This is a genomic window from Lactobacillus delbrueckii subsp. delbrueckii DSM 20074 = JCM 1012, assembly GCF_001433875.1.
In the GTDB taxonomy this organism is placed as follows: Bacteria; Bacillota; Bacilli; order Lactobacillales; family Lactobacillaceae; genus Lactobacillus; species Lactobacillus delbrueckii.
In genome coordinates this window covers 1-51,139 of sequence record NZ_AZCR01000004.1, presented here as the reverse complement: position 1 = coordinate 51,139, position 51,139 = coordinate 1, and the positions used below count along the sequence as shown (strand labels likewise).

The window sequence follows — 51,139 nt, the reverse complement described above, 5'->3', positions numbered from 1 at the left end:
AAAGTATTATCTTAAACTTCGAAAAAGGCCGTAATAGTAGACTTCTTAGACATTGAGTTGTAAAATCCTGGGAAATTAACAATAAAAAGCCCGCGCTTGGCGCGGGCTTTTTGCATGAATATTTGATTTTTCAGATATCGTCCAGCTTCAATTGCTTCATTACTTGCTAAAACTGGAGAAGAGGCTAGTAAAGAAGTTGACGATGGCGTCCCAGAGCTTCTGCAGGGCGTTGCGGTTTTCGCTGGTGTTCAGCTTGGCAAAGATCCCCTTGGCGCTCTTCTGGATGGCGCTCATGGCCTGGCTGGCCTGCTGCTTGAAAGAAGAGGAGTTGAGGGCGCCGGAGTCCCGGATCTCAACCAGGATGTTGACGATCTGCTGCTTCTGTTCGTTGGTGATCACGTTGGTCAGATTGTTGTTTTCGATCTGGTTGTTGACGATCGTGATGATCTGGTTCTTGGTGATGTTTGAGCCTTTTTGGGCCATTTCCTTCTTGGCCCCGGCTACGGCATTATTGAGCTGGGCGTCAGAGTAGCCCTCCTTGCCCTTGTTTTCCTTGGTGATCCCGCTTAAGGTGTTCAATTCGTCCTGGGCCGCGGTGATCTGCTTCTGGTTCAGCTTCTCCCCGCTCTTGGCGTAGGCCTTGTAGATCCCGGCCAGAGCGCCGGAACCATCGATCGGGATAGCGGAAGTGACGTAGATGTTGGCGTCAGTGATCCCGGCCGTTACCGCCGCGTTTCGGTACTGGTTGGCGGTGATGGTAGTGATGTTGTTTTGCCCGTTGTAGTTGAGGATGCGGACGTTGATCCCGCTGCCGGAGCTGGTTTTTTCAATGGCAGCACTGGACCAGACCCCGGAAGAAGAGGTAAAGGAGCTGCCGGACGGGTTCAGGTAGGTAACCAGGTCGCTGCCCGTTACTGTCAAGGTGTTGTAGCTGCTGGAGTCGCTGAGGGCCCTCTTTAAAACGTCCAGGGTGCCTTGCTTCTGGCTGGCAGTTAATGAGGTCCCCAGGGTAATAACCGGGGTGGTGTCTTCGGCGGCAGAGACCCCGCCAGCCGTCAAGCCCAGGCCCAGGAAGAGGGCGCAGGCCGTAATGATTTTCTTGATTTTCGTGTTCATTTTGATAAGTCTCCTTGCTTTCTGTTTTCATGCTCCGCCTATAATTATACTAGAGTTTGTTTTGGGGGTATCTCCCTTAGCAAAAATTTAAGCAGGCCCCGGCTGGCGGCAGATTACTGGCGAAGATGATATAATGAAAAGGATAGATTTGGAGAGGGGGGATGCGGCTTTGCGAGCGAATACCGACTTGAAGCTGACGGTCATCATGACTGTTTACAACCAAGAGAAATATCTGGCCAGAGCCTTGGACTATTTGCTTGAGCAGAAGAACCAGCAGTTCAAGCTGCTGGTCATTGACGACGGCTCGACTGACTCAACCGCGGAAATCGCGGCCAGCTACCAGGACCGCTTCCAAGCCTTCGACCTGGTCAGTAAGGCCAATGAAGGGGTGGCCGCTGCCCGGAACTTAGGCCTGGAGATGGTTGACACGCCGTATTTTATTTTTCACGATGGAGACGACTGGGTTGAGCCAGACTACACGGACTACTTTATCAAGGCTTTTGACCGCCACCCGGACGATGACATGGTAACCTGCGGCTATTATGTCGACCAGGCAGGGAAGCCGTCCGTGCCGATTACTAAACCGGTTGAGGGGGAATTGACCCGGTTTGAGGCCGTGTTAAAGGTCTTGGGCAGTGCCCATTCGCCGGTTAAGGGCTATACTTGGAACAAGTGCTACAAGACCCAGCTGGTCCGCTGCTTGCACCTGCGTTTTAACGAGGACCTGGACTTGATGGAAGACCAGGTTTTCAATATTGACTATCTGATGCAGACGGAAGGCTGCTACTACAGCTCCGTGCCGCTCTACCACTACTGGCAAAGAACCGACAGCGCGGTGCACACGGTCAGCTGGGACCACTTCTGGAGCATCGTGGGGGCCAATATTTCGATTTACAAGAGCATTTTTTCTCACTTGCGGCAGAAAGCTCTCAGCAAGCGGCCGCAAACCCAGGAATACCAAGGCAGTTATGTAAGGGAAAGGATCAAAGATGATCATCAAAGTTAATGGAGTCGATCTTTACTACCAAAAGCTCGGTCAGGGCCAGCCCCTCATCCTGCTGCACGGCCACCACTTGGACGGCGGAATGTACAGCAAGGTGATCGCGCCTTTGTCACTGTATTACACGGTCTATACCCTGGACATGCGGGGGCACGGCTTAAGCGGCGGCGACGGGGCTGAGCACTACCAGACTGAAGTGGAAGACCTAGCTGTCTTCATCAAGGAGCTGGGCCTGGAGCAGCCTTACGTCTTTGGCTATGACTCCGGCGGTCTGGTGACCCTGATGCTGGCCAGCCAGCAGCCCGATATCCTGGGCAAGGCGGTCGTGGCCGGGGTCTTCATCGACGGCCGGGGGATCCACAAGTACCACTACTTGACTGAAGGGGTCCGGCGCTTTCTCCGCTTTGACCGCGACAGCCGGTTGGAACTTACCGAATCCTACATGGAGCCGGAAAGCCTGGAGCAGATCCAGATTCCCGTTCTCTGCGTGGTCGGGGAAAATGACTGGGTCAAAGTCGAACATGTCCGCTGGTACAGCAGTTTGATTCCAAATGGCCGCCTGGCCTTGATGCCGCGGCAGACCCACGATTCCTACGTGGTAAACAGCTTGAAGATTTTAGACTTGATCAAAGATTTTTGCAAGGAATAATGAGAAAAGGGCCGATCAAAGCCGAACCTTTGCTATAATGTTACTGTAGATGCAATAGATTCTGTTAATGAGAGTGTTTCTAAGGGGTTCATGATGACATCAATTACAAAAGAAGAAATTCATAAGTTGCTCAACCCGATGAAGGTGATCGGGCTCGGCGGCAATCCGCAATTGAACGAAAAGGTAGCCAGCACGCTGGGCGTTCCTTTGATCGAAACGACGGTTCACCACTTCAGCGACGGTGAAATCCAGGTCAACATCGCAGAAAGCGTCCGAGGCTGTGACGTCTTCGTCATCCAGTCAATTCAAGATCCGGTCAATGAAAACTTCATGGAACTGGAAATTGTCCTGGATGCCCTCCACCGGGCTTCAGCCCACACGGTCAACTGCGTGATCCCGTACCTGGCCTACTCTCGTTCCGACACCAAGACCCGGTCCCGGGAACCAATCACGGCCAAGCTGATTGCCAACCTGCTCCAGCTGACTGGGATCGACCGGGTATTGACCATCGACTTGCACGCTTCCCAAATCCAGGGCTTCTACAACGTGCCGGTTGACCACCTGCACGCGATGCCGCTTTTGGCCCAATACTTCCTGGACAACGGGATCGCGGTTAAGGATGACGACGACGTGGTCGTTGTTTCACCAGACCACAGCGGGACCAAGTTGGCCCGGGTCTTCGGCCAGCACTTCAACGCACCGATCGCCATCGTTGACCAGCGCGGGGCCCGCTACGATGACAGCGTCCACGACATGATCGGTGACGTTAAGGGCAAGAAGTGCATTATCGTTGACGACTTGATCGACACTGGCACCCGCCTGGCTTCATCAACCCGGTCAGTCTTCGCTGCCGGCGCGACCAAGGTTTACGCGGCTGCTACTCACGCCTTGCTTTCACAAGACGCGATCAAGATCGTGAATGGCTTGCCGTTGGAACAAATTGTGGTTACGGATACCATCAAGCATGAAAAGTATCCTGACCGGATGGTCCGGATCTCAGTTGACCGCTTGTTGGCCAAGGGGATTGACCATATTTACAACGATCGTTCAATTCACGATATTTTTGATGAACAAAACCGCTTCACCAAAGACTAAGGCGCGATAAACCGGGAGACCGCTAGCGGTCTCCTGTTTTTATTTATTTTGTTTTTGGGAACGTGACTTAATAAAACAAGAAAAATAACAGATTTGGGTAAAAGCGAATGTTATTGCTGTAATTAGGCAAGGAAATCTTGCTATAATTTTATTAACTTTTATAGAGAGGATGAGATGATCGATGGCAAGAAGAAAGAACATGCAGAGACGGCGGGAGATCTTGGACAACACCTTCCGTTTGATCAGAGCCAATGGCTTTGACCATGTTTCCTTGCAGATGATCGCGGAGAACTCAGGAATTTCCAAGTCTCTGCTACAGTCTTACTACCCCCACAAGGCAAGACTGATGACTGACATTGTCAGAAACCTGTTCAATACTATGTGGGACCAGGTAGAAATAAACTATCACGCGCCAAAGAAGAACCCCTTCACCCGGGTGGACGCTTTAATCTACACGATCGCGACTTTGGGGATGACGGACAAGGGCCTGGACCGGGTAATTACGGAGGCCTTTACTGACCAGACTTCTTTGGACAACTGGAGCCGGATGCTGGACGAATGGATGAAGTCCCACAATGCTTTTTCCGAATACAGCAACTACCAGGAAATCCGGACCGGGATTGCCTTTATCATTACGGGGGTTGGGCGTTTGTATCGTGACCGGGAAAAGCACGGTCTTAACGCCGAACAAATGGCGGACTACTCAACCAGTTCCCTGATGTACGGCTTTTTGCACGCGGATCCTGCGGAAATCGACGCCGTATTGGAAGAAGGTCACGGGATCATTGACGACAGCAACATCGGTGAGGTCCATCACGCGATCGACACCATGTTTGACGAAGGCAAGGTAATTTACAGTTAGGAGCAAGCGCATGGCAGAAAGTTCCGGAACGCACAGACGAAGGAACAACTATGAAATCGTGGACAACGCGTTAGAATACAAGCGTCCCTTGGCCTTTATAGCTTTCTTATTGCTCAGCTTGCTGCTGGCCACGGGAACTTTCCTGAATCCTGCTTTTATGAAGGAGACCATCAAGACCGACAGCAACACGGTCGTGATCAGCCAGCAGGTCAACAGCCACTTCAACCGCCTGGCCACAATCGTCAACGGGTCCAGCGATGAAAAGAACTTGATCTCTGATGACCAGGCCAGGGAAGTTGCCGACTTGATCATCGACTACAAGTATGGCTGGCACTTTATCCATACCAGCAATCTGGACCTGGCTAAAGACATCAAGGACGTGATCTTGAAGAAGGAGCAGACGGATACCGACCAGGTGACCGCTATCCGCAAGAAGCTGAAGAAGCAGAGCGATTCTTCAGTCTACATCGTCAGCAATGCCTTTGACCTGGCCACGGTCATGTTAGAGGCCAACTTGATCACGATCATCCGGATCGTCAACCTGCTGGTGATCCTGCTCTGTCTGGTGGCCGTAGTCTCGATTTTGCGGGAGGCTTTTGCCAGTCACACCAAGCGGGCAGTGGTTCACGACATGACAGCCGGGCTGATGTGGACCGCTTTTTGGTTCATCCTGGTTTACGGGCTCTTGGCCATGGTGCCGATCTTTATGGACACTTCGGTGATTACCGTGGCGGACCTGGGCTACTGGCTGGAAATCGCCAGCGGGGTCTTCCTGGACTTCGTGATCGCCGGCGTTATTTTATACGTGGTCAGTGCCATTCCATGGCAGGCGACTTCAAGATAGCAAAAAGGCAAAGCCGTTGGGCTTTGCCTTTTTAGTTTGCTATTTAAGGATGGTGATCTGCTTGCCTTTGGCGGCGATGTAGCCATCCTTTTTTAATTTGGAGAACTCCCGGCTGAGAGTTTCAGGGGTGATGCCCAGCAGGCTGGCCAGGTCCTTCTTCTTCAAGGGAAGGGTGAAGGTGGCGGAGCCGGCTTCGTCAGCGTAGTCTTTCAAGCTGGCGTAGAGGCGGGGGGCAGCTTCCAGGCTGTTGCGGCGCATGGCGTTCTTTTGCGCGCTGACCAGGCGCTTGCCAAATTCATTTAAGAGGTGCAGGGAAAGCTCCGGGGACTTGAGCAGAAGGTCCTGGAAGTCGGAATAGTTGATGGAGCAGGCCGTGCTGTCTTCTAGGGCTTCGATGAAGAGGTCATCGTTTTCCGTGTCAAAGAGGTTTTCCGCCCCGTTGATGTCGCCTTCCTGTATCAAGCTGAGGACCTGCTCATGGCCGTCGGGGGTGAGGCTGTAGATCTTGGCCCGGCCTGAGTCCAGGTACATGACTGATAGGCGGCCGTCGCCCGGGGCGTGGATCAAGCTCCCTTTTTTAAAAAACTGCTGGTGGGTCGAAATGTGAACTAAGTCCTGGCGCAGTTCCAGGGGGAGGTTCTTAAAAAACGGCACGTGGCTGATACAATTTAACTCGTCGTGTTGGTGCATGGTTGTCTGTTTTGCTTTAACTCATACTTTTACTTGTTTACTTTTTCTTGCTAGATTTCTTATTAGACTTTTTGGCAGCTTTCTTACTAGATTTTTTTCTAGACTTCTTACTAGACTTTTTCGCGGACTTTTTACTAGACTTCTTGCTAGATTTCTTACTAGTCTTCTTACTAGTTTTCTTTGTCTTGCTGGTCTTCTTGACTGCCTTGGCATTGGTGATCTTCTTACTCTTGACGGTGGAGATGTTCTTGCCGACCTTGTAGAGGTACTTGGCCAGGCCCTTGTTTTGCAGGTCCTTCTGGCTGACCATGTTCTTGCTCTGGGTGCTGGAAGAGGAGACCTTGCTTGAATAAGTCTGGCTGCTGCTCTGCTTGAAGAGCTTGAAGCTGTAAGTGGCCAGGGTACCGGCTCTGACCGTGTACTTGTGGCCGGCTGTCAGCTGCAGCTTGCTTGGGTAGTAGGTGATCACGGTCTGGAAGTTGCCAAAGCCGTACTCGCTGTAGTTGGCCACTTGGCTGGCGGTGACCGTCTTGCCGGTGTCATCGTCAGTAACGGTGATCTTTGGGGTTGAGGTCACGACCTTGTTTGAAAAGTATAAAGACCAGGCGATGTTTTGTCCATTTAAAAGCTCCAGGGGGAAGACCCCGGCATTTGGATAGGCTACCATTTCCCGGCTGGCAGTTCTTGCGCTGTCGCCCACATTCAAGACCTGGTTGACTGAGTAGCGGTAGCCGTTGGTCCCGTAAGCTGCCCCGACTGAAATCTTGCTTAAGCGGGTGGAAAGCAGCCAGGCCCGGTGGCCGGTGTCAGAACCCGACAGATTATAGCGGTCGGTCAAGAGGTCGGTCACGACGTCCCCAGCCGTCTGCGGGCTGGCATTGAAGTTGAGGTTGGCCGAGTTGGAAACGTCCTGGGCCAAAAGCCAGTTCTTCTTGGAAATGTAGCGTGGCCGCTTCTCATTTGGCAGCCCGTGCTGGTTGACGAACGGGTTGGCATTAATGGCGGCCATGACGGCGGCCGTCGTCTGGGCATTCTTGTTGCCATGGCTTGTTGTCTTGACGGCAGTTAAGCCGAAGAGGTCACGGTAGTAGTTGATGTAGGCGACTTGCTCGTTGATGTAGCTAGACTTTAAGCTGCCCGCCTTGAACTTCTTCTTCAAGGAAGGCTTGCTGGCATAGATATTCTGCTGGGTGTAGACGGTCTTGCTCAAGGCCTGGTATTCTCTTTGAAAACGGAGCACCTCTGCCTGTTCCTGCGGCGTGAATTCTGCCGCCTGGACAGCCGTGGACCCTACTGCCAGAAGGATTGCCGGCAGTAAAAGCAGTGCTGGCTTATGACGCATCTTCATCAACCCCTTTCTAGTTTATATTATAGCTGATTTTTTGCTTTTTTCGCCATTAAGCGCTTTCACTAAAAAAACTTAAAATTTGCCTGGAAAGTGCGCCAAAAGCCCGAGTTTTCGGTATAATACAGATTGATAAAAGGAGACGAAACAATGACGAAAAAAACACAAGTTGGTTTGATTTTTGGTGGGAACTCCTCCGAATACGAAGTCTCAATCACTTCAGCCGGCAACATCTACAAGGCAATCGACAAGGACAAGTTTGACGTGCACCCGATCTGGATCACGAACTCTGGCTACGTGGCCAGTGAAGCTGATTCATACAAGGTTCTGGAAGAGCCGGGCTACATGGTGGAAAAAAATGACAAGACGGCCAACCTTTCCAACTTGATCGAGCTGGCTTCCCGGCCGGAACTGGACGTGCTCTTCCCAATCGTTCACGGCAACCTGGGTGAAGACGGGGTCCTGCAGGGCCTCTTCCGCTTGATCGACAAGCCTTTCGTCGGGGTTGACGTTTTAGCGGCAGCCGTAACCATGGACAAGGAATTCACCAAGATCCTGGCCCAAAGAGCCGGCGTGCCGGTAGCCAAGTGGGTATCTATCAAGCGCTACGAATATGAGGACGCCAAGAACCAAAAGCTCAGCTACGACTGGGTCAGCGGCCAGCTGGGCACCAGCAACCTCTTCGTCAAGCCGTCCAACCAGGGTTCTTCCGTCGGCATCACTCACGTAACTGACGACAGCAACTACGCTGAAGCTTTGGCCGAAGCCTTCAAGTACGATGACAAGGTTTTGGTTGAAGAAGGGATTGTAGGCACTGAAGTTGAAATCGCCGTTTTGGGGAACGACCACCCGGTAGTTTCCGGGGTCGGCCGGATCATCAACGCCGACAATACTTGGTACAGCTACGAAAACAAGTACAGCACAGAATCAACCACGACCCTGCAGATTCCAGCCCAGATTCCGGCAGAAACCGCGGAAAAGGTCCAGGAAAACGCCTTGAAGATCTACCAGATCACTGAGTGCAGCGGCATGGCCCGGATTGACTCCATGCTTAGAGAAAGCGACGGGGAAGTCATCTTCAACGAATTGAACGCCCTGCCAGGCTTTACCAACATCAGCATGTACCCGAAGCTGTTTGAAGAAGCCGGGATTTCTTACCCAGACTTGATCACCCGCTTGATCAGGCTGGCTGAAGAGCGCTACGCCCACAAGAAGACTCTCCTGCACAAGCACGACTAAGAAAAAAGTACTTTGAAAATTTAGTTTTTTTGCGAAAGAAAGTCAGAACATGAGTGAGAAAAGTGAGCAGATGAAGACTAGTGAAGCCGCCCAGGCCCTTGGGGTCAGCGAGAACACCCTGCGCAAGTATTCGCAGGCGGTGGAGAAGGCTGCTTCACCAGCTTACTTTCCCAGGGTCAAGAATACCCGCCGCTACCGGCCGGAAGACTTGACAGTTTTGAAGCAAATGCAGGACTTGGTCAAGGCAGGGCAGAAGGTCGACCAGGCGGCCCAGGAACTTTTTGCTGGTGAAAAGGAAGAAGCACCGGTCAAGACAGCCAGGGAAGACCAGCTGGAAGCTGCCCTGGCCGCCAAGGACCAGGAAATTGCTGAACTGAAAGAGCAGCTGGCCCAGCTGAAAGCGGCTAAGAAAGCGGAAAAGCCGGAAGATTCCCTTGAGCCAGCGGCTGATGTCCTGGACCTGCCGGATTTTGATGACGGCTTTTTAGAAGATGAGCCGGTCACTCCGGAGCAGAAAAGGGCCCAGGTCGTGGCTGACATGGCCAAGAGCGACCAGGAAGTTCACAAGGAATTGCTCAGACGGGCCCAGGAGAACGCGGCCAAGGGGGCGCCAACCTACCGGACCCTGGCTGACATGCAGCTGGCGCCCAAGAAGACTCCCTGGTGGAAGAAGATTTTCAAATAATCGCGTGATTTGCTAAATTATACTTAAGAATCAAAGGGGACCGCGAAAGCGGTCCTTTTTTGCTTAAAATAATAAGGGACTGACTGTCACTTAAAAATAAGCAAAAAATGGAAAGGCAAATACAAAGAGGATGGAAACGAAAAAGCAGCGCATCCTGGCCGCCCTGGTCCTGTTGGCCCTGGGTCTGGGCCTAGCCGCGCTGACCTATTTTAAGACGACCGGCTACAAGAACCCGGTGGCGGTGATCACGGACACGAAGATCAAGGACCGCCTGCTGAAAAAAGAAACTGATATTTACGGCAACAAGGATGAAGAACGCCGGCAGTACCTGCACGTTCAAGTCTTGACCGGCAAGTACAAAGGGCAGACCTTTGAAACGGTCAACACCTACTACCCTTCCCAGCTGGTCACCCAGAAGTACCGGGCAGGCGAGCGGGTCTTCGTGACAGTGACTGATGGCAGCCTGGCCCTAGTTTCACCAAAAAGAGACTGGATCCTGGTCATGACCTTGGTTATTACCCTGGCCTTGATGGTGGCGGTAGTCGGCCGGCGGAGTTGGCACTTGATCGTTTCCATGGCTATCAGCTGGATCCTGTTTTACTGCTTGATCTTGTGGGACGTGGCGGTCAACGGGGCCGGGATCATCTGGATGTTCTCCCTGGCTGACATCGTCTTCTCCTTCTTCAGCCTGGCTATCGTGCAGGGGGTAAACAAAAAGATGCTGGTCACCTGGCTGGCAACCTTGCTCGGGGTCTTTGTCTCTTTTGCCCTCTGCTATGCCGTTATCAAACTGACCGGGGAGACCTACCTCAACTATGAAATGGGCGACTATGCCACTCAGGACACGCGGGGGATCTTCATGGCCCAGGCCCTGCTGGGGGTACTTGGGGCAGTTATGGACGAGGCGACGGACATCGTTTCCAGCCTGTATGAACTGATCCAGCACAAGCCCGAGATCACCGTTAAGGATCTTTTGGCCAGCGGACGGACGATGGGGCAGGAGATCATGGGGCCTTTGATCAATGTTTTGGTCTTGATCTTCATTTCTGAAGCCCTGCCGGAAACAATCCTGTACTTCCGGGACAATAACACTATCGCGACGACTTTTAACTTCACCATGTCCTTAGGGGCGACGCAGAGCGCGGTTTCAGCAATCGGGATCGTTTTGACCATCGTTTTTGCCAGCCTCTGCAGCCTCCTCTTTTTAAAAAAGCCGCAGAAAGGGGGTAAGCAAGAATGAGCAGCCTTGGCGCTTTAATTATCGTTTTGGCTATCTTGATGACCATCATCGGCGGGGAAACCGGGATCCGCAGCTTCTTCAGCGTCTTGATCAACAGCCTCTTGCTGGTCCTGGTGGCCATGCTTATCTCCTGGGGCTTGAGCATTCCCATCATCACCGCGATTTTCGTGCCCCTCAAGCTGGCCACGATTATCTTCCTGGGCACCCATGACTATACCGTGGCTAAAAATTCCTTCTATGCCTCTTTGATCGTCTTATCCCTCGTCAGCGTCTTGATCTTAGGCATCCAATACCTGGCCCAAGCCGCCGGTTTGGGGCCGGAAGCCGGGGAAATCCTCCTGGGTCACTCCCAGATGCCGGGGATCAGCTACGGGCAGATCGCCGTCACCGTGGCCATTTTCTCCGCCCTTGGGGCGGTGGCGGAAGCCGCCGTGTCGATGAGTTCGGGGATTTTGGAACTGAAGAAGGCCAAGCCGGATATTACGGAAGAGCAGCTGATGAAGAGCGGGGCAGCCATCGGCTACGACGTTTTGGGCACAGCTATGAACACCATCATTTACGGGATGTTTGGCAGCTTTTTGTCCCTCTTTTTATGGTATTACCGGCTCCACTATTCCTTTGGTGAGGTAATTAATGATAAACTTTTTGTAAACGAAGCACTGATCATCATGTATTCTCTGCTCGGTGTGCTGCTGACGGTTCCTTTGGCGACCTTTTTGCTGGCCAAGGGGATGAGCCGGCAAAGTGAGGCAAAAAATGGAAACGAAAAAACTAGAGATCAAGAACTTTAACGGCCGGACCTACCAGCTGCAGACCTACACGGTTAAAAGCGGCCACGCTCCCTTAAACAAGCTTCGCCCCCTGGCCATCGTCGTGCCGGGCGGCTCCTTCACCCACCTCTCCGTCAAGGAAGGTGAGCCGGTGGCCCTGGCCTATGTCAGCCGGGGCTTCAACGCCTGCGTGGTCAGCTACAATCTTTTGCAAGATGAAGGGATGATCTATCCTGATGCCGGCCTGGACGTTCTCAGCACGGTCAACTACTACCGCGAACGCGCTGCTGAATACCAGATTGACCCAAACAAGATCATGACTATTGGCTTTTCCGCCGGCGGCCATATTGTCAGCGCGGCCAACTACCTGGCTGATGAAGCTGAATACCAGGAAAGCTATGGCTATGAGGGGGACCAGGTCCGGCCAAATGCCACGATTCTGGGTTACCCTTTGACTGACGTCCACAAGGTGGCCTTTGAAATCGGCGGCCGGGCTGACGGGGCCCTGCCGCCTGACCCCAAGCTGGTCGACACGGCCCTGGGGGTAAGTCCGAAGACGCCGCCAACCTTCATCTTCCAGTCCTGGAACGACCCGATCTGCCTGCCGACCAATGCCCTGGCCTATGAGGAAGCCTTGTTCCAAAACAAGGTCAAGTGCGAGGCCCACATGTTTGACATCGGCTACCACGGCTACTCTTTGGCCACTCCGGAACTGTCCACGGAAGACATCTTCTGGCAGGGCAACCCGCACACGGCCCGCTGGTTCAATTTGAGCCTGGAGTGGCTGGACCATCTTTTCTCCGGGATCAACTACGATGAAAACAAGGACAAGCTGACCCAGCTTTACCAATAGACGAAAAATGGATTTATTATTTACGAGAGCTGCCCGGGCAGCTCTTTTTTGATTTGGTTAGCGGTAACTGCTTGCATCCGCGCTTGTTTTTCCTATACTAAACTTGTAGAAAAAATGACAGCGCTTCAGCTGAATTTAGATGAGAGTTTGAGGAAATAAAATGACAGCAGAAAAGCAAAAGCAAGAACCATGGTGGAAGCAGGCCGTGATCTACCAGATCTATCCCAAGTCCTTCCAGGACACAAACGGCGACGGGGTCGGCGACCTGCGGGGGATCATCAAGCGGCTGGATTACCTGCAAGACCTGGGCATCGATGCCATCTGGCTCTGCCCGGTCTACAAGTCACCAGGCGTGGACAACGGCTATGACATAGCCGACTACGAAGCCATCGACTCCCAGTACGGGACCATGGCGGACATGGACGAATTAATCAGTGAGGCCAAGAAGCGGGGAATCCGGATCGTGATGGACCTGGTGGTCAACCACACCTCTGACCAGCACCCTTGGTTTATCGAAGCCCGGAAAAATCCTTCCTCTCCGGAACACGACTACTATGTCTGGGCGGACAAGGCCAATGAGCTCAAGTCGGCTTTTTCCGGCAGCGCCTGGGAATATGACGACCAGGTTGGCCAGTACTACCTCCACCTTTTTGCCAAGGAGCAGCCGGACCTCAACTGGAAGAACCCGGCCCTAAGGCAGAAGGTCTACGACCTGATGAACTTCTGGATTGACAAGGGGATCGGGGGCTTCCGGATGGACATGATCGAGCTGATCGGCAAGGTCCCGGAAGAAGAGATTACCGCTAACGGCCCTAAGCTGCACGACTACCTGCAGGAGATGCACCGGGAGACTTTTGGCGACCGGGACTTTTTGACGGTCGGGGAAACCTGGGGGGCAACTTTAGACAACGCTCCTCTGTACAGCGACCCGGACAGAAAAGAACTGTCCATGGTCTTCCAGTTTGAATTCACGGAACTGGACAAGCAGGCCGGCAAGGAAAAGTGGGACATCAAGCCCCTTGACTACGGAGACTTGAAGAATGTCCTGGCCAAGTGGCAGAAGCTGGACTTTAACCACAGCTGGAACAGCCTCTTTTGGAACAACCACGACCTGCCCCGGATCGTGTCCCGCTTAGGCAATGACCAGCAGTACCGCGAGCGCAGCGCTAAGATGCTGGCCCTTCTCCTGCATGGCTTGCGGGGAACCCCGTACATCTACCAAGGTGAGGAAATCGGGATGACCAACTGCCCGGTTTCGGCTATCGACGAGGTAGAAGACATCGAAGCCCGGCGGATGTACCAGGAGCGGCTGGCAGAGGGCTGGAAGAAGGAGGACCTGATCAAGGCCATCAATGCCCGGGGCCGGGACAATGCCCGGACCCCAATGCAGTGGGATGCTTCAGCTTCCGCCGGCTTTACCAGCGGCCGGCCATGGCTGGCGGTTAACCCTAACTGCCAGGAAATAAACGTAAAAAATGCATTGAATGACCAGGATTCAATTTATTATTTCTATAAGAAGCTGATTGCCCTCCGCCACCAGGAACGGATTTTGACCGATGGGTCCTTTGAACTTTTGGACACGGCAGATGCCGTCATGGCCTACCACCGGGAAAACGCGGAAGACAAGTGGCTAGTTGTCTGCAACTTGACTGGCGAGGAGCAGGAAGTCTCCCTGCCGGATAAGGTCAAGGAAGTCCTTCTGGCTAACGGGCCTGTCCCGGAAGACCTGTCGGCTGCTGTCCTGCCAGCTTACACGGCCTTTCTCTGCCGGGTGAAAAAATAAATAGATTAGTTAATATGTAAAGAATAATCCTATTTTTTGAAAGCGGATTTTTTAACTTACAAAAAATATATTATTTTGTGTTAGAATCTAGCATAGGAAGTGAAGAAGGAAAAGTTTAAACTAGGAATCCTTGATGGGAGGAAATTTGCTTGAAGAGAACCGCTACTTTAGAAGATGTGGCTCGCAAGGCCCATGTGTCGAAGATGACCGTTTCCCGGGTGATCAACCACCCCGAACTGGTTGCTCCGGAACTGCAGGTCGTTGTTGAAGACGCCATGCACAAATTGAATTATCACCCCAACAACGCGGCCCGGGCCCTGGCCAAGAACCAGACCAGCGTGGTGAAGTTCGTGATTTTAGAAGACGTCGACGATACCGACCCTTACTTTACCAATGTCTTATTTGGCATGGCGACGGAGTTGAAGAAGCAGAACTATTCCCTCCAGCTGCTCTTGAAGGGGAGCCAGCTGGACCAGGGAGCAGCTGACGGCTATGTGATCACCGGAGCTAGGACTGATGATTACCCCCAATTGAACGAGCTTAAGCAGCCTTTCGTCCTGTTTGGCGAGAACCGGGGCGGCTACGACTTTGTCGACACCAACAACCTGCTGGGTGAGACCATGGCGACCAAGTATGCCTTGAAGGCGGGCTACCGGAATGTGGTCTTTATCGGCATCGATGTCCGTGAGGCTTTTGAATTTTCCAGAGAAGCTGGTTATGTCAACACCATGCAGCAAAATAAGAAGATTCCCAGCGTCTTCCGGGTGGAAAACAGCTTAGCCGCGGCCCGGGAATTTATCCAGGACCACTTGGGCGAATGTCCCAAGAACACCTGCTTTGTCTGTGCCAGCGACCGGATTGCCATGGGGGTCATCCAGGCCCTGGTGGAGGCGGAAGCCAAGATTCCGGAAGACTTTGGCGTGATCGGCTATGACGGGGTCCTTTTAGACCGGGTGTCATCGCCGACGATCACGACCGTCAAGCAAAACCTCTGGCTGGTCGGTGAGAAGCTGGCGGAACTCATTTTAAGAAAAATTGCCCAAAACGGCGCGCCGCAAGGGGAGGTCTTTATCGAACCGACCTTGAGCGAGGCCGAATCAACCAAATAGCAGCTGAAGCATCCTCAGGGATGCTTTTTTGCTTGGCTTTTGTTACCGATAACAGGCAGGTCAGTATTGTAAGCGCTAACCTTCATATGGTTAAATTTTTACTGGAGGAAAAAGAAACATGACTAAGCAGGATGCATGGCAAAAGAATGCCATTATTTACCAGATTTACCCGAAATCATTTCAAGACAGCAACGGCGACGGCATCGGCGACTTAAACGGTGTCCGCCAGCGGATCCCTTACTTAAAGCAGCTGGGCATCACCGCCGTTTGGCTGAATCCGATCTACCAGTCACCGAGCATTGACAACGGTTATGACGTCAGCGACTACTACAAGATTGACCCGGTCATGGGGACCATGGCAGACTTTGAAGCACTTGTCACCGATTTGCACCAGGCCGGGATCAAGCTGATCATGGACTTCGTCTTAAACCACACGTCTGACCAGCACCCTTGGTTCAAGGCCGCGGTCAGTGACCCGGCCAGCCCTTACCGGGACTACTACATTTTTGCCGGTAAAAACGGTGTCCGGCCGAACAATTGGGGCAGCTTCTTTGGCGGCAGCTGCTGGGCAGCAGACCCGGCCGGAACGGGCCAGTCTTATTTCCACCTTTTTGCCAAGGAAATGCCGGATTTGAACTGGAAGAATCCGGCTGTCCGCGAGGAAATGTTCAAGGCGGCTGAGTTCTGGCTCAAGAAGGGGGTCGATGGCCTGCGCCTGGATGCCTTCATCCACATCGCCAAGGCCGACCTGCGCCAGTCCTACCCAAGTGAGGACGATAAGCCGATTATCGCGGAAGACTTTTTCGCCAACCGGCCGGAAGTGCAGGAATGGCTGGCACCTTTCTGTGCCCGCCTGCGGGAAGAATTTCCGGACCTCCTGCTTTTGGGGGAAGCAGCCAGCGCCAGCATCAACCTGGCGGTCGACTACACCGATCCTAAGCGAAATTTGATGGACTCAGTCATTACCTTCCGCTACTTTACGGAAAAAGAAGATTCAGTTAACCCGGACTTCAGCGGCCAATACCAACCAAAAGAGTTTGACTGGCTGGCCTTTAAGCAAAACCAAACCGTCTGGCAGCAGACCTTGTCAGCCGCGCCGACCCTGTACTGGAGCAACCATGACATGGCCCGCCTGGCCACCCGGGTCGCCAAGACCCCGGTCCAGCAGCGGTCTTTGGCCATGGCCATGTACCTGGAGCGGGGGATCCCGGTGATTTACTACGGGGAAGAATTAGGCCTGCACAATCTGGAATTTGATAATGCAGACCAGTTTGCCGATGAGACGGTGGCTGACTTCGTTAAGGAAGCTGGCGAGGCCGGGGTAGACGAAAAGACGGCCTTGGAAATGGCCAGCCAGACCCACAAATTGCCGGCCCGGGGGCCAATGCCTTGGGACGACAGCCAGTATGGCGGCTTTAGCACTGCTGAGCCTTGGCTGACGGGCAGAAGCCGGGACAAGGTCAGCGTGGCCAGCGAAGACGCGGATCCAGCCAGCATGCTCAACTTCTACCGGCAGCTGTTGAAATTGAAGCAGACGCCTTTGTTTACCAAGGGCAGCTACTACCTGCTGGATACCAAAGCAGACCTCCTGGTCTACCAGCGGGATTTAGGGGATGACCGGGCTTTAGTGGTCGTTTCCCTCAGCGCCAAGAAGGAGCACTTGACCCTGCCAGAAGAACTGACTCCGGTCTTAACCGCCGGCAGCATCAACCTGCAGGGCAAGGAACTGACACTGATGCCTTTTGCCGGGGTAGTTTTGCAAAAGAAAAAATAAGCAATAAAACAAGCAACAAGTAATAACCAACGTGATGATTTTTTAGCGAGGAAACAGAAAAATGCAAACAGCAGCAGTTAGACACAGACCTGAAAGCGAAGATTGCTACCTGGTGACGACGGATACCATGAAGCTGCGCCTGCACACGGGCCGCGACGTCAAGGCAGTCTACGTTCACTATTGTGACGTCCACGAACCCTTGACCAACTTGAAAAAGCAGGCCATGGACCTGGCCGGCCACGGCCAAGTAAACGACTACTGGGAAACGACGGTGACCTTGCCTTTGCACCGGGCCCAGTACGTCTTTGAAATTCATGGTGAAGACGGCGAGGAATGGGTTTATGGTGACCGGGGCTTCAGAAAGAACGAAAAGGAAAGCTACGAGGACCCGAACAACTACTTCAAGCTCCCTTACTTCCACGCGGTCGACATGACCAAGAGCCCGGACTGGGTCAAGGAAACGGTTTGGTACCAGATCTTCCCGGAACGCTTTGCAAACGGGGACAAGAGCAATGACCCGGAGGGCGTTAAGGACTGGAATCCAAGCGACCACCCAGGCCGGGAAGACTACTACGGCGGTGACCTGCAAGGGGTGCTGGACCACTTGGACTACTTGCAGGACTTGGGAATTAATGGCCTGTACTTCTGCCCGATCTTCAAGGCCAGCTCCAACCACAAGTACGACACGATCGACTACCTGGAAATCGACCCGGACTTTGGGGACAAGCAACTTTTTGCCCGCTTGGTCAACGAAGCCCACGCCCGGGGGATGAAGGTCATGCTGGATGCGGTCTTCAACCACATGGGCGACTCCTCCATGCAGTGGCAGGATGTCGTGAAAAACGGCCCTAATTCCCGCTTTGCCAACTGGTTCCACATCAACCGCTTCCCGGTTGAACCGTATGACCCGGCCGATCCAAGCTACGAGACTTTTGCCTTTGAAAAGCACATGCCGAAATTGAATACCGCGAACCCGGAAGTCGTGGACTACCTTTTGACGATTGCGACCTACTGGGTCAAGGAATTCGATATCGATGCCTGGCGGCTTGACGTGGCAGACGAAGTCGACCACCAATTCTGGAAGAAGTTCAAGGCCGCTGTTACGGCCATTAAGCCGGACTTCTACGTCCTGGGCGAATCCTGGCACTCCAGCCAGTCCTGGCTGAACGGGGATGAATTCTCCGGTACCATGAACTACCCATTCACCGGCCAGATTGCTGACCACTTCCTTAAGGGGACGCAGGACGCCAAGACCATGACCGAATTATTGACTGACCAGCTCTTCTTATACAGAGAGCAGAGCAATTCAGCCATGCTGAACGTTTTGGACTCCCATGACACTGCCCGGATCAAGACGGTGGCCGGTGAAGATGAAGACAAGGCCCTTCAGGCTCTGGCCTTCACCTTCATGCAAACCGGTTCTCCGTGCATCTACTACGGGACGGAAATGGGCATGAGTGGGGACAACGACCCTGACTGCCGCAAGCCAATGGACTGGAGCCAGGCAGGCAGTCCGGTCTGGCAGGCAGTTCAAGCGATCATCGCCTTCCGCCGCCAGCACTGGGAAAGCCTGAGCAAGGGGCAGACCTGGCTGGAAGTTGAAGAAAACGGTTTGATCCATGTTAAGCGGACCGGCAAGGAAACGATCGAAGGCTGGTTCAACACGACCGGGCAAGCCGTCAGCTTAAGCGCGGAAGCCGCTTTGAGCCGGGGCTATGAAGCCGACCAGCTGGCAAGCAAGGGCTATGTTCTGAGTGTGAAATAGAAGCTGTTAACGGTAACATAAAAATAAATCTTGTTAGCGTTTGCATGTTAGCTGATAATGATTACAGAATGATTTGAGCGAGGAAGAATAGTGATGAAAAGAATTTTTGAAATTGATCCCTGGAAATTGACCAGTCATACCTTTTCAAAAGAAGACAAGCGTCTTCAAGAAAGCATGACTTCAATTGGCAACGAATACATGGGCCTGCGCGGCAACTTTGAAGAAGGTTACAGCGGCGACAGCCTGCAAGGCACCTACTACGCCGGCGTCTGGTTTCCGGACAAGACCCGGGTCGGCTGGTGGAAGAACGGTTACCCGGACTACTTCGGCAAGACTTTGAACGCCCCAAGCTTCATTGACATGCCAGTGACTATCAACGGCCACAAGCTGGACCTGGCAACTGATAAAATCAGTGACTTCAGCTTGTGCCTGGACATGCATCAAGGTTTGCTCACAAGAAGTTTTATTTATGAAGGCAAGGACTGCCGGGTTCAATTTACTTTCACCCGCTTCCTTAGTTCCGTCATCAAGGAAGCTGCCTTGATCAAGGTCAAGGCCACTGTCCTCAGTGGTGAGGCTGACCTGCAGATTGCCAGCCACTTGAACGGGAACGTGGTCAACGAAGACAGCAACTACGAAGAAAGCTTCTGGGATGCCTTAAATGAAGATGCTAACGGCCGCAGCATCCAGCTGCGGACCAAGCCAAACAACTTCGGCACTCCGCAATTCACGGTTCTCTTGAAGGAAGTTACCCGGGAAGACGGGGAAGTCATTTCCGGTGACGTGACGACCGCCAGCGGTGAAGTCAGTGAACTGTTCGCTAAGACTTTGACCAGCGGCCAAAGCTGGGAACTGGAAAAGGACGTCATCGTCATCACCAGCCGGGACGTGGCTGATGAAGAACAAGCCGCCAAGGCTGACGAATTGATGGCCAAATTGACCAGCAAGACTTTTGCCCAGAACCTGGCCGACCATGAAGCTGTCTGGGACAAGCGCTGGGCAAGCTGTGACGTGACGATTGACGGTGACCCGGCCGCTCAGCAGGGGATCCGCTTCAACATCCTCCAGCTCTTCATGACCTACTACGGCCGTGACCCGCGCCTTAACATCGGGCCGAAGGGCTTTACCGGTGAAAAGTACGGCGGTGCTACTTACTGGGATACTGAAGCCTTCATCGTGCCAATGTACCTGGCCGTAGCGCCTAAGGAAGTTACCAAGTCCCTCTTGGAATACCGGCACGAACAATTCAATTGCCGGGTGCCTTCCACAACGCCCGCCAGCAAGGCTTGAAGGGTGCCCTCTTCCCAATGGTTACCTTCAACGGGATTGAATGCCACAACGAGTGGGAAATCACTTTTGAAGAAATCCACCGGAACGCGGACATTCCATTCGCTATCTACCAATACACCCGCTACACGGGCGACGACTCCTACGTCAAGGATGAAGGCATGGATGTCCTGGTTTCAACCGCCCGCTTCTGGGCTGACCGGGTCCACTTCTCCAAGCGCAAGGGCCAGTACATGATCCACGGGGTAACCGGTCCTAACGAATACGAAAACAACGTTAACAACAACTGGTTTACCAACACCATGGCCAAGTGGCTTCTGGGCTACACTCTGGAACGCTGGCCACTGGCCACTGAAGCAGCCAAGAAGCGCCTGCAGGTAACTGACGAAGAACTGGCCAAGTGGCAAGACATCGTCGACCGGATGTACCTGCCGGAAGACAAGGAGCTGGGCATCTTCGTCCAACACGACACTTACTTGGATAAGGACCTCAGAAGCAAGGACACCATCCCGGCTGACCAATTGCCACTGAACCAGCACTGGTCCTGGGACAAGATCCTGCGGTCACCGTTCATCAAGCAAGCCGACGTTTTGCAAGGGATCTATTTCTTGAACGACCACTACACCAAGGAAGAAAAGGAAAGAAACTACGACTTCTACGAACCAATGACGGTTCACGAAAGTTCCTTGAGCCCGTCAATTCACGCCATCCTGGCTGCTGAACTGGGCAAGCAGGACAAGGCGGTTGAATTTTACGAACGGACTGCCCGCTTGGACCTGGACAACTACAACAACGACACGGTTGACGGCTTGCACATCACTTCCATGAGCGGGAGCTGGCTGGCCATCGTGCAAGGCTTTGCCGGCATGCGCTACAACGAAGACGGCATCAGCTTTGCTGCTAATTTCCCAGGATTTTACAACTCAATGTCTAAAAAGCCTACTATTACGGCCTTTTTCGAAGTTTAAGATAATATTTTTTGAGTTGTAACTTAAACTCAACGAAATCCTCTAAAAGGTTGATATATCAAGTAATAGAGTACTTTGAGTAGTAATTTATGGGAAATTAGCATTTGCCCCATTCCTGCCGAAGAAGTGGTCCAGCTACAGCTTTAAGATCAACTACCGCGGCCGCATCTTGGCCCTGGAGGTTGAAAAGGACAAGGAAGTCAAGCTGACCCTGCTCTCTGGTGAAGACTTGCCAGTCAAGGTTTGGGACCAAGAAGTAACTCTGAAAGAAGGACAAAGCCAATGCTTAAAGGATTAATTTTTGACCTGGACGGGGTCATCACTGACTCAGCAGTCTACCACCTCAAGGCTTGGCAAGACCTGGCCCGCGGTATCGGGATCGAACTGCCGGAAGAATTCGGTGACAAGCTGCGCGGCTTGTCCAGAATGGATTCCCTGGAAATCATCCTGGAATACGGGCACAAGGAAAATGACTACAGCCAGGAAGAAAAAGAAGCCCTGGCAGCCAAGAAGAACGCGGCTTACGTGAACGCGGTCAAGAACATGACCCGGGCCGACATCTTGCCAAAGATGGACGACCTGCTCAAGCAGGCGAAGGGCCAAGGGCTGAAGCTGGCTCTGGCCTCAGCTTCCAAGAACGCTCCTTTGATCTTGAAGCAGCTGGGACTTGCAGACATGTTTGATGCCCGGGTTGACCCGGCTACCCTCAAGCACGGCAAGCCAGATCCGGAAATCTACATCCGGGCCCAGGAACTGCTTGGTTTGGAGAAGAATGAAGTAATTTCTTTTGAAGACGCGCCAGCAGGCGTAGCGGCAATCAAGGCGGCCGGCCAGTTCGCGGTCGGGATTGGCGATCCGATCGTTTTGAAGGGGGCCGACTACATCGTTGGTTCAACCAGCGCCTTGGATTTGACCGAGATTGAGAAGGTTTTTGAAGCAGGGAATTGGGTAAGAAAAAATGGTGAAAATCAACTTAAATCACATCTACAAGAAGTATCCAAACGCGGATGACTACTCAGTTTCAGACTTTGACCTGCACATTGGCGACCATGAATTCATCGTCTTTGTCGGCCCGTCTGGCTGTGGTAAGTCAACGACCTTGCGGATGATTGCCGGTTTGGAAGACATCACTGAAGGGACTTTGGAAATCGGCGGCAAGGTCATGAACGACGTGGCTCCCCGCGACCGCCACATCGCCATGGTTTTCCAGAACTATGCCCTTTACCCGCATATGACGGTTTACGACAACATGGCATTCAGCTTGAAGCTGCGCCACTACGACAAGGCCGAAATCGACAAGCGGGTCAAGAACGCTGCTGAAGTCCTGGGCCTGGCCCACTTGCTGGAACGGCGGCCAGCCGACTTGTCCGGTGGTCAAAGACAACGGGTTGCCTTGGGGAGAGCGATCGTGCGTGACGCCCCGATCTTCCTGATGGACGAACCTCTGTCCAACCTTGACGCCAAGCTCCGTGTCTCCATGCGGGCGGAAATCGCCAAGTTGCACCAGAAATTGAAGACGACCACCATCTATGTTACCCACGACCAAACTGAAGCCATGACTCTGGCTGACCGGATTGTTGTCATGAACGCCGGCCGGATCCAGCAGATCGGGACGCCGAAGGAAGTCTACAACAAGCCAGCCAACCAATTCGTTGCCGGCTTCATCGGGTCACCGCAGATGAACTTCTTCAACGTGACCTACAAGGACGGTTACATCGACGACGGCCAGGGCATCAAGCTCGAGGTGCCGGAAGGCCGGGCCAAGGTTCTGGATGCCAAGGGCTACAACGGCAAGGCTATTGTGATGGGCCTGCGGCCGGAAGACATCCACATGGAAGAAGCCTTCCTGGAAACCTGGCCGGAAGCAGTCGTTTCCGCAAAGGTTGTCGTTTCCGAATTGCTGGGTGCAACCAGCCAGCTCTACATGAACGTTGACAAGACCGAATTCGTCGGCGTTGTCAACGCTCGTGACTTCCACAAGCCAGGTGACAGCGTCAAGGCAGGTTTCAACCTGAACAACGCCCACTTCTTTGACAAGGAAACGCAAGTAACGATTACCGATTAATTCCAGCAAATATCGGACGCTTAAGAAAAATTAATTCAGCTAATCACCTTGCAGCTAAAGGCTGCAAGGTGATGTAAAAAAACAATTGTTTGTTTAGGAGGAAAAAATGAGTTTCTTTAAAAAGGCTGCTTTGAGCAGCGCAGTAGTATTGGCTGCCTTGAGTTTGTCAGCATGCTCCAAGAGCAGCAGTAGTTCATCATCAACTGCCGACAAGAAGGCATCATTGACTTTGTGGGTAGACACTGAACAAGTACCCTACTACAAGGACATTGTTAAGGACTTCCACAAGAAGTATCCAAACATTACCGTTAAGGTTACCCAAAGTCCTAACGGTTCCGCTAACGTCAAGACTGACGTTGGTAAGGATGCTTCCAAAGCAGCCGACGTCTTTGAAGTTCCAAACGACCAATTAGGTCAAATGGCAAACGCTGGTTACATCAACCCGCTGTCACCAAGTGACACTGCCAACATCAAGAAGAACTATGTTAGCCAGGCTTCCAAGGGTGTTACCTGGAAGGGCAAGGTTTACGCTTACCCATACGCTCAACAAGCCGACACGATTTACTACAACAAGTCCAAGCTGTCAGCTAATGATGTTAAGGACTGGGACACTTTGACTTCCAAGGGTGTTCTGGCTACTGACTTCACCAACGCTTACACCATATGGCCAATCTTCTTCTCAGCTGGCACTACCCTGTACGGGGAAAACGGTGAAAACCTAAAGGGGTCAACTTTCAACAGCCAAAACGGTGTCAACGCTTTGACTTGGATTGCCAAGCAAAAGAGCAACAAGGGCGTAATGCAAACTTCAAACGCTTTAAACCAATTGAAGAAGGGCAATGCTGACGCCATCATGGACGGCCCATGGAACGCTGCCAACATCAAGAAGATCTTGGGCAAGAACTTCGCTGTTGCCAAGTACCCAACAGTAACTGTCGGCGGCAAGAAGAAGCAATTGGAAACCTTCCTGGGTATCGAAGGTTTCGCGGTTAACTCCCACACTTCAAACGCCAAGGCCGCTTCACAATTGGCTGCTTACATCACCAACAAGAAGTCACAATTGATCGCCCACGAAAAGGCTGGTCAAATCCCAGTTTTGAAGAGCGCTGTTAACTCAAGTGCCGTGCAAAACGACCCAGTTGCCAAGGCCGTTATCGAAATGGCGCAACCGGGCAACTCAGTTCTGCAACCAAAGCTGCCGCAAATGGCAACCTTCTGGGACGGTGCAGCTCCTCTGATCAGCGGTACTTACGACGGCAAGATCAAGCCCAGCCAATACAAGGCGCAACTTGCCAAGTTCTCAAAGAAGATTTCTCAAAAGTAATTTAATTAAGCAGCAACAACTTTAATTAAGCTTGAGAAGGAGAGTAATTAAAAATGTTTAAAAGAAAAGGACATGTTCCTCCGACAGCCAGCTACAAAGAAGTCTGGTCCAAGGGGGACGCGGCTGATAAGCTGTCCTTCTTCTTCATGGGCGTCAGCGCCCTGAAGAATAAGCAGTGGGCCAAGGGGTTCAGCCTGCTGATCAGTGAAATTGTTTTCCTGGTCTGGTTTATCTTTAGCGGGGTCAGTGCCCTCAGCATGCTGAGCAACCTTGGGGAAAACAAGACCAAGAAGGTTGTCTTTGACCAAGCGCAAGGCGTTTACGTGACCAAACAGCCAGATAACTCAGTCTTGATCCTCCTCTTCGGGATCATGGCCCTCTTCCTGGTCATCGGTTTCATCTGCCTCTATGTCACAAACTTGCGCTCAACCCGGGCCAACTACATCAAGAAGCGTGATGGCAAGCACATTGCCACCAACAAGGAAGAACTGGCCAGCCTGCTGGACTCCCGCCTGCACGCGACCTTAATGTTTATTCCTATGCTGGGGATTCTCCTCTTCACTGTTTTGCCAACTGTCTTCATGATTTCCATGGCCTTTACCAACTACGACCGCCAACACCCGATCGGCTTCTCCTGGACTGGTTTCCAGGCCTTCGGCAATGTTTTGAGCGGGGACCTGGCCGGGACTTTCTTCCCTGTCCTGGGCTGGACCCTGATCTGGGCAGTAGCTGCCACGGCAACCACCTTCTTAGGTGGGGTTCTCCTGGCCCTCTTGATTGAATCCAAGGGGATCAAGCACCGGAAAGTATGGCGGACGATCTTCATCGTGGTTTACGCCGTACCGCAATTCGTTTCCTTGCTACTGATCGCGCAATTCCTGGACGCGCAGGGGCCTTTGAACACCCTGTTGCAAAACTGGGGCTGGATCTCAGGGCCGCTTCACTTCATTGACAATGAAGCTGCCCCTTGGGTAGCCCGGCTGACGGTTATCATCGTCAACATGTGGATTGGTATTCCGGTTTCCATGCTGGTTTCCATGGCGATTATCCAAAACCTGCCACAAGACCAGATTGAAGCCGCGAGAATCGACGGGGCTAACGTCTTCCAGATTTTCCACAACATTACCTTCCCGCAGATCCTCTTTGTGATGGGTCCGTCCTTGATTCAGCAATTCATCGGCAATATCAACAACTTCAACGTTATATTCCTGTTGACTGGTGGTAAGCCAATGAACAACAACTACAACGGTGCCGGCTCAACCGACCTTCTGGTCAACTGGCTCTACAACCTGACCTTCGGTCAGCAGCAGCGCTACAACGCCTCAGCCGTTCTGGGCATCTTGATCTTCATCTTGAGTGCGACGATTTCCTTGATCGCTTACCGTCACACCACTGCGTTTAAGGAGGGATAAAATTGAAGTCTTACTCTAACCAGAGAAAAGTATCCCTTTTCTTCAGATATTTATTGCTGACGATTTTAGCAATTTTGTGGCTGATCCCCATCCTCTGGATCGTTTTGGCCAGCTTCTCATACAACGATACTGGCTTTATCTCAACTTTCTTCCCTGAAAAATGGACCTTCCAGAACTATATCGGGATCTTTACCAACTCCCAGTTCCCATACCTGCACTGGATTATCAACACTTTGCTCGTGGCCATCATTTCCGCCACTCTGTCAACCTTCATCCAAATCACGGTTGCTTACGTCCTGTCCCGCTTACGCTTCAGACTCCGCAAGCCATTCTTGCAAATTGCCCTGGTTTTGGGCATGTTCCCTGGTTTCATGTCCATGATCGCCCTTTACTACATCTTGAAGGGGCTGAACATGCTGAACCTGGGCGGCTTGATCCTGGTCTACGTCGGTGGTGCCGGCCTTGGCTTCTACGTTGCCAAGGGTTTCTTCGACACGATCCCGCGGTCACTGGATGAAGCAGCTGAACTGGATGGTGCAACCAGATGGCAGATCTTCACTAAGATCGGCCTGCCGCTCTCCAAGCCGATGATCGTCTACACAGCTTTAACGACTTTCATGGCACCATGGGTAGACTTCATCTTCTCCGGGATCATCCTCTCAACTTCAGGTGACCCAAAGACCTACACGATCGCGTATGGTCTGTACAACATGCTTTCTTCTTCAAAGGGGAACGCGACGGCCTACTTCGCCCAATTCGTGGCCGGCTGTGTCGTCATCGCTATCCCAATCACGATCCTCTTCATCATCATGCAGAAGTTCTACGTCAGTGGGATTACTGTAGGTGCTGACAAGGGTTAACGCACAAACCCGAACAACATTTTATTTAATCCTTGCCTTCTCAGCGAAAAGAATCTGAGAATATCTCGGATTCGATTAAAGAAAAACAGTGGAAGCTTCCTTACGAAGCTTTCCACTGTTTTTTTGTCTAAAAATATCAAAAAATTACGGCTTATTTAAGGGGCCGGTAGAAGTCGATGCCACTGGCGGCAGCGTAATCGCCGGTCGTTTCCAGAATGCTGAGGCGGACAGCTTTGGCGCTGACCCCTCTGAGGCCGATAACCTTGTTCTTGCAGTCGCTGTTAAACTGGTAGTCAGTTCCGTAGCTGGTGAAGTTTTTCCCATCGGTGGAGATTTCCACCCGCATCCGCAAAGGCCGGCCATCCCGGCTGCTGGCTCTTGGCACGTAGATCAGCTTGTTTAATTCTGTTTGGTCCGGGAAGCTGAAGGTCAAAGTCAGCGGCTGGTCTTCGCTTGGTTTGCCCGTGCTTTGCCAGTCGGTTGACATTCTCCGATCCAGGAGGTTTTTCAGCTGGTGGCCGCTTGCGCTTTCCTGGCTGGAAGTGACTTTGACATTGGAGATGATAAAGTCCCGCGGGTCCCGCTTGGTCTTGACCTGCAAGAGGTCGGACCATTCGGATACCTTGTAGCCAGCTTCATAGCGCAGGCGCAACCGGTAGCCAGTGTTGGCGGCCAGGTCGGTAAAGGTGAAGATGTTCCCGCTGATCCCGGTGTAGAGCAGTCCGTTCAATTCAATCTGGACACTAGGCGTCCGCTGGGCCCACTTGACCGTCAAAGAGTGGGCACTGATCTTGTCCCGGTCGACTTCAACCTTGCCCGGCAGGGGCAGCGCGGCGTCGGTTATCTGGTGAACCAGCTGCTCATTAGCGAAGCGGAAGTTGTTGACCAGGATTTCCAGCTTTTCCTGCTTGATGTCCCGCTCCTGCAATTTGATGATCAAAGCCGGGCGAGGCGTTGCGCCCAAGTCCTTGAAGCCTTCCGGCCAGCAGAACTTGTTGTCGTAGTAGAAGCCTTCCTTGGCTCTTTGCAGGGTTTCCGGCGTGCCGTATTCAGTCAAGGTAACGACTTCCTCGTCGCCGGCCCGGAGCTGGATTTCATCTGGGTGCTGGTCACAGTATATATAAAAGAAGGTTTGCTCTTTAATGGCCATGTTCGGGTAGTAGCCGGTGGTCGGTTCGATGATCACGCGCAGCTTGCTGTCGGCCACATGGGTTCGGATGACGGTTTGGGCGCTGTTGTGCTTGTAGTCGCTTTGGTCGTTGTCGCTGTAGGTGCTGATGGTGGCGTCGCCGCCTTGCGGGTAGAGAACGAAGTGCCGGCTGCCCAGGTCGAAGATGCTGCCGCCTCTGACGAAGACGGGCAATTGCCAAAGGGGGTACTTGCGCTGGTTGTAGACCCGGCCGCCCATCAAGCGGTCGCCGGTAAAGAGGTCGATCCAGACAGTCTGCTTGTCGGGCAAGTAGATCCGGTCGCGGACGCTTAGGCCTTGATTGTCAGACTTGCCGTTGACGATTGGCGCAACAAGCAATTGGTCGCCTAGCATGAATTCATCAGCAAAGTCCCGGCCGTAGCCAACCTGTTCATGCGGAAAGGCCATAAGCAGGGGCCGGACCAGGGGCAGGCCATCCTGGGCCTGGCGGCTGAGGGCATAAAGGTAAGGCTTCAGCTGCTCACGCAGGCCGAGGTAGGCCTTCATGATCCGGGAGACCTTGTTGTTGAAGGCGAAAGGCGTCTTGCTGAAGGGGCTTTGGTCGTCAATAGCGAAGAGAAGCGGGGTAAAGGTCTTCCATTCCAGGTCGCGGACGGCAACTTGGGCATTTTCCTGGCCGTGCTTGCCGCCGGCAGCGGCCCCGATGAAGGGCAGGCCAGACAAACCAGCACCTAATAAGGTAGAGATTTGCGTTTTGATGCTGGACCAGTCACCGCTGACATCGCCGAAGGCCAGGGCAGCCTGGCTTTGGTAAGGAAGGAGGCTGTCGCGGATCAGGGTAAGGGGCTTGGCTTTCGGATTTTCCTTAGCCAGGTCGGAAGTGACGGCGGTCAAGTCGCTGCTTGGGTCGTCGACCGCGGCAAATTCACTGTGGTGGGCTAAAGGCTGGCCCTTTTCACTCCAGAAGCCTGGATGGCAGTTGCGACTTTGGGCATAGCTGGCAAAGGCGGCAAAGTCATCGGGCTTAGCGGCAGTTTGGCTTTCGTAGTTGGGGATGATCCAGGATAACGGGAAGCCCCAGCGCTGGTAGCGGTCCAGCATGGCCCGGGCGGAGAACTGGTAGTCCTTTTCCCCGTTTAAGCTTGGCAGGTGGCCGCTGTTTTCCGTCTTTCTTGTGTAGTAGCGGTTGTCTTCAAAGCGGACTGCTTCATGGCCCTTGCCGTCAGCTTCTTGCCAGGAGCCGTCAAGAAAGTTGCCGAGGTGGCCGAAGGAGAGGGCGTAGCTGGGCAGCATGAAGGGCTTGCCGGTCAAATAATAGAAGCTGGACAGCAATTCTTGCGGAGAGTTTCCTATTATATAGTAGCTGTCAAAGACCGGGGTCCGGTGGCTGAGGATGGTGAGCTGGGAATTTTGCCGGCCGAAGTCATAGTGGCCAGTCGCGGTCGTGTTGCGTAGTTCGGCAAAGCCGGCGTTGGTCCAGAAGAAAGGCACGGCAGCCAGAACGCCGTCAGCCCCGGTGATACCGTCGGTCTTGATGGTGATTTTTTCACCCTTGTGGCTGAAGTGGCCGTTTTGGACCCCGCCGCCGTAGTAGTATTCGTTTTGCCCTTGCTTCAGGATTTCGATGCTGTGCTTGCCGCTCAGTTCGAGGGCGGAAGCCTGGACCATCCGCGGCCGGTGGACAGACTCGTCAAAGATCCTGAAGCTGCCGGTTTTCTGCTGGAAAATCAACTTGCAGCTGCCGGTGGTGATGATGAACATGTCGCTGGTCGCGTGGGCCGTGGCCCGGGCGAAACATTGCGGGTCGGGCTCAATGCCTTTGACCAGCATGTCGTCAGTTTCGTCAAATTCTTGACTTGGATCCAGCCAGTAGCGGAAGATGCCATTAGCGATCAAGTAGACGCGGGCGATCTCGCCGGTCGCGTAATGAAGCTCATAGTAATTTTCACGCTTATTGACGCCAACCAGTTTTCCTAAGTGATGTCTTGAATTTTGCAGGTCTGCAGTCATAATCTTTTTCCTTTATGTCATGAAATATCTAATCTAATTATAGCCAAAAAGCCGGTAAATTGGAAAAAATAGCCTATACCAGTTTGGGTAACCAGGAGACAGACAATTACCTTGTAGAAAAGAAGGAGTTTATTGCTCCTTAAATTATCTGGCTAACAAATATTATGAAGTCTTAAATTGTGACGACTTTCAAAAATTATATTTTAGTAATGCTAAAAAACGTGCTGGATTACTACTGGTGTAAACAAAAATGTGATACAAATGGTGTAATGGCACGATATAAATGGTGTAACTGATTACGGAAGAGCTGGCTGATCATCCTGCTTTTGATTCTGATTCGACTGGGCTTTTGCATATGCTTATCGTTGGGTTAGATGAAGACCTGGTCCGGTCGCAGGGCTTTTTCTTCAAAGAATCCAATAGCTGATCTTTAACTGCCTGAAACGAGCAGTTTTATTTTTGCTCATTTTTTAGCAAAACATTGACTAAAAGGCTTACAGAGTTAAGAATAATAGAAGGAAAAAGATTGTTTTACTAAGGAGAAAAAATGCGCTATTACATTCATGCTGATCAGTTTTACCTGCCAAATGGCCGGGAAAAAGGCGGCTATTTAGAGATTGTTGATGGTAAATTCGGGGCCTGCCTGCCAGAAGGCAGCCAAGTGCCGGATGCGGTGGACTACACTGGCTTTAGCGTGGCACCGGGCTATGTCGACACCCACATCCACGGTTCTGTTAAGGAAGACGTGATGAAGAGCGACTGGGAGGGAATCAACCGCCTGTCTGAAGCCTTGCTGAGTGCCGGGGTAACCAGCTGGCTGCCAACGACAGTGACCGCGTCCAGTGAGCAATTGGCTGAAGTCTGCCGGATGCTGGCTGCTCACCAAGGAGAAGAGAGCGGGGCTAAGATTCAAGGAATCCATTTTGAAGGCCCATTTTTTACGGGAGAACACGCGGGGGCGGAAAATCCAAAATACATGATGGATCCAAGCCCGGCAGAACTGGACAAGTGGCTGGAAGCGTCAAAGGGGATGCTGAAGAAGATCTCTCTTGCCCCAGAACGTCCAGGAACGCCAGCCTTCGTAAGCTACGCTGTCAGCCGGGGAGTCAAGGTAGCCCTGGGACACTCTAGTGCCAGCTATGACCAGACTAAGGCAGCTGCACAGGCTGGGGCAACGATTTTTACCCACACCTTTAACGGGATGCCGGACTTCTCTCACAATCGGCCAAACATCGCCAACGCGGCCATGGCACTGGAGAACATGGACAACGAACTGATTGCTGATGGTCACCATGTCACGCCTAGCGCCATCAAGGCCCTGCTGGCGGCTAAGGGCAAGGACCATATTGTTTTGATCACCGACTGCATGGAAGCCGGGATGATGCCGGATGGCGACTACATGCTGGGGGAACTGCCGGTGTACGTCAAGGACGGGATGGCACGCCTGAAGGAGGGCGACAACCTGGCCGGCAGCGTCTTGCAACTGAAGGACGGGGTGAAGAACCTGGTTGACTGGGGATTGGCTGGCAAGGAAGAGGCTGTGTTGATGGCCAGCTATAACCCGGCCCGCAGCCAAGGCCTGCTAGACAAGTGCGGGGTGATTCGTCCAGGCCTGCCAGCTGACTTCTTGATTTTGAAAGATGACATGTCCCTTGCGAAGACCTACTTGAATGGGGAAATTCGTTGGGAAGAATAATAAGTATAAAGAGAAAAAGCCTGTCTTCCAAAATTGCGGAAGGCAGGCTTTTTGTTAGATATAGTTGTTTTTAGTATACGGCACCTTCGTAGAAGTCAAAGCGCAGCTTGTTGAAGTTGAAGTCCTTTAGCTGGCTCATCTTGATCACGTTGTCGCTGACGCCCCAGCTCATGAGATTGATCGGCTTGCCGTAGTCTTCGTCCGGGATGACCAAAAGGACGTACTTGCCTTGGCTCAAGGCGTAACCCAGTTCCATGCCCAGGCCGACGTCTTCTTCGTCAGGGATGTAGACGCCCAGCATGACGTCGTTGGTCTTGATCCCGTTCAAGTCGTTGTTGTAGGTGGCCGTAGCCCAAACCTTGTCGTGCAGGTATTCCGGGTGTTCGTCAACCCGGATGCCCTTGTACTGGTTGTCCAGGGGAACGTAGCTGTTTTCCAGGTCAACCGTTGGGTTTTCCTTGAGGGCTTCCATGGCTTCCTTGTAGGCTTTGTTTTGGCGGTCAGTGAACCAGCCGGCACCGAAGTAGATCGTCTTTTTTGGCATATCTTGTATTCCTTTCATGTCCGTTGCGAGATATTGTGTTTCTTTTTCTAGAATAACTTTACCATTTTCCGCCCCTGCTGACTAGTCAAAAATTAAGCATCAGCCAAGTTGCCCAGCGGCAGAAAGTTTATAATAAAAGTAGTTGTATTTTTGAAAAAAGGGGTGGACTAAAAATGACTGAAGAACTCTTAAAAGCGGAAAGCTGTTTTGTTTTGCGGGCCGAAGACCGGGCCGACATGTTTGCCCAAGTCTACAAAAAGCTGCTGGAGCAGGGGCTGGTAGCGGCCGGCTTTTTAGACCAGGTGGTGGACAGAGAAGAGGGCTTTCCGACCGGCCTGGCCAGCTGCAATCTGGCCCCGGGTCTCCCCAACCTGGCTTTTCCGCACATGGAAGGCTGCTTCGTCAAGCAGCAGCGGGTCGTTCCCATTAAGCTGCTGGCCCCGGTCAGCTTCAAGAGCATGGTCGATCCCAGCCGCGAATTGCCAGTTGGCTTTTGCTTCATGCTGCTGGACCAAAAGGCGGACGGCCAGGCTGAACTTTTAGCCAGAACCATGACCTTCCTCAGCCAGGCTGAACCAGCAGCCCTCAGCCGGATTTTTTCTCAGACTGATCCTGCCGGCTTGTACTCTGTCCTGTGGGAAGAGGGATTTTAATTCTGGCGCTTATTTCTCCAAGTATATCGTCCGCAAATCCAACAGGTCAGCATTAGAGAGGCCGATCTGCTGGTGAAGGTAGGCGTTGATGCTGCCGTAGTCCCGGTTGATGACATCCAGCAGGTACTTGAAGTAGGCCGGCTGTACAGTCTGCAAATCGCGGAAGGTCGCCAGGAGGCTGTCATCAGCTCCGGCGGCCTTTTCCTTGGCCAAAAGCTGGCTGACGAAGTCCTTGATTACTTCATTAGTGAAGAGGTAGTCTTTTTCAATGGTTTTCATCGGTACGCCCAAGGCCGTCAGAATCAAGATTGCCCCGAAACCGGTCCGGTCTTTCCCGGCCGTGCAGTGGAAAAGCACGCTCTCGCCGTCTTTCTCATTAGCCAGGAGAACTTCAAACAGGTGCTGGTAGGCCTTGTTGGCGTTCTTCCCGGTTGCCATGTTCTTGTAGGCCCACAGCATCCGCTGGTAGCCCCATCCTGGATCCTGGCTTTCTCTCGCCATGTCGGAAATGCTCATGGTGGAGTTGGTCAAGTCCTCATCGAAAACCGGGTCGGCGAAGTACTCAACGCCCGCGATCTTCCGGTCTGGCTGCTTGTTTCTTTCGAAACTGGTCCGGAAGTCGATATCGTACTTGAGCCCGTAGCGGCGCAGGTATTCCTGGTCTTCCTTGAGCAGGTCGGCCAAGTGCCCGCTCCGGATCAGCTTGTGCATTTTGATCTTTTTGCCGGAAACTGTCTGGTAGCCGCCCAGTTCACGGAAGTTCCGGCCGCCTTTAACGTCCAGCAATTGCTGTTTTAATGAAGTCATTTGTCGAATCCTTTCTTATTTATTTGTCTGTATTTTCTTTTTATTGTTGTCTAGCGGTTGATTTTTTCATCCCGCTTAAAAAATGCTTCCCTGCAAGTTTAAGATGTAACAATTTTGCGAAAGCGCATTACTAAGCCGTGACTTATGTTAAAATATAGATAAGCGAAATACGTAGATAGTACGGGAGATGAGCACTATGACTGAAGAAAAAATCAAAATTTTGGTACCTGTCGATGGATCTGAATCCGCTGAACGTGCTTTTGACAAGGCCGTGAAGATTGCCGCCAACAACGGATACCACGTTGATGTTTTGAACGTGATCGACACCCGGCAGTTCATGGGCGAAATGCAGGACACCTTGATCTCAGGCGACACGATCTACCAAATGACCCAAGACTCAGAGGAATACCTCAAGAGCCTCAAGCAATGGGCCCACGACAAACTGGCCTTTGACGACATTGACTACCACATCCGTTACGGCAGCCCGAAGAGAATCATCTCTTACGACTTCGTCAAGGACCACGGCAACAATCTGATCGTGATGGGCGCCACCGGCTTGAACGCCGTTGAGCGGATGCTGATGGGGTCAGTTACCGAATACGTCAACCAGCACGCCATGGCCGATGTCTTGATCGTCAGAACTGACGTCAACAACATGCCTGCCAAGTAAGCTGGCTGATAAAAGTGTATCTTAAAAAGAGGACGTTTGGAACAATTTCCAAACGTTCTTTTATTTCCCGTTTATTTAATTTGGGTTTTGCTTTTGTTCGGATTTAAACCGACTAAGTTAGTAGTTTATGTAATTTTTCGCTATTTCATTAACCTTTTGCTGGCAAAATTGGACCGAATCAATTAGTTGGGGTAAAAAACCGAAAAACGCTTGCCAAAACCCGAATATTTCTGGTAGAATTGTTCCAGAACACAGAAGCGAGATTCGCCTTGCTGTCGTTCCGATGAGATGTATGAGCGTGAGAGCCGGCCTGTTGTGGAGTCCTTTGTGTGGACTTTTATCTGGCTGCTTTCAGGCTCATCCCTTATGCTGCTGTTGTACTATTTTAACTTTCATTAACCATTTTTCAGGGGGAAATAATGAAAAAGTTCAAGAAAGCATTGTTTGGTGCTTTAACTGTTGCTGCTGCCGTGCTGGCAACTGCTTGCTCTTCAAGCAAGTCATCTTCTTCATCAAAGGGCTACACTCCATCAAAGTCACACCCTTTGACGATCCAGTTTGTTCCTAGTCAAGCTGCATCCACTTTGGAAGCCAAGGCTAAGCCGCTTGAAAAGATCCTTTCCAAGAAGCTTGGCGTTCCGGTTAAGATCTCAATGTCAACTGACTACAACACGGTTGTCGAAGCCATGAAGTCAAAGAAGGTTGACGTCGGCTTCCTGCCACCGGATGGTTACGTTCTGGCCCACAAGCAAAAGGCTGCTGACGTTCTGCTTCAAGCTCTCCGTTACGGGGTAAAGCAACCAGGCGGTAAGGCAACCAACAAGCTGGTTAAGTTCTACCGGTCAGAAATCCTGGTTAAGAAGGGGTCAAAGATCAAGAGCTGGAAGGACTTGAAGGGCAAGAAGATTGCCGTTCAAAACGCTACTTCTTCAGCGGGCTACATTTTCCCAATCGCTGAATTGAAGGAAAAGGGCCTGGACTTGACTAAGAAGGGCAACGCCAACCTGGTAACTGTAACTGGCCACGACCAAGCCGTGCTTGACGTTCTTAACGGGGACGTTGATGCTGCCTTCACTTTAGAAGACGCACGTAACACTGTTTTGGCCGACCAACCAAACATCATGAAGAAGGTTGTTCCAATCTACTTCACTACGGGCATCCCTAACGACACTATCTCAGTTCGTTCAGACATGAGCAGCTCCTTCCGCAAGAAGCTGTCCAAGGCCTTCGAATCTCTGCGCAAGGACAAGAAGAGTTTGAAGATCATTGAAAGCATCTACAACCACGAAGGCTACACCCCTTCAAAGGACTCAGACTTCAACATCGTCCGCAAGTACGACAAGATGGCTGCTACCAAGTAGTCATTGATGTCACAAAGATTATCAACTGAATACTAATAGTGAAATCGTGCCCCGCTTTAACGTAGGACACGATTTTCAATGAAAAAGCAAATTTAGTTATTTAAGGAGTTATTATTCATGGCAGAACAGCCGATGATCGAAATGAAGAACGTTACCAAGGTCTACGACAATGGTACCGTTGGTTTGAAGAACATCAACCTAAAAATCAACAAGGGTGAGTTCGTGGTAATCGTTGGTCTTTCCGGTGCCGGCAAGTCCACTCTGCTCCGGGCAATCAACCGCCTGCACGACATTTCTGAAGGCGACATCTTGATTGACGGTGAGTCAATCACCAAGGCCAAGAGCAAGAACCTGCGCCTCATGCGGCGTAAGATCGGGATGATCTTCCAAAGCTTCAACCTGGTTAAGCGCTCCAGCGTTTTGCGGAACGTTTTGGCTGGCCGCCTGGCTTACTACCCAACCTGGAAGACTACTTTCAACCTCTTCACTGACGAAGACAAGCAAAGGACTTATGAAGCCCTGCAAAGCGTCGGCATGGCTGAAAAGGTCTACTCCCGGGCTGACGAATTGTCTGGTGGTCAGCAGCAGCGGGTGGCTATCGCCCGGGTACTGACCCAAAGACCGGAAATCATTCTGGCCGACGAACCAACTGCTTCTTTGGACCCGAAGACTTCCCGCCAGGTTATGGAAGACTTGAAGATGCTGAACGAAAAGTTCGACATGACGGTCGTAGCCAACCTGCACTCAATTGAACTGGCCAAGGACTTCGGCCACCGGGTCATCGGTGTCCGGGCCGGGGAAATCGTTTATGACGGCAAGATGGAAGACACGCCGCAAAGCGTCTTCGACAACATCTACAAAGGCGGCAAGGGTAAGGAGGAAGACTAACAATGTCAGCAACTGACCGCGACATGTTAAAACTTCCAAAAAAGAAGTTTAAGATGTGGAACTGGGTCTGGGTTATCTTGATGGTCCTGGGTCTGGTTTTATCTGTTAACAACACGAAGACCAGTCTGCCGGAATTTTTCGCCAACTTTGACCAGTTCGCGGAAATCTTCGTACAGATGGCTCAGCCGGACTGGTCATATGCCGGCACTGCCATTCCTTACCTGGTGGAAACGATCAAGATGGCCATCATCAGTACGGTTATCGGGTCCCTCTTGGCCTTCGTTTACTCACTTTTGATTGCCAGAAACATTGTCCATAACCGGGCAATTACCGGCGTTCTGCGCTTCATCATGAACATCATCAGAACGATTCCTGACCTGCTCTTGGGTTCAATCTTCGTTGCTGTCGTTGGTATCGGCCCGGTTGCCGGTATCCTGGCCTTGACTGTCTTCACCTTCGGTGTTGTGGTCAAGCTCTTCTACGAAGCCATTGAAACTATTGATCCAGGTCCAAGTGAAGCCATCAAGGCAGTCGGGGGCAACGGGATAAACAATATTATGTTTGCCGTTATGCCGCAGATTCTGCCTTACTTCATCAGCTACGCCCTGTACGCTTTTGAAATCAACGTCCGGGCATCCACGATCCTCGGTTACATCGGTGCCGGTGGTATCGGTCTGCAGCTGAAGAACACTTTGGACATGTTCAACTACAACCAAACGGGGATGATCATCCTGGTTGTCTTCCTGGTTGTTTTGGTCATCGACTTTGTTTCAACTAAAGCAAGGGAGGCTTTGATGCGCTGATGGATACGACAATGAAGAAATTACCACCAAAACCAGTGACGGCCAAGTCCAGAGCTATTAAGTGGGGCGGCTGGATTATTTCCATCGCCATCATTATTTGGTCCTGCACGGGCATCGACTTCGGCGGTATCAAGCCAACTGCCGGCCAGATTACCGGGGCGATCTTCAATGGTCTTTTTCACCCGGACTGGTCATACGTTTATAACGGCAGCGGGGAAGACCTGGTTTCCCAATTGTGGCAGACCTTGTGTATTGCCTTCCTGGGGACTTTTATCTCCGCCATCATTTCAGTTCCTTTTGCCTTCTGGGCAGCCAACACCCGGCACAAGAAGTTCTGGGTATCTGAAAGCGGGAAGATCGTTTTGACTTTCATCAGATCTTTCCCGGAAATCGTTCTGGCCTTGATGTTCATTAAGGCCGTTGGCCCGGGCGCTCCAGCTGGTGCCCTGGCCTTGGGTCTGCACTCAGTCGGGATGCTGGCCATGCTGTTCTCAGAAGCGATTGAAAGTTTGGATGATGGTCCAGCTGAAGCGATTACGGCGGCCGGCGGGTCTAAGTTCAACGTTGCTGTTTTCGCGACCATGCCTGACTTGATGCCAGCCATCGTTTCCAATACCCTTTACCGTTTTGACGTGTCCGTCCGGTCCGCTTCTGTTTTGGGTCTGGTTGGGGCTGGTGGTATCGGCTATCCTTTGATCATCGCCTTAAACTACCGGCAATGGAGCCGGGTTGGGATCATACTTTTGGGGATCATCGTTATGGTTGTGGTCATCGACTGGATCTCTGGTGCCATCCGGAAGAAGTTGGTCTAAAAATATATTTGAATAATAACTCTTTGAAAAGCTGTGGCGGTTGCCACGGCTTTTTTCTTTTTTAAGAGAGGTCAACAATCAATGCTAATTTCCCAGGATTTTACAACTCAATGTCTAAAAAGCCTACTATTACGGCCTTTTTCGAAGTTTAAGATAATATTTTTTGAGTTGTAACTTAAACTCAACGAAATCCTCTAAAAGGTTGATATATCAAGTAATAGAGTACTTTGAGTAGTAATTTATGGGAAATTAGCAATCAAGCCATCGACTTTAATCATGGCCCTATTACTTTGACAGTGACAATCATCATTACTTGCTTCTTACTATTGTTGCCTTCCTTAGGCAAAAGAAAGAGGCTCGCGTAAGCCGCGAGCCTCTTTTCTTTATTCTAGTCTGTTGTCTATTGTTTGTTGTCTGTCTCTATTGCTGCTTGTTACTTCAGGTAAGCGTACTTGAAGCTGTAGTTTGCCCCGGCGCCGTTGTAGATCACGCCCTTAACGCTCGGCTTGACCATCCAGGCTTCAACTGGGTGGTAGAGTGGGGTAACCCCTTGTTCTTCCAGCAGGATCTGTTCAGCCTTGGCCAGATCCTTGAAGCGGGTGCTGGTTGAACTGGTCGTCTTAGAAGCGGCAACGTACTTGTCGTAAGTCTTGTTTGACCACTTGCCGTAGTTGTATGAAGCCCCGGTAGTCTGCAGGTCAAGGAAGGAAATTGGGTCAGCGAAGTCAGCGTTCCAGCCAGTTGAAACAACATCAAAGTTGCCGCTCATCATTTTGTTCAACCGGGTCTTCTTCGGGATGCTTTGCACTTGCACATCGATGCCCAAGTTGTTTTCCAGTTGGCTTTGAACGAATTCAGCTGCCTTCTTGGCCGTGTCATCGTCGTCGCCCAGCAGGGTGAAGGAGATCTTCTTCTTGCCGGTTTCTTTCAATGCTTGCTTGTAAAGCTTCTTGGCTTCCTTAACGTTGTAAGTCGTGGCCTTTTCAGTTGCGGTATTCTTGACCGTGTCCGCGTAGTCCTGGCCATTGACCGTCGTCATGCCTTCTGGGTCAAAGGTTGTAGCTGGCGTTGCAGCCCCGCCCAGAGTTGAAGCAAGTTCCTTGCGGTTGATGGCCATGGAGATGGCGAGACGCAGGTTCTTGTTCTTGAATTCTGGGTGCTTCTTGAGGTTGTAGGACAGGTATTGGGTCGTGGACATCTTGCGTTGGGTGTAGCCGGTCTTGCCCTTCAAAGACTTGGTGGCTTGGGCGTCCAGGAAGGCAGCGTCAAGCTTGCCGCTTTGGTAAAGGTTGTAGTCAGTTGCCGGAGTCTTTTGAACGCTGAACTTGATCGTGTCCAGCTTGACGCTCTTCTTGTCCCAGTAGGTTGGGTTCTTGACCAGCTTCCAACTCAAGTTGGACCCGGTCCAGCCAACTTGCTTGAATGGACCGTTGTAAACCATGTACTTGGACGCGGTCGCGTACTTAGAGCCGAACTTCTTGACGGCATGTTCATTTTGCGGGAAGAAGAGCGGGAAGGCCATCAACAGCTTGAAGTATGGGATCCGCTTTTCCAAAGTAACGGTCAGCTTGTACTTGCCGTCAGCCTTGATGCCCAAAGCTGCTGGCTTCTTCTTGCCGGAAACGATCGCGTCGGCATTCTTGATGCCGTTGAACAAATAGGCATATTCAGAGGCGGTCTTCGGGTCGATGGTTCTGCGCCATGAATAGACGAAGTCCTTGGCAGTTACCGGATCACCGTTGGACCACTTGGCGTCCTTTCTGATGGTGAAAGTCCAGGTCTTGCCGTCGGCACTGTTCTTGGTGGAAGTGGCCAAAGCATTTTGGACCTTGGCGTTCTTGCCCAGAAGGTAAAGCCCTTCTTCAACGTTGTTGATTTGTTCATATGATGCCTGGTCGGTTGCCTTGGATGCATCCAAGGTCGTCATTTCGGCGGTATTCATCCAGGTAAGGGTCTGCTTCTTGGCACTGCTTTGTGAGCTATTTGACCCGCAGGCGGCTAAAGTGGCCGCGCTAGCTAAGATTACGGCTGAGCTGGCTAAAAGTTTCTTGCTTCTCATATTGTTTACCTTCTTTTTCTCGTAAAACTCATATATTACGACACAGCTTGATAGATGCAGCTAAACTGCTGATCTGAGAGATATTACTAATTATAGCAAATAAATTAAAAAATACCAGGTACAGTTTAATGTTTTTGTCATCATCCGTGAACTTTCCCCATTATATGGAAAAAAGCGCTTTGCCCAAGTAAAAAAAGCTATTCCAGACCGACTTTTTGCTATAATTAGGGTAAGATTGCAAGGAGGACAACATGGAAAAATTAACTACCATGGAGCTGGCTGACGAGTTAGCTGAAGCTCAAGACAAGATTCTTAACGGTGAAGCAAAGCTGGATACCGGCCGGGTTTACCAGGCCATCGATGATTTGGGCGTCTTGAACGATCCCATCAGCAATTACTTCGACCGGACCGAAGATGAATACTATGAAACTGAAAGTGACCACTACCTGGCTTTGACTAATCTGACTGGCAAGCTGGGCGACCTGCACGACCGCATCTTGACCAACCACGTGGACGGTTTCGTTGACAAGGACGAAATCAACCTGACCTACAACCACGAAAATGTCTACGTGGAAGACAATTACGTGCCAAGAACCGACCTGCACGTTTTGGTCTACGGGCTTAAGGTGATCGGAGCGGTTGAAGCCATCGCCGCTGCCGACCTGCGCAACGTCTTGTCCAAGGATGCCGTGCTTTCCTTGGGCCTGGCAGCACACGCATTAGCAGAAAATCTATAATTGAGAGCCGGGGGAGGCCCGGCTTTTTGTGATTTTAGGCTTTTTGGAAGGGTAGAAATGGGCCTGTTTAAATACACAAAGCGAATTATTGACAAGGCAGTTGGGGCTTCCAAGCTGCACGCCGTGCAAAAGAATGCCGGCGAGCTCCTGGATCCCATGCAGAAGTATCTGACGGTAGGGGAGTACCATGTCGATGCTCGCGACGCCACGCCTGACGGCCGGCCGTTTACCTTGACGGTCTACAAAGATGACCAGGGCATCCTGCACCAGGCACTCAGTCCGGAAAGCACCGACAGCCTGGCCGCTGAATACGACCGGAAATTCGTGCCGGAACTGAACCGCTTCAAGGCTTTCCGCAGCCGGGAAACAGGCCGGCGCTATGTCGTGGAAGACTACCTGGCCCGCTTTGCCAGCGACGTGAAAAAGGAAATCCGGGAAGGAGACGACTCTGTCAATATCGGGGTCATCACCGACACCCACTTCAAGAACGTTGACAGCCTGGACTTCTATGGCTGGAACGGCTTGATGCATGTCAAAGAGTTTTCCTACCTGGACCAGCTGGATATTTTGGACCTCAAATGCCACCTGGGCGATTGGATCGACGGCTCTGACGCCGGCCTCATCAGCGAAAGCGAACTGATGAAGCTGCGGGACTCCTTTAAGTCCAGCAAGGTGCCTTATCTCATGATTAAGGGCAACCATGACGAAAACGACAAGTTTGACGAGCACCATGACTTGAAGGCCAGCTTCCCGGAGCGGGAGTTTGAGAAGATTATGTGGCCGGAGATGTACCGGCAACGGGAATTGGGCTATGTTTCCCGCCAGCACGGGGTGGCCTGGTTTGACCAGGGCCATGTCCGGGTGATCAGTCTGAATACGTCAGACATTCCCTACATTTTGGATGAAAAAGGGCGGAAAAAGTACGATGCTAAATTGACCCTGGGGGTACGGGAAGACCAGGTGCAGGAACTGATCGAAATCCTGCAGCAGTCAAGCGGCAAGCAAGTTATCCTGCTCAGCCACGCCAACCCGATCAACCGGAAGGGCGGCAATGCCTTGAAGTACAACGGGCGGTCCCTGCATGAACTCTTGGTGGCCTTCAACCAGAAGGAAAAGGGCCGGATGCACTCCAGCAAGGACGTGCCGGCGGAATTCCGCTTGAGCAACGACTTTGACTTCACCGAGGTCAAGGACGCCCGGATCATCGCCTACTTCTGCGGCCACCGGCATGTGGAAGACCAGTACCGGATCAACGGCATCCAGTACGTTCTGTTCAACTGCTCAGCCTTGATGGGACCCAACCACCAGCTGACGAACAAGTATAACAAGAACTTAAACCGGAAGATGGACCACCAGAATGAATTTGCCGGCTATGTCGTCAACGTGGACCTTTTAAGACGGCGGATCAAGGTCTTTGGCTATGGGGCTGCGACCAGACGGAGAATTTTTTTCATTTAAGTAAAGATTGACAAGGACTCTGTAAACATTAGAGCCCTTGTTTTATAATAAGAAGTTGACTTTATAGAAACTAACTAGAATTAAGGAAGAGAAAACATGTGCGGAATTGTAGCCTTTTACGATCCAGAAATCAATAACAAGCAGGCGGCCATCGGCAAGATGATGGCTACCATCCAACACCGGGGACCAAGCAGTGACGGGATGTACACCAACGACAAGGTGGCCCTTGGTTTCAGAAGACTGTCGATTATCGACCTGCGGGGCGGTAGTCAGCCAATCTACAACGAAGACCGCAGCCGGGCGATCATTTTCAACGGGGAAATCTACAACTTCAAGCCCTTAAGAGAGGAACTGATCAAGGCGGGCCACACCTTTTCCACCAAGGCCGACACTGAAGTCATCCTGCACGGCTATGAAGAATGGGGGATGGACGGGATCCTTAAGCGGGTCCGGGGGATGTTCGCCTTCATCATCTGGGACGACAATACCCAGACCATGTACGGGGCCCGGGACTTCTTCGGGATCAAGCCGATGTACTACCAGGACGTGGACGGTCACCTTTTGGTCGGCTCAGAATTGAAGAGCTTTTTGGCCTTCCCTCATTTTAAAAAGGAACTGAATACCGAAGCCGTCAAGCCATACCTGATGAACCAGTACAACGACCTTAAGGAAACCTTCTTCAAGGGCGTCTACCGCTTCCAGCCAGGTCACTGGTTTGAATACAAGGACGGCAAGATGAAGACCCACCAGTACTGGGATGCCGAATACAAGGACAACAACCTTTCCTTTGAAGAAACAGTCAAGAAGATCAACGAAGACTTGAAGGAAACGGTTGACCTTTACCGCAACGCCGACGTTAAGGTCGGGGCCTTCCTTAGTGAAGGGGTTGACTCCAGCTTCCTGACGGCCCTTTTGGACCCGGATGAAGTCTTCTCCATCGGCTTTGACGACAGCACCTACGATGAAGCTTCCAAGGCCAAGGCCCTGGCCGACATCAACGGCTGGCACTTCTACGCTGACAAGGTCTACTCAGAAGAAGCCATGCGGGACTTCCCGGAAATGCAGTACCACATGGACGAACCAGACGCCAACCCGTCAATCATTCCTTTGTGGTACCTGTGCAAATTGGCCAGAAAGCACGTGACTGTTGCCCTGTCCGGGGAAGGGGCCGATGAGCTTTTTGCCGGCTATGTCAACTACGGGATGCACACCCACAACAATGTCATCAAGGTCTTTACCGACAAGCTGAAGAAGCTGCCAAAGGGCAAGCGGGTTAAGTTGGCTCATAAGATCAAGAAGATGCCAAACTTCCCGGGCAAGGTGCACCTTTACACCAACCTGGCTGAACCAAGCGAATTCTACGTGGGCCAGTCAGTCATCTACGACATGGACTACCCGACCATCTTCACTTCCAAGGACGCTAATGCTGTCTTGCAGCCGAGCTACCGGAACAAGCTGACGGTTAACGGCAACTACCAGGAAGACTTCAAGAAGGTCAAGGACCTGGACAATGTCAAGCAGATGCAGTACATCGACCTGCACCACTTCATGCTCAACGACATCGAGCAGAAGGCTGACAAGATTTCCATGGCCCACTCCCTGGAACTCCGGGTGCCTTACCTGGACGTGAAGATCGCCAAACTGGCCAACTCTATTCCAAGCAAGTACCTGGTCAACAAATACGACACCAAGTACGCCCTGCGCAAGGCTTCAGAACGGGTCCTGCCGGATGAATGGGCCAAGCGGCCGAAGCTGGGCTTCCCGACGCCAATTAAGCAATGGCTGCAGGAAGAGCGTTTCTACAAGCAGGTCAGAGACCTCTTCAGCGAAGACTTCGTCAATGATATTTTTGAACAAAAGAAGATCCTGGACCTGCTGGATGAGAACTACAATGGGGACGGTTCTCACCGCCGGCAGATCTGGGTAATCTACACCTTCCTGGTTTGGTACAAGCTCTTCTTCGTTGACTACGAGGAAACCGTGCGCAAGTACCAGCGCGTGCAGCCGGAAGTGGCCAGCTTGATCGCCCAGGGCAAGCTGCTCTAATCCAAAAAGAAGAGAAAGAGAATTTAATCACTAATGGCTAAATTTACACCAATTTTGCTTGGCAGCGACATCAACGTCTACGGGATGGCGCGGTCTTTTAACGAAGCATACGGCATCAAGGTCCAGGCTTGGGCGGCAACGCAATTGGCGGCCACCCGCTATTCCAAGATCGTGGACGTTGAAGTGCACCCTGGTTTTTCCGAAGACCCGGGCTTCATGGAAGTCATGCAGGAAAAAATCAAGGAATACCAGAATCATGAAGAGCCAGTCATTCTGATCGCTTGTGGGGACGGCTATGCAGAACTTTTGGCTAAGCACAAGCAAGAACTGGAAGGGACCTTCGTCGTTCCTTACATCGACTACCAGCTTTTGGAAAAGCTGATCTCTAAGGAAGGCTTCTACGAAGTCTGTGAAGAATACGGCCTGCCTTACCCGAAGACCAAGATCATCAAGCTGGCTGACTACCAGGATGGGTCATACGCCGACGTGCCTTTTGCCTTCCCGGTTGCCTTGAAGCCGGAAGACCCGGTTTCCTGGCTGGATGTCCAGTTTGAAGGGCGGAAGAAGGCTTTTGTCATCAAGGACTTGGCAGAATTCAAAGACATTGTGGGCAAGATCTACACCAATGGCTACAAGGAAGACTTGATTCTGCAGGACTTCATCCCGGGCGATGACTCCAACATGCGGGTCTTGAACGCCTACGTGGACAAGAACCACCAGGTCAAGATGATGTGCCTGGGCCACCCGCTTTTGGAAGACCCGACTCCGCAGTCAATCGGGAACTACATGGCTATTTTGCCGGCCTATGATGAAAAGCTTTACGAGACCGTCCAGACCTTCCTGGAGAAGATCAACTATGTCGGCATGGCTAACTTCGACATCAAGTACGATGCCCGCGACGGCCAGTACAAGTTCTTTGAAATCAACCTCCGCCAAGGCCGGTCCAGCTTCTACGTGACCTTGAACGGTTACAACCTGGCCAAGTGGTACGTTGACGACTACGCTGAAGACTCTTTGGCCGGCCAGGAGACCGTCTATGCCAACAAGCTGGAGAGCAGCCACATGCTATGGCTGGGCGTGCCGGAGAAAATCTTCAAGGAATACGCGGTCGACAACGAGGCCAAGCAGGCGGCCTTGAAACTGATCGATGCCGGCCAGGTGGGGACGACCGTCTTCTACGACCAGGACAGCTCCTTTAAGCGCTGGCTCTTGATGAAGTATATGTTCCACAACTACTACAAGCGCTTCAAGACCTACTTCCAGGTCAACAAGAGCCAGTACTTCGATAAATAGCCAATACTTTTATAAGCTCTTGATGAAAATCAAGGGCTTTTTTCATCTTTTTCAAATTTTTAAGGACTTTGGCAAAAGGTTAAAAATATTTGCTCAAGCAAAATATTCTTTTTTTAAAATATACGGGCTCCAAGTCCCGTGACAACTGAATTCTCTCCTGTCGTTTAACAGAAATGGGCCTTTGTATAGACCACAATATCTGGTATTTTGTGCTATGCTTATCTCATGAACTAAGTAAGATGTGGTGGTTACCCACACTTAATCCACAAGATAGTCTGGTTCTTGTGAGTAACTCGCTTAAACGGCCCCAGAGGCTGGATGTAAAAAGGCAAGGTATTTTTGAGAGATAAGAGGTTGATTGTTATGTTAAAGCCAGCAGCAGAAACTGTGAGCCTTAATTTCGCTAATGCGCCAAAGAAGTTCATCAAGCGCGACGGCGCCCCATTTAAATTTGAACAATTCAAGCTGGAAATGGTTCTGGATGAACTTGGCCTGGAAGACAACGAAATCAAGGCTGCCGTTTTGAGCAAGGTTTACGCCAAGCTGGCCACCTACACGGTTGACGCCGTTCAAGTCCACGCTGCCTTCAGAGCCAGCTTGAACGAACTGGGCTATCTGAATGAAGCTAAGGAATACGAAGCCAAGCGGCAGGAAGACGAAGCCGACTGGCGGGCAGAAACTGACACCAAGCAGCGTCTGGCCAAGCTGGTCGACAAGGACCCAAGCATCGTCCACGAAAATGCCAACAAGGACTCTGACGTCTTTGCCACCCAGCGGGACTTGACTGCCGGGACTGTGGGCAAGACGGTTGGTCTGACCTTGATGCCTCAGCACATTGCCAAGGCCCACCTGCGGGGGGACATCCACTGGCACGACCTGGACTACACTCCTCTTTCACCAATGTCCAACTGCTGCCTGATTGACTTTGACTACATGCTCAACCACGGCTTCAAGATCGGCAACGCCTTCGTGGAAGTACCGAACTCCATCCGGGTGGCCACCAGCCAGGTAGCCCAGATCATCACCAGCGTGGCTTCCAGCCAATACGGCGGCTGCTCTTTTGACCGTTGCGACGAAGTCCTGGCGCCTTTTGCCGAAAAGGACTACAAAAAGCACCTGGAAGAAGGGCGTGAGTTCATCGACGACGAAGACAAGGTAAAGGCTTTTGCCAAGAAGCGGACCCAAAAGGACATTTACGACGCTATGCAGAGCCTGGAATACGAGATCAACACCATGTTCTCCAGCCAGGGGCAGACTCCTTTCACCACCTTGGGCTTCGGCTTAGGGACCAACTGGATTGAAAGAGAAATCCAAAAGGACATCCTGCAGGTCCGGATCGAAGGCCTGGGCCGGGAACACCGGACGGCCATCTTCCCGAAGCTGGTCTTCAGCTTGAAGAAGGGGCTTAACCTCCACCCAGGCGACCCGAACTACGACATCAAGAAGCTGGCCCTGGAATGTGCTACCAAGCGGATGTACCCAGACGTTTTGAGCTACGACAAGATCATTGACATCACTGGCTCCTTCAAGGCCCCGATGGGCTGCCGGTCCTTCCTGCAAGGCTGGAAGGATGAACAGGGCCGGGAAGTCAACTCCGGGCGAATGAACCTGGGAGTGGTTACCTTAAACCTGCCAAGAATCGCCATGGAAAGCCAGGGCGACATGGACCGCTTCTGGGAAATCTTCAATGACCGCCTGGAACTGGGCCGGCAAGCCTGTGAATACAAGGCCAAGAAGGTCACTGAAGCTAAGCCAGTCAACGCTCCAACCCTGTATGAATACGGCGCCTTTGGCCAAGGGGTTGGCGATGACGGCGACGTCAACGACTTCTTCAAGAACGGCCGGGCCACGGTTTCCCTGGGCTACATCGGCCTTTACGAAGTCGGCACGGTCTTCTACGGGCCAGACTGGGAAAAGAACCCGGAAGCCAAGGCCTTCACTTTGGAAGTGGTCAAGAAGATGCATGATGCCTGCGACAAGTGGGAAAAGGAAGACCCGAACCACTACCACTACAGCGTCTACTCCACCCCAAGTGAAAGTCTGACGGACCGCTTCTGCCGCCTGGACATGGAGAAGTTCGGTAAGGTCAAGGACATCACGGACAAGGAATACTACACCAACTCCTTCCACTACGACGTCCGCAAGCACCCGACCCCATTTGAAAAGCTGGACTTTGAAAAGGACTACCCATACTATGCTGCCGGTGGTTTCATCCACTACTGCGAATACCCGAACCTGAAGCAAAACCCGGCCGCCCTGGAAGCTGTCTGGGACTGGGCTTACGACAGAGTCGGCTACCTGGGTACCAACACCCCGATCGACAAGTGCTACGAATGCGGCTTTGCCGGCGAGTTCAAGTCAACCGCCAAGGGCTTTGAATGTCCGCAATGCGGCAACCACAACCCGGAAACCTGCGACTGCGTCAAGCGGACTTGCGGCTACCTGGGCAACCCACTGAAGCGGCCAATGGTCCACGGCCGGCATGAAGAAATCGCCCACCGGGCCAAGCATATGAGCTTGGGCATGGTCAGCGAGGAAGCCAGCCTGGAAAAGCAGAAGAACAGCCAATACTAAATGAAAAGAATTATACTAATAGGCAGGAATCATTCCTGCCTATTTTTTATCGAAATCAAAGGAGAAGCGAGATGCCAGAGAAAGACAAGAATCAGCAAGAAGGCCCTGACGTCCGGGACAACCTGATCCGGATCAGCGTCGGCGGGGAAACGGTCTTTGTGGACGCCAACCAGTACAAGGCTAAAAATGCCGGCCAGACGGCCAAGCCCCGGAAGATGAAGCGCCAGCCCAAGAATCCCAAGCCGGGCGAATGGATCTCAGAAGACTACAGCAAGCATAAGATTGCCGACTACAAGCCCTTCAACTTCGTTGACGGGGAAGGGGTCCGCTGCTCCTTATACGTGTCCGGCTGCCTCTTTGACTGCCCGGGCTGCTACAACCTGGCCGCCCAGAACTTCAACTACGGCCGTCCCTACACCCAGGAATTGGAAGACCATATTATCGCGGATATCGGCCAGTCCTATGTTCAAGGGCTGACCTTGCTTGGCGGGGAACCCTTTTTGAATACCTGGGTCTGCACCCGGATCATCGACCGGGTCCGGGCCGAATACGGCCACAGCAAGGACATCTGGTCCTGGTCCGGCTATACCTGGGAGGAACTCTTAAAGGAGACCCCGGACAAGGTGGAAATGCTCAAGAAGCTAGACATCCTGGTTGACGGCCGCTTTATGGACAACTTGAAGGACCTGACCCTGCAGTTCAGAGGGTCCAGCAATCAGCGGATCATTGACGTGCAGAAGTCCCTCAAGACCCCGGACCTGCACCCGGTCATCTGGGACAAGCTGCAGAGATAGTTTTTTAGCGAGGAAAAAATGAACGAAGAAAAACGCGCCTTGGTTAACCAGGTCATCGGTCAGCTGCAGACCGTCATCGACCCGGAGCTCCTGGTCAATGTGGTCGACCTGGGCCTCATCTACGGAGTCGACATCGATGATGAGGGCAACTGCCTGGTGACCATGACCTTGACCATAGCCGGCTGCCCCTTAAACGACTACCTCAACCGGGAAATCCGCCAGGCGGTGGGCCAGCTGGCCGCCATCAAGCAGGTGGACATCAAGCTGGTCTGGTACCCGGTCTGGACCCCGGACCGCTTAAGCGAGCAGGCGAAAAAGCAGCTGGGCATCAAGGAAGAGCCGGCTCCGGCGGCTAAGGAGATCAACCTCCACCAGCCGATCAAGACTTTCGCTGACCAGTATCCGGAATTTACCGAAGATATGGCCGAGATCGGCTTCAACCGGATCAAGATTCCGGGCATGCTGGACACGGTGGGCCGGCTGATGACCCTGCCGATGGGCTGCCGGGCCATGGGCTTTGACCTGGAAGAGGTCAAGGAGAAGCTGCGCTTGAAGGGATACGAGGTGACTGAGTGATGACCATGTCTTTAAAGGAGAGGCAGGAGAAGCTGCTGGAGATCTTGCGCCTTTTGCGGGACAAGGGGGACTTTGACCAGGCCAAGGCCATGTTCAACGAGGCTTTTTCTTCAGTCTCAGTCAAGGAAATCACGGAAGCTGAGCGGGCCTTGATCGCCGGTGGCCTCAACCCCCAGGAAATCCAGAACTTGTGCACGGTCCACGCGGAAGTCTTCCGGGGATCGATCGGCGAGCAGGAAGCAGGGGAGGCTTTTGCCCGGCCCGGCCACCCGGTCCAGACCTTGAAGCAGGAGAATATCGTTTTGACCTCTCTGGTTAACGATGCCCTTTTACCAGACCTGGCCAAGTATGAAGCAAAGCCAGCCCCGGAACTTTTAGCCAAAATCAAGCAGGAGCTGGCAGACCTGGCCCAAGTAGACAAGCACTATACCAGAAAAGAAATCTCCATGTTTCCCTTGATGACCAAGTACGGCATCACAGCCCCGCCCCAGGTCATGTGGGGGGTAGACGATGATATCCGGGCCTGGATCAAGGAGGCCCGGCAGGCGGCTGAAACGGGCGAGGCAGAACTTTTGGCCAAAAAGGTCAAGCAGGCGGCCAAGGAAGTCACCGAAATGATCTTCAAGGAAGAGGCGATCATGCTGCCGCTCTTGACGGAAGTGGCGACGTCGGACGACTGGCTTAGGGTCAAGGAAGACGAGCTCCGGGTGGGCTACTGCTTGATTCCTAATCCGCCAGCCTGGCGGCCATCCGCGGCCGAACTGGCTGAGAAAAAGGCAGCCGACCCGGCGGCGATCGCCAAGTGGAATGACCAGATCGGGGCTTTTGCCGGCCAGCTGGGCGGCAATGAAGCCGAAAACTACCAAAAGCTGGTGGAAGTCGAGCAGGCGGAGGAAAAAGCCCGGCCGGCCCTGACGGAGTCCTTTATTGAGTTCGCGGAAGGCAGCCTCAGCTATGAGCAGCTCTCGGCCGTCCTGGACCTTTTGCCCCTGGACCTGGTCTTTGTGGACAAGGGCGACGTCATCCGCTACTTTGGCGGCAGCTGCGGCTTTTATCCCCATTCGAAAAACGACCTGGGCATGAACCTGTTTAGCATTCACATGCCAAAAAGCGTGCCCAAGGTCAAGGCCATCGTGGATGACCTGAGAAGTGGGAGAAAGGACAAGCATGCCTTCTGGTTTGAAGTCCGGGGCCGCTTCGTCTATATCCAATACCTGGCGGTCAGAAACAAGGCCGGGGAATATCTGGGCGTTTTGGAAGTCTTGCAGGATATTACCGACCTGCGCGCATTGCAAGGAAAGAAGAAAGAGTTGTAGAATTATAATAAAGAAAGAATCCATGGCTTGCTGAGTCGTGGTTTTCTTATTGCCTGGAGTATTTTTAGCAATTAAATTGGTTCAGTATAAAAACTTGTGTAAATGACTGAGAGACTTAGGAAGCTTTCCGCGATAGTTCCATTAACCGCAGGAAGAA

General features: G+C 52.1%; 41 protein-coding genes and 2 pseudogenes. 36 read left to right on the top strand and 7 right to left on the bottom strand.

Going from position 1 to position 51,139, the window contains the following annotated elements:
* Nucleotides 1-159: 159 nt before the first annotated feature.
* Entirely contained in the window at nucleotides 160-1,116 is a 957-nt protein-coding gene (locus tag FD23_RS01660) for a DUF1002 domain-containing protein (RefSeq protein ID WP_025895422.1), read from the bottom strand.
* Nucleotides 1,117-1,249: 133 nt separating this feature from the next.
* Between FD23_RS01660 and FD23_RS01655 the strand changes: the two genes are divergently transcribed.
* The 5 genes from FD23_RS01655 to FD23_RS01635 all read left to right on the top strand — a co-directional run bounded on the left by FD23_RS01655 (nucleotide 1,250) and on the right by FD23_RS01635 (nucleotide 5,566).
* The gene (locus tag FD23_RS01655) at nucleotides 1,250-2,122 is read left to right on the top strand and encodes a glycosyltransferase family 2 protein (protein ID WP_044880481.1); all 873 of its coding nucleotides are present in this window, start codon (nucleotides 1,250-1,252) and stop codon (nucleotides 2,120-2,122) included.
* Nucleotides 2,106-2,765: an alpha/beta fold hydrolase gene (locus FD23_RS01650; protein WP_025895424.1), complete on the top strand. Its 660-nt coding sequence runs from the start codon at nucleotides 2,106-2,108 to the stop codon at nucleotides 2,763-2,765. The genes FD23_RS01655 and FD23_RS01650 overlap by 17 nt, the downstream gene beginning before the upstream one ends.
* Nucleotides 2,766-2,858: 93 nt before the next feature.
* Nucleotides 2,859-3,860 carry a ribose-phosphate diphosphokinase gene (locus tag FD23_RS01645; RefSeq protein ID WP_174269723.1) on the top strand — a complete coding sequence of 334 codons (1,002 nt, stop codon included), beginning with the start codon at nucleotides 2,859-2,861 and terminating at the stop codon, nucleotides 3,858-3,860.
* Between the two features lie 181 nt (nucleotides 3,861-4,041).
* Nucleotides 4,042-4,722: a TetR/AcrR family transcriptional regulator gene (locus FD23_RS01640; protein WP_013438970.1), complete on the top strand. Its 681-nt coding sequence runs from the start codon at nucleotides 4,042-4,044 to the stop codon at nucleotides 4,720-4,722.
* 10 nt (nucleotides 4,723-4,732) lie between these two features.
* Nucleotides 4,733-5,566: a hypothetical protein gene (locus FD23_RS01635; protein ID WP_025895426.1), complete on the top strand. Its 834-nt coding sequence runs from the start codon at nucleotides 4,733-4,735 to the stop codon at nucleotides 5,564-5,566.
* 39 nt (nucleotides 5,567-5,605) lie between these two features.
* Here FD23_RS01635 and FD23_RS01630 read toward each other — a convergent pair whose 3' ends face one another.
* Both FD23_RS01630 and FD23_RS01625 read right to left on the bottom strand, forming a co-directional pair.
* The gene (locus FD23_RS01630) at nucleotides 5,606-6,256 is read right to left on the bottom strand and encodes a Crp/Fnr family transcriptional regulator (protein WP_025895427.1); all 651 of its coding nucleotides are present in this window, start codon (nucleotides 6,254-6,256) and stop codon (nucleotides 5,606-5,608) included.
* 37 nt (nucleotides 6,257-6,293) lie between these two features.
* Entirely contained in the window at nucleotides 6,294-7,604 is a 1,311-nt protein-coding gene (locus FD23_RS01625) for a CAP domain-containing protein (RefSeq protein WP_025895428.1), read from the bottom strand.
* A 147-nt stretch (nucleotides 7,605-7,751) separates the two neighbouring features.
* Here FD23_RS01625 and FD23_RS01620 point away from each other — a divergent pair, with 147 nt between their 5' ends.
* From FD23_RS01620 to FD23_RS01550, 16 genes and pseudogenes are all read left to right on the top strand, one after another.
* Complete coding sequence (locus FD23_RS01620) at nucleotides 7,752-8,840, top strand: D-alanine--D-alanine ligase family protein (protein WP_025895429.1); 1,089 nt, start codon at nucleotides 7,752-7,754, stop codon at nucleotides 8,838-8,840.
* A 49-nt stretch (nucleotides 8,841-8,889) separates the two neighbouring features.
* Complete coding sequence (locus FD23_RS01615) at nucleotides 8,890-9,525, top strand: helix-turn-helix domain-containing protein (protein WP_052933524.1); 636 nt, start codon at nucleotides 8,890-8,892, stop codon at nucleotides 9,523-9,525.
* 130 nt (nucleotides 9,526-9,655) lie between these two features.
* On the top strand, nucleotides 9,656-10,765 hold the full coding sequence (locus FD23_RS01610) for a YibE/F family protein (protein ID WP_025895430.1): 1,110 nt from the start codon (nucleotides 9,656-9,658) through the stop codon (nucleotides 10,763-10,765).
* Entirely contained in the window at nucleotides 10,762-11,556 is a 795-nt protein-coding gene (locus FD23_RS01605) for a YibE/F family protein (RefSeq protein ID WP_003616198.1), read from the top strand. Before FD23_RS01610 ends, FD23_RS01605 begins: the two co-directional genes overlap by 4 nt.
* The gene (locus tag FD23_RS01600) at nucleotides 11,522-12,388 is read left to right on the top strand and encodes an alpha/beta hydrolase (protein ID WP_016395950.1); all 867 of its coding nucleotides are present in this window, start codon (nucleotides 11,522-11,524) and stop codon (nucleotides 12,386-12,388) included. The genes FD23_RS01605 and FD23_RS01600 overlap by 35 nt, the downstream gene beginning before the upstream one ends.
* A 160-nt stretch (nucleotides 12,389-12,548) precedes the next feature.
* Nucleotides 12,549-14,171: an alpha-glucosidase gene (locus FD23_RS01595; protein ID WP_025895431.1), complete on the top strand. Its 1,623-nt coding sequence runs from the start codon at nucleotides 12,549-12,551 to the stop codon at nucleotides 14,169-14,171.
* A gap of 149 nt (nucleotides 14,172-14,320) precedes the next feature.
* Nucleotides 14,321-15,280 carry a LacI family DNA-binding transcriptional regulator gene (locus FD23_RS01590; RefSeq protein WP_025895432.1) on the top strand — a complete coding sequence of 320 codons (960 nt, stop codon included), beginning with the start codon at nucleotides 14,321-14,323 and terminating at the stop codon, nucleotides 15,278-15,280.
* 118 nt (nucleotides 15,281-15,398) lie between these two features.
* A complete protein-coding gene (locus FD23_RS01585) occupies nucleotides 15,399-17,054 on the top strand; it encodes an alpha-glucosidase (RefSeq protein WP_025895433.1) in 1,656 nt (551 codons plus the stop codon).
* 61 nt (nucleotides 17,055-17,115) lie between these two features.
* Complete coding sequence (locus FD23_RS01580) at nucleotides 17,116-18,819, top strand: glycoside hydrolase family 13 protein (RefSeq protein ID WP_025895434.1); 1,704 nt, start codon at nucleotides 17,116-17,118, stop codon at nucleotides 18,817-18,819.
* A 93-nt stretch (nucleotides 18,820-18,912) separates the two neighbouring features.
* Nucleotides 18,913-21,044 (top strand): annotated as a pseudogene (locus FD23_RS01575) (glycoside hydrolase family 65 protein); the annotation flags it as partial.
* 115 nt (nucleotides 21,045-21,159) lie between these two features.
* On the top strand, nucleotides 21,160-21,372 hold the full coding sequence (locus tag FD23_RS10120; RefSeq protein WP_080988389.1) for a glycosyl hydrolase family 65 domain-containing protein: 213 nt from the start codon (nucleotides 21,160-21,162) through the stop codon (nucleotides 21,370-21,372).
* Nucleotides 21,357-22,010: pseudogene (gene pgmB / locus FD23_RS01570) on the top strand (beta-phosphoglucomutase); the annotation flags it as partial. The gene FD23_RS10120 and the pseudogene pgmB, both read left to right, overlap by 16 nt.
* A 22-nt stretch (nucleotides 22,011-22,032) precedes the next feature.
* Nucleotides 22,033-23,139: an ABC transporter ATP-binding protein gene (locus FD23_RS01565; protein ID WP_025895436.1), complete on the top strand. Its 1,107-nt coding sequence runs from the start codon at nucleotides 22,033-22,035 to the stop codon at nucleotides 23,137-23,139.
* A 106-nt stretch (nucleotides 23,140-23,245) separates the two neighbouring features.
* On the top strand, nucleotides 23,246-24,463 hold the full coding sequence (locus FD23_RS01560; protein ID WP_025895437.1) for an extracellular solute-binding protein: 1,218 nt from the start codon (nucleotides 23,246-23,248) through the stop codon (nucleotides 24,461-24,463).
* Between the two features lie 53 nt (nucleotides 24,464-24,516).
* Nucleotides 24,517-25,875 (top strand): carbohydrate ABC transporter permease, encoded by a 1,359-nt coding sequence (locus FD23_RS01555; protein ID WP_025895438.1) that lies wholly within the window; start codon nucleotides 24,517-24,519, stop codon nucleotides 25,873-25,875.
* A 2-nt stretch (nucleotides 25,876-25,877) separates the two neighbouring features.
* Nucleotides 25,878-26,735: a sugar ABC transporter permease gene (locus FD23_RS01550; protein WP_025895439.1), complete on the top strand. Its 858-nt coding sequence runs from the start codon at nucleotides 25,878-25,880 to the stop codon at nucleotides 26,733-26,735.
* A gap of 151 nt (nucleotides 26,736-26,886) precedes the next feature.
* Here the strand turns inward: FD23_RS01550 and FD23_RS01545 are convergent, their stop codons facing one another.
* Nucleotides 26,887-29,895, bottom strand: a complete 3,009-nt coding sequence (locus FD23_RS01545) for a TIM-barrel domain-containing protein (RefSeq protein WP_052933525.1) — start codon at nucleotides 29,893-29,895, stop codon at nucleotides 26,887-26,889.
* 547 nt (nucleotides 29,896-30,442) lie between these two features.
* Here FD23_RS01545 and nagA point away from each other — a divergent pair.
* Nucleotides 30,443-31,591, top strand: a complete 1,149-nt coding sequence (nagA, locus tag FD23_RS01540; RefSeq protein ID WP_025895440.1) for an N-acetylglucosamine-6-phosphate deacetylase — start codon at nucleotides 30,443-30,445, stop codon at nucleotides 31,589-31,591.
* Between the two features lie 70 nt (nucleotides 31,592-31,661).
* On the opposite strand, the gene FD23_RS01535 is transcribed toward nagA, so the two are convergent.
* Nucleotides 31,662-32,135 carry a nucleoside 2-deoxyribosyltransferase gene (locus tag FD23_RS01535; protein ID WP_002877839.1) on the bottom strand — a complete coding sequence of 158 codons (474 nt, stop codon included), beginning with the start codon at nucleotides 32,133-32,135 and terminating at the stop codon, nucleotides 31,662-31,664.
* A 173-nt stretch (nucleotides 32,136-32,308) separates the two neighbouring features.
* Between FD23_RS01535 and FD23_RS01530 the strand changes: the two genes are divergently transcribed.
* Nucleotides 32,309-32,788 carry a PTS sugar transporter subunit IIA gene (locus FD23_RS01530; RefSeq protein ID WP_025895441.1) on the top strand — a complete coding sequence of 160 codons (480 nt, stop codon included), beginning with the start codon at nucleotides 32,309-32,311 and terminating at the stop codon, nucleotides 32,786-32,788.
* A gap of 9 nt (nucleotides 32,789-32,797) precedes the next feature.
* Here the strand turns inward: FD23_RS01530 and FD23_RS01525 are convergent, their stop codons facing one another.
* Nucleotides 32,798-33,595 (bottom strand): tyrosine-protein phosphatase, encoded by a 798-nt coding sequence (locus FD23_RS01525; RefSeq protein ID WP_025895442.1) that lies wholly within the window; start codon nucleotides 33,593-33,595, stop codon nucleotides 32,798-32,800.
* Between the two features lie 196 nt (nucleotides 33,596-33,791).
* On the opposite strand from FD23_RS01525, the gene FD23_RS01520 reads away from it, so the two are divergent.
* The 5 genes from FD23_RS01520 (at nucleotide 33,792) to phnE (FD23_RS01500) (ending at nucleotide 38,129) form a co-directional block, all read left to right on the top strand.
* On the top strand, nucleotides 33,792-34,265 hold the full coding sequence (locus tag FD23_RS01520; RefSeq protein WP_025895443.1) for a universal stress protein: 474 nt from the start codon (nucleotides 33,792-33,794) through the stop codon (nucleotides 34,263-34,265).
* A gap of 419 nt (nucleotides 34,266-34,684) precedes the next feature.
* Nucleotides 34,685-35,626 carry a phosphate/phosphite/phosphonate ABC transporter substrate-binding protein gene (locus tag FD23_RS01515; RefSeq protein ID WP_052933526.1) on the top strand — a complete coding sequence of 314 codons (942 nt, stop codon included), beginning with the start codon at nucleotides 34,685-34,687 and terminating at the stop codon, nucleotides 35,624-35,626.
* A 117-nt stretch (nucleotides 35,627-35,743) separates the two neighbouring features.
* Nucleotides 35,744-36,514, top strand: coding sequence for a phosphonate ABC transporter ATP-binding protein (phnC, locus tag FD23_RS01510; protein WP_025895445.1), 771 nt, complete (start codon nucleotides 35,744-35,746; stop codon nucleotides 36,512-36,514).
* 2 nt (nucleotides 36,515-36,516) lie between these two features.
* The gene (gene phnE / locus FD23_RS01505) at nucleotides 36,517-37,317 is read left to right on the top strand and encodes a phosphonate ABC transporter, permease protein PhnE (RefSeq protein ID WP_052933527.1); all 801 of its coding nucleotides are present in this window, start codon (nucleotides 36,517-36,519) and stop codon (nucleotides 37,315-37,317) included.
* Nucleotides 37,317-38,129: a phosphonate ABC transporter, permease protein PhnE gene (gene phnE, locus FD23_RS01500; RefSeq protein ID WP_003611688.1), complete on the top strand. Its 813-nt coding sequence runs from the start codon at nucleotides 37,317-37,319 to the stop codon at nucleotides 38,127-38,129. The genes phnE (FD23_RS01505) and phnE (FD23_RS01500) overlap by 1 nt, the downstream gene beginning before the upstream one ends.
* 433 nt (nucleotides 38,130-38,562) lie before the next feature.
* Here the strand turns inward: phnE (FD23_RS01500) and FD23_RS01495 are convergent, their stop codons facing one another.
* A complete protein-coding gene (locus FD23_RS01495) occupies nucleotides 38,563-40,188 on the bottom strand; it encodes a peptide ABC transporter substrate-binding protein (RefSeq protein ID WP_025896105.1) in 1,626 nt (541 codons plus the stop codon).
* Nucleotides 40,189-40,439: 251 nt separating this feature from the next.
* Between FD23_RS01495 and FD23_RS01490 the strand changes: the two genes are divergently transcribed.
* From FD23_RS01490 to FD23_RS01455, 8 genes are all read left to right on the top strand, one after another.
* Complete coding sequence (locus tag FD23_RS01490; protein WP_052933528.1) at nucleotides 40,440-40,925, top strand: hypothetical protein; 486 nt, start codon at nucleotides 40,440-40,442, stop codon at nucleotides 40,923-40,925.
* Nucleotides 40,926-40,982: 57 nt separating this feature from the next.
* Complete coding sequence (locus tag FD23_RS01485) at nucleotides 40,983-42,383, top strand: metallophosphoesterase family protein (RefSeq protein ID WP_025896103.1); 1,401 nt, start codon at nucleotides 40,983-40,985, stop codon at nucleotides 42,381-42,383.
* 96 nt (nucleotides 42,384-42,479) lie between these two features.
* A complete protein-coding gene (gene asnB / locus FD23_RS01480) occupies nucleotides 42,480-44,429 on the top strand; it encodes an asparagine synthase (glutamine-hydrolyzing) (RefSeq protein ID WP_025896101.1) in 1,950 nt (649 codons plus the stop codon).
* A gap of 33 nt (nucleotides 44,430-44,462) precedes the next feature.
* On the top strand, nucleotides 44,463-45,722 hold the full coding sequence (locus tag FD23_RS01475) for a carboxylate--amine ligase (RefSeq protein WP_025896100.1): 1,260 nt from the start codon (nucleotides 44,463-44,465) through the stop codon (nucleotides 45,720-45,722).
* 363 nt (nucleotides 45,723-46,085) lie between these two features.
* Entirely contained in the window at nucleotides 46,086-48,296 is a 2,211-nt protein-coding gene (nrdD, locus tag FD23_RS01470; RefSeq protein ID WP_025896099.1) for an anaerobic ribonucleoside-triphosphate reductase, read from the top strand.
* Nucleotides 48,297-48,367: 71 nt separating this feature from the next.
* The gene (gene nrdG / locus FD23_RS01465; RefSeq protein ID WP_025896098.1) at nucleotides 48,368-49,090 is read left to right on the top strand and encodes an anaerobic ribonucleoside-triphosphate reductase activating protein; all 723 of its coding nucleotides are present in this window, start codon (nucleotides 48,368-48,370) and stop codon (nucleotides 49,088-49,090) included.
* An 18-nt stretch (nucleotides 49,091-49,108) separates the two neighbouring features.
* Nucleotides 49,109-49,666, top strand: a complete 558-nt coding sequence (locus tag FD23_RS01460; RefSeq protein WP_052933529.1) for an iron-sulfur cluster assembly protein — start codon at nucleotides 49,109-49,111, stop codon at nucleotides 49,664-49,666.
* Nucleotides 49,666-50,982, top strand: coding sequence for a DUF438 domain-containing protein (locus tag FD23_RS01455; protein WP_025896096.1), 1,317 nt, complete (start codon nucleotides 49,666-49,668; stop codon nucleotides 50,980-50,982). Before FD23_RS01460 ends, FD23_RS01455 begins: the two co-directional genes overlap by 1 nt.
* Nucleotides 50,983-51,139 lie beyond the last annotated feature (157 nt).

Coding starts and splice junctions, on each gene's coding strand:
- FD23_RS01660 (WP_025895422.1), bottom strand. CDS start 1,116: ATGAACACGAAAATCAAGAAAATCATTACGGCCTGCGCCCTCTTCCTG.
- FD23_RS01655 (WP_044880481.1), top strand. CDS start 1,250: ATGAAAAGGATAGATTTGGAGAGGGGGGATGCGGCTTTGCGAGCGAAT.
- FD23_RS01650 (WP_025895424.1), top strand. CDS start 2,106: ATGATCATCAAAGTTAATGGAGTCGATCTTTACTACCAAAAGCTCGGT.
- FD23_RS01645 (WP_174269723.1), top strand. CDS start 2,859: ATGACATCAATTACAAAAGAAGAAATTCATAAGTTGCTCAACCCGATG.
- FD23_RS01640 (WP_013438970.1), top strand. CDS start 4,042: ATGGCAAGAAGAAAGAACATGCAGAGACGGCGGGAGATCTTGGACAAC.
- FD23_RS01635 (WP_025895426.1), top strand. CDS start 4,733: ATGGCAGAAAGTTCCGGAACGCACAGACGAAGGAACAACTATGAAATC.
- FD23_RS01630 (WP_025895427.1), bottom strand. CDS start 6,256: ATGCACCAACACGACGAGTTAAATTGTATCAGCCACGTGCCGTTTTTT.
- FD23_RS01625 (WP_025895428.1), bottom strand. CDS start 7,604: ATGAAGATGCGTCATAAGCCAGCACTGCTTTTACTGCCGGCAATCCTT.
- FD23_RS01620 (WP_025895429.1), top strand. CDS start 7,752: ATGACGAAAAAAACACAAGTTGGTTTGATTTTTGGTGGGAACTCCTCC.
- FD23_RS01615 (WP_052933524.1), top strand. CDS start 8,890: ATGAGTGAGAAAAGTGAGCAGATGAAGACTAGTGAAGCCGCCCAGGCC.
- FD23_RS01610 (WP_025895430.1), top strand. CDS start 9,656: ATGGAAACGAAAAAGCAGCGCATCCTGGCCGCCCTGGTCCTGTTGGCC.
- FD23_RS01605 (WP_003616198.1), top strand. CDS start 10,762: ATGAGCAGCCTTGGCGCTTTAATTATCGTTTTGGCTATCTTGATGACC.
- FD23_RS01600 (WP_016395950.1), top strand. CDS start 11,522: ATGGAAACGAAAAAACTAGAGATCAAGAACTTTAACGGCCGGACCTAC.
- FD23_RS01595 (WP_025895431.1), top strand. CDS start 12,549: ATGACAGCAGAAAAGCAAAAGCAAGAACCATGGTGGAAGCAGGCCGTG.
- FD23_RS01585 (WP_025895433.1), top strand. CDS start 15,399: ATGACTAAGCAGGATGCATGGCAAAAGAATGCCATTATTTACCAGATT.
- FD23_RS01580 (WP_025895434.1), top strand. CDS start 17,116: ATGCAAACAGCAGCAGTTAGACACAGACCTGAAAGCGAAGATTGCTAC.
- FD23_RS01565 (WP_025895436.1), top strand. CDS start 22,033: ATGGTGAAAATCAACTTAAATCACATCTACAAGAAGTATCCAAACGCG.
- FD23_RS01560 (WP_025895437.1), top strand. CDS start 23,246: ATGAGTTTCTTTAAAAAGGCTGCTTTGAGCAGCGCAGTAGTATTGGCT.
- FD23_RS01555 (WP_025895438.1), top strand. CDS start 24,517: ATGTTTAAAAGAAAAGGACATGTTCCTCCGACAGCCAGCTACAAAGAA.
- FD23_RS01545 (WP_052933525.1), bottom strand. CDS start 29,895: ATGACTGCAGACCTGCAAAATTCAAGACATCACTTAGGAAAACTGGTT.
- nagA (WP_025895440.1), top strand. CDS start 30,443: ATGCGCTATTACATTCATGCTGATCAGTTTTACCTGCCAAATGGCCGG.
- FD23_RS01535 (WP_002877839.1), bottom strand. CDS start 32,135: ATGCCAAAAAAGACGATCTACTTCGGTGCCGGCTGGTTCACTGACCGC.
- FD23_RS01530 (WP_025895441.1), top strand. CDS start 32,309: ATGACTGAAGAACTCTTAAAAGCGGAAAGCTGTTTTGTTTTGCGGGCC.
- FD23_RS01525 (WP_025895442.1), bottom strand. CDS start 33,595: ATGACTTCATTAAAACAGCAATTGCTGGACGTTAAAGGCGGCCGGAAC.
- FD23_RS01520 (WP_025895443.1), top strand. CDS start 33,792: ATGACTGAAGAAAAAATCAAAATTTTGGTACCTGTCGATGGATCTGAA.
- FD23_RS01515 (WP_052933526.1), top strand. CDS start 34,685: ATGAAAAAGTTCAAGAAAGCATTGTTTGGTGCTTTAACTGTTGCTGCT.
- phnC (WP_025895445.1), top strand. CDS start 35,744: ATGGCAGAACAGCCGATGATCGAAATGAAGAACGTTACCAAGGTCTAC.
- phnE (WP_052933527.1), top strand. CDS start 36,517: ATGTCAGCAACTGACCGCGACATGTTAAAACTTCCAAAAAAGAAGTTT.
- phnE (WP_003611688.1), top strand. CDS start 37,317: ATGGATACGACAATGAAGAAATTACCACCAAAACCAGTGACGGCCAAG.
- FD23_RS01495 (WP_025896105.1), bottom strand. CDS start 40,188: ATGAGAAGCAAGAAACTTTTAGCCAGCTCAGCCGTAATCTTAGCTAGC.
- FD23_RS01490 (WP_052933528.1), top strand. CDS start 40,440: ATGGAAAAATTAACTACCATGGAGCTGGCTGACGAGTTAGCTGAAGCT.
- FD23_RS01485 (WP_025896103.1), top strand. CDS start 40,983: ATGGGCCTGTTTAAATACACAAAGCGAATTATTGACAAGGCAGTTGGG.
- asnB (WP_025896101.1), top strand. CDS start 42,480: ATGTGCGGAATTGTAGCCTTTTACGATCCAGAAATCAATAACAAGCAG.
- FD23_RS01475 (WP_025896100.1), top strand. CDS start 44,463: ATGGCTAAATTTACACCAATTTTGCTTGGCAGCGACATCAACGTCTAC.
- nrdD (WP_025896099.1), top strand. CDS start 46,086: ATGTTAAAGCCAGCAGCAGAAACTGTGAGCCTTAATTTCGCTAATGCG.
- nrdG (WP_025896098.1), top strand. CDS start 48,368: ATGCCAGAGAAAGACAAGAATCAGCAAGAAGGCCCTGACGTCCGGGAC.
- FD23_RS01460 (WP_052933529.1), top strand. CDS start 49,109: ATGAACGAAGAAAAACGCGCCTTGGTTAACCAGGTCATCGGTCAGCTG.
- FD23_RS01455 (WP_025896096.1), top strand. CDS start 49,666: ATGACCATGTCTTTAAAGGAGAGGCAGGAGAAGCTGCTGGAGATCTTG.